The following is a 54833-nucleotide window of genomic DNA, read 5'->3' as shown; positions in this document are numbered from 1 at the left end:
TGGCTGCGCGACCAGCTGGGCATCATCTCCACCGCCGCCGAGATCGAGACCCTGGCCTCGACCGTCGACGACAACGGCGGTGCCTACTTCGTGCCGGCCTTCTCCGGCCTGTTCGCCCCGTACTGGCGTTCCGACGCCCGCGGTGTGATCGCCGGTCTGACCCGGTACGTGACCAAGGGCCACCTGGCCCGCGCCGTGCTGGAGGCCACCGCCTGGCAGACCCGCGAGGTCGTCGACGCCATGCAGAAGGACTCCGGCGTGGAGCTCACCGCCCTCAAGGTGGACGGTGGGATGACCTCCAACAACCTGCTCATGCAGAACATCGCGGACGTCCTGGACGCCCCGGTCGAGCGGCCCTACGTGGCCGAGACCACCGCACTGGGCGCGGCCTACGCGGCCGGCCTCGCGGTCGGCTTCTGGCCGGACCTGGACACCCTGCGGGCCAACTGGCACCGCGCCGCCGAGTGGACCCCCCGGATGGACGAGGCCACCCGCGAGCGGGAGTACAAGAAGTGGCTCAAGGCCGTGGAGCGCACCATGGGTTGGGTGGAGGAGGACGAGGAGAACTGACCGTCACGCCGGTCGGGGCCGCAGCGGCCCCGACCGGCCAGCGTCGTTTGACGGCCCCTCAGCAAGGGGCCGCACCGCAGCACAACGAGAGGAGACGCGGCGCCGCCCGCACCGGCACCGCAACACACACCATGGCTTCCATCCCGACCCTGGGCGCCGGCTACACCACCGGACGTACCGCCTCCCGCGCCGAGGCCCGCGAGCTGCTCGGCAAGGCCACCTACGACCTGCTGGTGATCGGCGGCGGCATCCTCGGCACCGCCACCGCCTGGACCGCCGCCCAGTCGGGCCTCAAGGTCGCCATGGTGGACGCGGGCGACTTCGCCGGCGCCACCTCCTCCGCCTCCTCCAAGCTCGTCCACGGCGGTCTGCGCTACCTGCAGACCGGCGCGGTCAAGCTGGTCGCGGAGAACCACAAGGAGCGCCGCGTGCTCTCCACCGACGTGGCCCCGCACCTGGTCAACCCGCTGACCTTCTTCGTGCCGGTCTACAAGGGCGGCCCGCACGGCGCCACCAAGCTCGGCGCCGGCGTCTTCCTCTACTCCGCGCTCTCCGCCTTCCGCGACGGCATGGGCCGGGTCTCCACCGCCGCGCACGCCGCCCAGCAGGTGCCCGCGCTGCGCACCGAGGGCCTGCGGTCCGTCGCCGTCTACGGCGACCACCAGATGAACGACTCCCGGGTCGCCGTGATGACGGTGCGCGCGGCGGTCGAGGCCGGGGCCGTGGTGCTCAACCACGCCGAGGTGACGGGTCTCCGGTTCACCGGCACCCGGGTCACCGGCGCCGAGCTGAAGGACCGTCTGGACGGCACCGAGTTCGGCGTCAACGCCCGCCTGGTGCTCAACGCCACCGGCCCGTGGGTCGACCACCTGCGGCAGATGGAGGACAAGGGCGCCGCCCCGTCCATCCGCCTGTCGAAGGGCGCCCACGTCGTGGTCAAGCGCCGCACCCCGTGGCGCGCCGCGCTCACCATCCCGATCGACAAGTACCGCGTGTCGTTCGCGATCCCGTGGGAGGACCACGTCCTGCTCGGCACCACCGACGAGGAGTACACCGGTGACCCGCGCGACGTGCGCGCCACCGAGGCCGACATCGACCAGATCATGGGCGAGGCCGGCCACGCGATCCGCGACGAGCACCTGGACCGCGACCTGATCACCTACGCCTTCGCCGGCCTGCGCGTCCTGCCCGGCGGCCCGGGCGACACCGCCGCCGCCAAGCGCGAGACGGTCGTCACCGAGGGCCGGGGCGGCATGCTCTCGGTGGCCGGCGGCAAGTGGACGACGTACCGTCACATCGGCCGCACCGTCCTGGAGAAGCTGGCCCACGTGCCCGGCACCGGCCTGCGCGAGGACATGTCGCCGATCCCGGCCACCGTCCCGCTGCCCGGCGTCGGCACCCCGAACGCGGTCGCCCACCGCCTGCTGGTGGACCGCGAGCCCGGCTCCCGGATGGAGCCGCTGGTGGCCAAGCACCTGGCCTCGCACTACGGCACCCTCTCCTTCGAGATCGCCCACCTGATCGCGGAGAACCCGGAGCTCGGCGAGCCGATCCACGCCGACGGCCCGGACGTCTGGGCCCAGGTCGCGTACGCCGCGGACAACGAGTGGGCGTACACCGCCGACGACGTGCTGCGCCGTCGCACCACCATGACGGTCCGCGGGCTCGACACTCCGGAGATCCGGGCCGAGGTGGAGGCCTTCCTCGCGAAGCGCGGAAAGAAGTAGGGACACAGCCTCGCGAAGCGCGGAGAGAAGTAAAGGCACAGCCTCGCGAAGCGCGGAGAGAAGTAAAGGCACAGCCTCGCGAAGCGCGGAGAGAAGTAAGCCTCCGTCAGCACGCCGGAACGGCCCGCCCCTTGCCACGGGGGGCGGGCCGTTCCGGCGTTCAGCCCTCCACCGGCCAGCCGACCAGCGCCGCGGCGAACCAGACGACCGGTTCGGTGTCGCCGCGCGCGATGGCCCAGGCCGCGACCTGCTCCGCGTCGGCCTGACTGGGGAGCAGCCCCTCGGGGCCGGTCCGCACGCCCAGTTCGGCGACCGCGTCCCGGTGCAGGTCGCGGCAGAGCCAGGTGTGCAGGTTGCCGAGGTCGTAGCCGACCACCTCCCAGCCGAGCACCGTGCCGCCGTCGGCGAGCGGCCGGGGCGACTCCAGCGTGGGCAGCAGCACCGGCTCGTACACCTGGGACTCGCGGATCTCCGCGGCCAGCCGGGCCGCGCGCCCGGACGTGACCAGCACGGTCAGCACCCGCGCCCCCGGCTCGGTGAGCGCCGTCCCGGCCTCCGCCGCCGTGGCGAACCAGTGGTCGTCCTCGGGCAGTTGGTCGATCAGGCACGCGGAGGCCGAGACCAGGGCGTCGGTCTGCGGGAGGAAACCGCCCGTCAGCTTCTCCGGCCTGACCACCAGGTATCCGGCCACCACCAGTTCGTCCGTCATCCGCCCATGATCGCACCCGCCATCAGCCGCGCAGCCGGTTCCACCAGGAGCCGCCGGGCGGTTCGGGGGCGTCCTTCACCGGGCCGGGCCAGCCGAGCACCTCGCCCGCGAACCAGATGGCCGGCCGGTCGGCGGCCCATCCGTTGAGGGCGGCCGCGACCCGCTCCGCGTCGGCCGGGTCGGCGAACAGGCCGTCCGGGCCGGGGTGGACGCCGAGTTCGGCGAGGGCGTCTCCGGAGGGGTCGTGGCAGCGCCAGGTGTGCAGGTGGCCGGCGTCGTAGCCGATCACCTCCCAGCCGAGGCGGGTGCCGCCCTCGTCGAGGGCGGGTGGGGAGGCGAGGTTGGCGAGCAGCACCGGGTCCTCGACGTCGGCCTTGCGGACCGCCCTGGCCAGCGCCTTCGCCTGCCGGGGGGTCACCAGCAGTGCGAGCACCCTGGCCGGTGGCCCGATCCGCAGCCGCGCGCAGGCCGCCAGTGCGGCCTCCCGGGAGGGGAACCAGTCGTCGTCCCGCGGCAGTCGGCCGACCCGGCAGGCGGCGACCGATACCTCGGCTCCCTCCGGCTCGACCACCAGGTAGCCGGCCACCACGGCGGTCTCGTCCCCGGTCCGTGGCGGGGGCAGGCGACGGGTCTGCTTCACCAGCAGGGGCAGCCGGTCGCAGCGTTCCGGGAGGCGGCGCTCCTCCAGCCAGAACAGGTAGCCGCGCAGGTCCTCCTGGAGCAGCTGGTCGATGTAGTCGACGTAGCCGTGCAGCTCCTGGACCAGCTGGTACTGCTCGCCGTCGCCGGTGCGGTGGGCGGGGTGGCCCTGCCAGTGCGCGGCGGCCTTGCGGGCCCACTCCTTGACCCGGCCGCGCTCGTACCACCAGGACCGGACGCCGGACGGGGTCCAGTGCTGGTCGCCGTCCATCGCGTAGTGGCGGTCGGGGTGCTTGCGGACCTCGGCGAGCAGGCTCTGGACCTGCCGGACGTCGGTGGGCTGACGGTAGACCAGGTCGGCCACCACCCGTTCCTCGTGGGCGAGCAGCTCGGCGGCGTCGCGCGGGCCGGAGTCGGCCTCCCGGAGGGTGCCGTAGAACGGGCCCGGGACACCGCGCCAGTTCCGTTCGGCCCAGCGGCCGTCGAACGGGTCGCCCTCCTTGGCGACCTCCCGGAGAGCCGTCGGGACCGGGTCCCAGTACCTCGCGGACATACTGCGCCCCCTCCCCGTGGAAACACCGGACGGCCGCCACCCTTCCAGCGGAGGGTGGCGGCCGTCCATGGCCCGGCCGGGCTAGATGATCAGGCTCAGCGGGAGGATCAGGCAGATCGCGGTGACCGAGATCAGGGTCTCCATCACCGACCAGGACTTCAGGGTCTGACCGACCGTCATGCCGAAGTACTCCTTCACCAGCCAGAAGCCCGCGTCGTTGACGTGCGAGAGGAAGAGCGAGCCGGCGCCGATGGCGAGGACCAGCAGGGCGGCGTGGGTGGTGGAGAGGTCGGCGGCCAGCGGGGCGACGATGCCGGCGGCGGTGATGGTGGCGACGGTGGCGGAGCCGGTGGCCAGGCGGATCAGGACGGCGATCAGCCAGCCGAGCAGCAGGGCCGAGATGTGCCACTTGGCGGACCAGGAGCTGACGGCGTCACCGACGCCGACGTCGATCAGGGTCTGCTTGAAGCCGCCGCCCGCGCCGACGATGAAGACGATGCCGGCGATCGGGGCGAGCGACTTCTCCATCGTGGTGGAGATCCGGGCCTTGGTGAAGCCGGCCGCCCGGCCGAGGGTGAGCATGCCGAGCAGGGTGGCGGCGAGCAGGGCGATCAGCGGGGAGCCGATGAAGTCGGCGATCCGCTGGGGCATCGCCTTGGGGTCGTCGATGACCACGTCGGCCAGGGCCTTGCCGAGCATCAGGACCACCGGCAGCAGGATGGTGGTGAGGACGGCGGCGAAGGAGGGGGTGCGTTCGGGCTTCTCGGTGGCGGGCGGGGCCGGGGGCAGCTCCAGCGGGCCGACCCAGCGCTCGGCGAAGCGGGCGAACAGCGGGCCGGCCACGATCAGGGTGGGCACCGCGATCAGCAGGCCGAGCGCGAGGGTGACGCCGAGGTCGGCCTTGAGGGCGTCGACGGCGACCAGCGGGCCGGGGTGCGGGGGCACCAGGCCGTGCAGGACGGAGAGCCCGGCCAGGGCGGGGATGCCGAGGCGGATCAGCGGGACGTTCCCGCGGCGGGCGACCAGGATCACGATCGGGATCAGCAGCACCACGCCGACCTCGAAGAACAGCGGCAGGCCGAGCACGGCCGCGATCAGCGCCATCGACCAGGGCAGCATCCGCTTCGAGGAGCGGCGCAGCACGGTGTCGGCGACGATGTCCGCCCCGCCGGAGTCGGCGAGCAGTTTGCCGAGCATGGCGCCGAGGCCGATCAGCAGGCCGACGCTGGCGACGGTGGAGCCGAAGCCGGCCGAGAAGCTGGAGAGCAGCTTGTCGAAGGGGGCGCCCGCGACGGCGGCGAGCACGCCGGAGCCGAGGATCAGGGCCAGGAAGGGGTGCAGCTTGAAGCGGGTGATCAGCAGCACGATGACGCCGATGCCGAGCAGCACCGCGAGCAGCAGGACGCCGTCGCTGGAGGTGTGCGGGAGCGGGGCGGCGAGGAGTGGGGAGGTGGTCACGCGTGGTCTCCGTTGACAGGCGCGGGGTGTGGGGGGTGGGGGTCAGGCGGGCTGAGCCGTGATCAGGGCGGCCGCCTGGCGGGCCAGTTCGGCCGGGGTGCGGTCGACGTCCAGGGCGAAGCCGGGCTCGTCCGGCCGGAGCGGTTCGAGGGCGGCGTACTGGGAGTCGAGCAGCGCGGGCGGCATGAAGTGGCCGGTGCGGGCGGCGAGCCGGGAGCGGACCAGGGCCCGGTCGCCGGTCAGGTGGACGAAGCGGGTGGCCGGGGCCTCGGTGCGCAGGGTGTCCCGGTAGCCGCGTTTGAGGGCGGAGCAGGCCACCACTCCCCCGGTGCCCGCGGCCACCCGGCCGCCGAGCCAGTCGGCCAGGGCGAGCAGCCAGGGCTGCCGGTCGGCGTCGTCGAGCGGGACGCCGGCGGCCATCTTGGCGATGTTCGCGGGCGGGTGGAAGTCGTCGGCCTCCGCGTACGGGAGGCCGAGCCGCTCGGCCAGCAGGCGGGCGACGGTGGTCTTGCCGACACCCGACACGCCCATCACCACGAGGGTGGGCGGCTGGTTCTCGACGCTGAGACCCATGGCTGGTGCTCCTTGCTCTGACTGGTCAGGACCGACACTGCCGCAAAGGTATGACTTATTCAAGGGGCGGCAACCCAATCGTCATACATATGTGGCGAAGATATCCTGACCCGATGGAGATCCAGGGCCTGCCCGGCCGACTGCTCGCCGACCTCGGTCCGGCCATCGCCTCCGGCGAGATCCCCGAGGGCGCGGTGCTGCGCAGCGAGGAGCTGGAGGCGAAGTACGGGGTGTCCCGGACGGTGGTCCGGGAGGCGGTGCGCGTCCTGGAGTCGATGCGGATGGTGGCGCCCCGGCGCCGGGTCGGCATCACCGTGCAGCCCAAGGCCGGCTGGGACGTCTTCGACCCGCTGGTGATCCGCTGGCGCCTGGCCGGGGCGGACCGCTCCGCGCAGCTGCGCTCGCTGGGCTCGCTGCGGGTCGCGGTGGAGCCGGCCGCCGCCGCGCTGGCCGCCGTCCACGCCACCGACGACCACCGGCGCGAACTCGGCGTCCTGGCGGTCGAACTGACGGTCAGTGCGCGCTCCGACCTCTCGGTCTTCCTGCAGCACGACATCGCCTTCCACGCGACGGTGCTGCGCGCCTCCGGGAACGAGATGTTCGCTCACCTCGGCGACACCGTCGGCGCGGTGCTGACCGGGCGCACCGAGCACCAGCTGATGCCGCACCGGCCCGAGCCGTACGCGGTCGCGCTGCACCGCGAGGTCGCCGACGCGATCTGCGAGGGCCGCTCCGGCGACGCCGAGACGGCCATGCGCACCATCGTCCAGGGCGCACTCGACGAGCTGAACGAGGTGCTCGGTTAGAACCCGGCGGTGAGCAGCAGGGAGTGGCGGCTCCAGTGGCGGGTGGGCTCGAAGGCGAGCCCGCCGAGGGTGCCCAGGAGGGCTTCGGTGCCGCCGAGGCTGACGGTGCGGTAGGGGGCCGGGGCGCGCCGGATGAGTTCGGCGGCGAGGTCGCGGGCGACGGCGGGGCGGGGGGCGTCCGGATCGGCGCAGAGGGTGTCGATCCAGAGGTCGTGCGGGGCGTCGGGCCATTCGAGGGTGAGGGCGAAGCCGACCGGCGGGCCGTCGTCCGGGAGGGTGGCGATCAGGCAGGAGTCACGGCGCAGGCAGGGGTGGCGGAGGGTGGAGACCAGGGCCTCGTCGCCGCCGCGGGTGCGGACCGCTCCGGCGGTGGCGCGGCGGTAGAGCTCGCCCATCCGGGCGGCGTCGCCGGGGCGGAGCGGGCGGAAGGCCAGGCCGGGGGCGGCCGCCGGGAGCGGGCGGACGGGGGCGCTGGCCTCCAGGTAGGGGGTGGCGCTGAAGCCGCGGTCCGTCAGCAGGGTGCGCAGGCCGGTGTCGTCGCCGAGGCAGTCGACCACCAGCTCGACCAGCGGGGAGGAGGCCGTGGCGGCGGCCCGCCGCACCGCCCAGTCGAGCAGGGCGCCGCCCACGCCGCGCCGCCGCCAGGGGCCGAGCACCTCCCCCGCGCACTCGACCAGGGCGAAACCGCCGCCCCAGTCCTGCCGGTTGGCGGCGTAGCCGGCGATCCGGCCGTCCACCCGGGCCACCACGACGTCGCCGCTCATCAGGCAGTTCGCCAGCACGGCCGCCCGCTGGCCGTCCACGCCGGCGGCGCCGCCCCGGCCGTGGGCCTCCAGCGCCTCGTCCAGTTCGGGGAGCTGATCCGCCGTCAGCTGCCGCAGCTCGGTCATGACGCGCTCCCCCGGTGCAGGGCGGTGTGGTGCAGGGCGTGCAGCAGCAGGGCGGCGGCGGTGACGCCGGGGGCCTCCTCGGGGCCGGGCAGGTACTCCACCAGGTCGAGGCCGGCCACCGGGAGGCGCTCGCACAGGGCGGTGAGCAGGCCGAGCGCCTCCCGGTAGGACCAGCCGCCGGGCAGCACGGTGCCGGTGCTGGGCATCACGGCCGGGTCGAGCACGTCCAGGTCGAAGCTCAGGTGCCAGTCCAGGCCGGCCGGCAGGCGGCGGACGATCTCGTCCGGGTCGGCCTCCAACGCGGTGCGGCCGGGCCAGCGGTGGAGCTTCTCGGAGGTTTCGGGGCGGCTGCGGGTGAGCTGGCGGACGCCGAACTGGGCGACGCAGGCGACCGCCTCGCTGCCGACCACCCAGTCCAGGAAGTTCCCGTGGTGGACGCCGGTGCGCGGGCCGGTGCGCGCCCGGCCGTAGTCGTGGTGGGCGTCGAAGTGCAGGACCCCCAGCGGGCGGTGACGGCTGGTCAGGCCGTCCACCACCCGCAGGGTGAGCGAGTGGTCGCCGCCGAGCACCACCGGGACCTTGCCGGCCCCGGCGGTGAGCGCGACCAGTTGCTCCAGGTCGTCCAGCACGTCCGCCCCGCCGGCCCCGGGCTCGGCGGTCAGGTCGCCGACGTCGGCCAGGCCGACCCCGGCGAGCAGCCAGCGGTCGTGCTCGGCGTCGTACATGCCGCGCAGGGCGGGGTCGGCCCGGAAGACGGTGGTGCTGACCCGGCGCAGCGCCTCGGGGCCGAAGCGGGCGCCGGGGCGGTAGGAGACGCCCTGGTCGTACGGGGCGCCGACGACCACGAAGGCGGCCGGGCCGTTGAGCGCCTCGGCGACGGTGGAGAGCGGGGTGCCGTAGAGGCCGGGGCGGCGCTCGGGGCCGGAGGTGCCCGCCTGGGCCTGGAGCGCGCCCGCCTCGACCAGCACGGCCACCGTGCGGCGGACGGCCTCGGCGCTGCCGGGGGCGGTGCGCTCCAGGCGGGCGGCGACCGCCTCCGCGGTGGCGGGGACGGCGAACTGGGAGAGCACGTGCAGGGCCCGGCGGCCGAGTCTGACGCTGCGTCCGGTCTCCGGCCAGACCAGCTCGCTCTCCTCCCCTCCGCCGTCCAGCCGGGCCGCGCCGGGGGTGACCATCAGCGTCTCGCTCATCCGCGCCGCCCCTGGCGGGCGGGCTCGACGGTGGTCAGCCAGGCGGCGTGCAGCCGCGCGTACGGGCCGCCGGCCCCGCGCAGCTCCTCGGGGGCGCCGGCCTCGACGATCCGGCCGTGCTCCAGGACCACCACCCGGTCGCTGCGCTCGGCCGTCCAGAGGTCGTGGGCGACCTGGATCACGGTGGTCCCGGCGAGGGAGCGGGAGAGCTCGGCGGTGAAGTGCTCGGCGGCCCGTTCGGAGAGCCCGGCGGTGGCCTCGTCCAGCAGGAGGACCCGGGGGCGGCGCAGGAAGAGCCGGGCGAGGGCGAGTTGGCGGGCCTGGGCCGGGGTCGGCGGGTGGCCGTCCTCGCCGAGCGCGGTGTCGAGGCCGTCCGGGAGCCCGCCGACCCAGCCGTCGGCGTCGGCGGCGGCCAGGGCGGCGAGCAGCTCCCCGTCCTCGGCCCCGGTCCGGGCCAGGGTGAGGTTGTCCCGGACGGTGCCGTGGAAGACGTGGTCCTCCTGGGCGACCAGCACCACCTCCTCGCGGCCGCCGGCCGCCGCCTCCTGACGGCCGATCAGCACCCGCCCGGAGCCGGGCCGCAGACCGCCGGCCAGCAGGGTGGCGAGGGTGGTCTTGCCCGCCCCGGAGGCGCCGACCAGGCAGACCCGCTCACCGGCCGCCACCTCCAGGTCGACGGCGTGCAGCACGGGGGCGCCCTCGGTGTAGCCGAAGGTCAGGGCCTCGCAGCGGACCGGGAGCCCGGCCGGGCCCGGCCCGGTGCGGGCGGCGGGGAGCTCCGCCGGGCCGGTGCCGACACCGGTGCCGGTGCCGACGCCGAGGATGCGGCCGAGCGCGGCCCCGGCGGCCTGGGCCTCGCCGAACCAGTAGATGAGGTCGTCCAGCGGGGTCAGCACCGCGCGCAGGTAGAGCGCGATCACCGCCACGTCGCCGACCCGGGCGTGGCCGCCGTGCACCAGCCAGGCGCCCCAGCCGACCACCACCACCAGCGGCAGGTGGTAGCCCGCCTGCACGGCGGGGAACCAGGCGCGCTCCAGCCGGACCGGCTCCCCGGCCGCCCCCAGCCAGGAGCCGACGCTCCGTCGGGCCGCGTCCCGGCGGACCCGCCCCAGGCGCAGCGTGGTGACGGCCTCGTGGCCGCGGACGGTCTCGGTGAGCACGCCGGTGGCGGCGGCCCGGGCGGCCAGCTCGTCCCCGTACGCCTTCGGGGCGCGCCGCACGTACCGGCGGGTGGAGAGCAGGATCGGCGGGACGCCGACCAGGCAGCCGAGCGCGACCAGCGGGTCGACCAGGAAGGCGGCGCCGAGGGTCATCGCCACCGTGACGGTGCCGACCACCGTCTCGGGCAGGCCGGTGCGGGTGATGTCCTGGACGGCGTCCATGTCGGAAGTCGAGCGGGAGAGCACCTCGCCCTGGTCGACCCGCTCCAGTTCGCGGACGGGCATGGCGAGCAGACCGTCCAGGAAGTCGTTGCGCAGGATCGCGAAGATCCGCTCGCCGAGGGCGAAGGACCAGGCGGCGGCGGTGAAGGCCAGGCCCGCGTGCACGGCGAGGGCGGCCAGGATCAGCAGCACCGGGCCGAGCAGGCCGACCTCGCGGCCGGCCGCGATCCGGTCCACCAGGGAGCCGAGCACCAGCGGCGGCACCAGCCCGCCGGCCACGGCGGCCGCGTGCACCAGGACGACCGCGGCCAGCCGGCCGCGGAAGCGGGCGGCGAGCTCGCGGACCCGGCGCCGGACGGCGGCCCGGTCGGCGACCGGCAGCACCGACGGGGCGCCGGGCGCGGGGGCGGTGCCGGGACCGGACGGGGCGTCAACCGTCGGCGGGGCCTCGGGAACGGACGGGGCGTCAGACATCGGAGCCCTCCTCGACGGCCAGGACGTGGTCGGCCACCGCGCGGAACGCCCCGGCGGAGCCCAGCACCAGGGTGGTGCGGCCTCGCCGGTGCTCGGCCACCCGGCGGGCGATCTCGATCTCGGTGACCGCGTCCAGCGCGGTGGTCGGTTCGACCAGCACCAGCACGGGCGGGTCGCCGACCAGCGACCGGGCCAGCGCCAGGCGCTGGCGCTGGCCGCCGGAGAGGTTGCGGCCCTCGGCGTCGATCCGGGCGTCCAGGCCGCCGGGCAGCCGCTCCACCACGTCGTCCGCGGCGGCGGCCCGCAGGGCGGCGGTCAGCTCGCGTTCGCCGTACCGGGCGTCCGGGTCCAGCACCTCGCGCACCCGGCCGGAGAACAGCACCGGGCGGGCCCCCTGGATCCGGACGGCCGCGCCCAGCGCGTCGGGGTGGTACTCGCGCACCGGGCGGCCGGCCAGGGTGGCGCCCTGTTCGACCGTCAGGCCGACCAGGCGGCGGGCCAGCCGGTCCGGGTCGTAGCCGCCGGGGGCGGCCAGCACGCTGAGGCCGCCGAGCGGGATCCGAAGGCCCGTCAGGCCGTCGGCGGGCTCGGCCCGTCCGGGCACCTCGGCGGTGCCGGTCCAGGGGCGCTCGGGTGCGGCCAGCAGGCCGGTGACGTTCCGGGCGGCCACCCGGGCGCCGGCCCGGGCCGCGCCGTACCCGGCGGCGGTGGTGACGGGGGCGACCAGGTAGGCGGAGGCGGTGTAGAAGGTGACCAGGTCGGTGGCCGGCACCGAGCCGGCCGCGGCCAGGGTGCCGCCGAGCCAGACCAGCCCGGCCAGGAAGAGGCCGGGCAGCAGGGTGCCGGAGACCAGCAGCAGGGCCTCCGTCCGGGCCACCGCCACGCCGGCCCGCTCGGTGGCCGCCGAGGCGGCGCGGTAGCGCTCCCGCACCACCCGCTCGGCGCCCAGGCCGCGCAGCACCCGCAGCCCGAGGCCGATGTCGGAGCTGAGCGCGGCCACCGTGCCGAGCGCCTCGCGCTGGTGCTCGCGGCGCTCCTCCAGCGGCTCGGCCACCTTGCCGGTGAGCCACATCAGGCCGGGCACCCCGGCCAGCACCAGCAGGGTGACCAGCGGGGAGATCAGCAGCAGGTAGCCGGCCACCACCAGCAGGCCGAGCACCGAGGCGGCCAGCCGGATCCGCACCACCGGGAAGCCGGCCACCCGACCGACGTCGTACGCGGCCACGGTGGCCACCTCGGCGGGCGGGGTGTGGGCGGCCACGTCCTGCGGGGCACGGGCGGTCTTCTCGCCGATCTCCTCCAGCAGCGCGGCGGTGGCCCGCAGCTTCAGCCGGGCGGCGACGACGTGCCGGGTGACGTTGGTGGCGATGCCGGTGGCGACGGCGGCGCCGAGCGCGGCCACGTACCAGGCCAGGCCGGTCCGCTCGCCGACCGCGGCGCCGAGGGCGGCCCCGACCAGCCAGGGCAGCGCCGCCTCGGCCGCCGCCCCGGCCAGGGCCAGCAGGGCGAAGGCGGTCAGCGGGCGCCGCTCGTCCCGGGTGGTCCGGGCGGTCAGCTCCCGCAGGGCGGCGGAGGTGTCGGGGTCACTCATCCGAGCCCCACCGGTGCCAGGTCGTAGGTCGCGCGCAGGTCCTTCATGGACTGGTGGTCTCCGATGTCGAGCAGCAGGTCGCAGAACAGGTCGAGCGAGGGGCCGCCCCGGGAGCCGGCCGCGAGCTTGAACAGCCCCTGGCCGGTGGCCGTGCGGGGCACGACCGTCTCGAAGCGGGTGGTGCGGAAGCCGAAGCTGTTGCCGTAGACGGCGGCCAGGCCGCGCCGGGCCACCTCGTGCCGGATCGCCGCCAGCAGCAGGCCGTGGTCGGCGAGCGCGTCCTCGCGCAGCTCGACCACCACGAAGGGGCTCTGGCCGCGCCAGGCGGCGGAGCCCAGCGCGGGGTGGGCGACGGTGCGGAACAGCGGGCGGGGCGAGGAGGCCAGCCGCTCGGCCAGGCGGGCGTTGTTCCGGTACACCTGCCCGGCGTGGCGTCTGGTCCAGGTCTCGTCCAGCAGGAAGGGCGCGTCCAGGGCGGCCACCGCCGGGGCGGCCAGGCCCTGGCCGGCGGTGGCCCGGGCCAGCCGCAGGGTCTCGGCCAGCCGACGGGCCGTCAGCCCGCCGGTGTGCGAGCGGTGCTGGTGGATCTCCAGCACGCCGAGGTTGGCCACCTCCAGGCCCTGCTGGTCGAGCTTGAGGCCGGAACGCACCTCGACCACCAGCGGGGCCCCGGCGGGCGAGGCCAGCGCCTTCAGCACGGCGGCCCGGGGCCAGGCCGGGGAGACCAGGGTGGTGTCCAGCACCACCACGGGCGGGCGGTGCGGGCCGCGCCGCCAGCCGTTCACCAGGGCGTTGACGTCCAGCACGTCCAACGCCCAGTTGTAGCGGACCGGTTCGAGCAGCAGCACCTCCGGCGCCCCGGGCCCGGCCCAGGCCTCGGCCAGGCGGCCGGGGGCCAGCCTGCGCGGGAGCAGGGTGGCGCCGGAGAGGTACTCCAGCAGCAGGTCGGTCTCGAAGTAGTCGCCCCAGAAGTCCACCCGCAGCGGGCGGCGCTCGGTGGGCGCCAGCAGGTAGGCCAGTGCCTGGACCAGCTGGGAGAGGGCGGCCATCCCGCTGCCGAAGGCCAGCACGGTGCGCTCCCAGCCCTCGGGCGGGGCGCTCGACCGGGCGGCCAGCGCGCGCTCGACCGCCTCGGCGGGCAGGCTGCGCTCGTAGCCGTGCCGCAGCGGGGCGCCGCCGGGCAGGGTGCGCTCCTGGGCGAGGTCGGGCGAGCGCTGGAAGCGTTCGTCCAGCCGGTGGCCCCGGCGCAGCAGCAGGGTGCGGACCTGACGGGACGCCAGCTCCAACCGCCACTCGGCCTCCGGGCCCGCGCCGCCGTCCGGGCGCCGCACCTCGCGCTCCAGCGCGGCCCAGGCGGCGGCGTCCTCGGCGCCCTGCCCGGCGGCGAGGGCGGCCATCCCGGCGAGCAGCTCCCGCTCCAGCTCCAGCGCACCGCTCACCCGAGCTCCTCGACCTTCCCGTCGGCGAGCGCGTACTCGGCGGGCAGCGGCAGCAGGTTGAACCGCCGGGAGTTGGTCCGGGTGTACGCGCCGGAGGCGGTCAGCACCACCCGGTCCCCCGCCCGCAGGGCGGGGAGCGGGGCCGCGGTGCGGCGGCCGAGCACGTCGGTGCCGAAGAAGTCGTTCTCGTAGAGGGTGTCCCCGGCCAGCAGGGTGGGGCGCAGCCGTTCGTCCTGGCGCGGGCCGGTCAGCGGGACCAGCTGGGGCTTGTGCCAGGGCGCGAAGTTCCAGGCGGAGCAGTCCACGGTGAGCACGTCGGCGCGGAAGTGCGGGTGGTCGCGCTCCACCGAGCGGACGGTGGTGACCAGGTAGCCGTGCGGGGCGAGCACGGCGCCGCCGGGCTCGAACTGCAGACGCACGGTGCGGCCGGTGCGCCGGGTGAAGTCGGCCAGGTCCTCGGCCACCTGCTGCCAGGTGCGCAGGGTGCGCAGGCGGTCGGTGTAGAGGCTGAAGAAGCCGCCGCCGAGGTCGATCTCCTCGACGTCGGGGTAGGAGGCGGCCACCGCGAGCAGGTAGCGGAGCTTGTAGCGCAGGTGACGGGGCGTCATCTGGCCGGTGTGGGTGTGCAGCCGGGTGAGCCGGCAGCCGGTGCGCTCCAGCACCGCGCCGATCCTCGGGTCGGTGGCGTACACGCCGAAGCGGCTGCCGGCGCCGAAGGTGGTGGAGCCGTCCTCGATCGCCTCCGGCAGCGGGACCCGCAGCCGCAGGCCGACCGGGCGGCCGGGGCGGGCGGTGCAGAACTCGTCGAGCTGCTCGGCCGAGCTCGCGTCCGGCACCACGCCGTGCTCCTCCAGCAGCGGCAGGTCGCCGGCCCGGAAGGAGGGGCCGGTGGCGGTGATCCGGCGGAAGCCGGCCAGCACGGCCAGGGTGAGCTCGCCGACCGAGGCGACGTCGGCGCCGAGGCCGAGGGAGGCCAGGAAGGAGAGCACGCGCGGGGTGTGACAGGCCTTCAGCGCCAGGTTGAGCTCGGCGGGGCCGACGGCCTCGACGTCCGCGCGGAGCAGCTCGACCGAGCGGCGCAGGTTGTCCAGGTCGTACAGCAGCGCGGGCGAGGGCAGCCCGGCCAGCCGGGCCAGCAGGCCCTCGCTGGGGGCACCGATCAGCGGCTCGGCGTTGGTGGCGGGCATCGTCGGCTCTCCTGGGGGTCGAGCGGGTGCGGTCGAGCGGGTGCGGTCCGGTCGGGGACCCGGCTGCGGCGCCACGGCCGGGCCCCCGGGTCGTCAGTTGCCGGACGGGCGGGAGCCCGCCAGGACCGACAGGTCCGTGCGGATCACACGGATGTCCGTCTGCATCACGTCGGCACCGGTGGTGCCTTCCTCGACCTCGACGTCGAACTCGGCGAAGACCTCCGACAGGGCCGACTCGAGCGCAGCGATGTCGCTCATGCCACTACCTCCTCTCCAAGGACGTACTGCTCCCCCGCGGCTCGGGGAGACGGGATGGGCGCCGCGGTCCGTGGGACGCCGCGGCTCAGGCGGCGTGGGGGGTGACGGCCCCGGAGTGGGCCGCGAGCGCGGAGCCGTCGGGGAGGCGGAGCTCCCCGAGGGCGTCCACGGCGGTGGTCAGCCAGCGCGTCAGGCGGTGGCCGTCCGGGCCGAGTTCGGCCGTCACCGGGCCACCGTCCAGCGCCCGGGCGAAGTGTGCGGCGCGGGCCCAGGCGAGCACCGTCTCGGCCAGCGCGCCCCCGGCCCGTTCCTCGTCCGGCTCGGTGACGGCCAGGCCGAGGTACAGCAGGGCCTGGTGGGTGTAGACGTGGAAGGCGGCGAAGGTCCGGTCGGCGCTGAAGTGCCGGGTGCGGCCGGAGCCGAAGGACCAGGGCACGGAGACCGTGGCGGACCGCTCGTCGTGGTAGTCGGGGCGGAACAGCGAGCGGGCCAGGCTGATGTCGTTGAGCTTCTGGTGCAGGCTCTCGTGCACCAGGAGCTCGGCGGCGAGCCGGTCCTGACGGAAGGTCTGCTCGGCGACGAAGACCAGCAGCGGCGCGGCGTTGGTGTACCCGCTGTACGGCTGCTCGCCCCGGTAGGGCACCACCCGGCGGGCGGCGGCCAGCACGTCCCCGGCCAGCCGGGGCAGGCCGCGGCGGGCCAGCGCCACGGCCCGGGCCCGGGCGGCCTCGGCCTGCGGGGTGACGGCGGCGGGCAGCGCCTCGACCGGGGCTCCGCCGACGGTGGTGGTGGAGCCGAAAAGCCCGAGGAAATGCCGGGAGACCCAGTGGTCGGGGCCGATCCTGGGGAATTCCGGGGCGTTTTCCTCCCCCATTTCCAAATCGGCTTCCAGCTCCGCATCGGACGACATCCGGGCATTCAGCGCGATGTACCGCGCGAGCGCCTCGCCGCCGTTCTCCGGCCGCCCCGCACTGCATTCCCGCAGGGCCTCGTCGACGGCCGCCCGGCGCAGGCTCTCGGCGTACGGACGGCCCGTCGGGGCGACCGCCGCCGGGTCGGTGCCGGTGGCCCCGGCGCAGACCCGGGCGGCTCCCCGGTAGTAGGCGGCGGCGGTGCCGGCGATGGCCGCGCCGTCACCGAAGACCCCGGTGGAGAGGTGCTCCTCCACCGCGGCGTGCAGCTTCCGCGCCTCGCCCCGGAAGGCCGGGGGCCTTGCGGCGTCGGGGCTCATGCCAGCAGCCCGCTCGCCCGCAGGGTGCCCAGCCGCTCGGCGACCACCCGCCCGGCCCGCTCGGGGCCGCCGGGCAGGCCGAGGGCCCGCACCCGCTCGGTGATCCCGGCGACCGGGCGACCGTCGCAGAGCTCCAGGACGTACCAGCTCAGGCGGTCGAGCACCGCCACCCGGACCGGGGACTCGAAGAACACGAAGGCCGCCGACAGATCGGCGAACGGTTCCAGAATCCATCCGGACGTCCGGGACGTGACCTCTGATTCCATGGTGGTTCCCCCGTTTTACTGGAATCACTCCGGCCTTTCGGAGTGCCCCGAAGCTACTGCGCTCGCCAGGACCACGTCAACGGTCGTGCGGGCCCTTTCCCCCACACCGGGGAAACAGGCATATGCCGGTCGCGAAGCGGAATGCGGGCACGACCGGACGGAACCGGTGGAATGGCACCGGCCCGGCTGGGCAGGCTGTGGGAGCGGACGGGGGTCCGCTGAGCTCTCGGAGGTACCCGGAATGCCAGCTGCACGTCGTCGCCGTCTGCCGGACGAGGTGCGGGCCGCCGCCGTGCGGGCGTGGATGTCCTTCTCGTTCACCCTGGTCGGCCTGATCGTCGCCACCCTCGCCTCGTACGCCCGCACCTGGCTGCTGACGCCCGCCCTGGTGGCCATGGCCGTCGGGGTGTTCGGCACCGCGTGGAGCCTGCTGGAGATCGTGATCTCCCGTCAGATCGCCGCCCAGCGGATGCGCGGCCCGCACGCCAACTCGCCGATGGCGGGCAGCAAGCAGCGGCGGCGCCCGGTCTGAGGACCGGGCGCCGCCTGCTGTTCGAGGCGTCGTCAGCGCCTGCGCATGGTGTACGCGTGCTGCACCGGGTAGCGGGTCTCGGCGCCCAGTTCGCGGGCGGCGCGCTGCGGCCAGTACGGGTCGGCGAGCAGGGCGCGGCCGAGCAGGACCACGTCGGCCGCCCCCTCGGTGAGGATCCGCTCGGCCTGGGCGGGCTCGGTGATCAGGCCGACCGCGCCGGTGGGCAGGCCGGTGCCGTTGCGGATCTCGGTGGCGAAGGGGACCTGGAAGCCGGGGGCGGCGGGGATGCGGGCGTCGGCCACGTTGCCGCCGGTGGAGACGTCGATCAGGTCGACGCCGCGGGCCTGGAGCTCCTTGGCCAGGCGGACGGTCTCCTCGGAGGTCCAGCCGGGGACCTCCGGCTCCAGCCAGTCGGTGGCGGAGACCCGGAACAGCACCGGGAGCTCGGCGGGCCAGACCGCGCGGACCGCGTCGGTGACCTCCAGGGCCAGCCGGGCGCGGCCGGCGAAGTCGCCGCCGTAGCCGTCGGTGCGGTGGTTGGAGTGCGGGGAGAGGAAGGAGTGGATCAGGTAGCCGTGGGCGCCGTGCACCTCCACGGTCTTGAACCCGGCGGCCAGGGCGCGGCGCGCGGAGGCGGCGAAGGCCTCCACCACCTCCCGGATCTCCTCCACCGTCAGCTCGTGCGGCTGCACGTGCTCGTCCGAGAAGCCCACCGCCGAGGGGCCGACCGGCCGGCCGCCGACGGAGCCCGCGGGCAGCGGCTTGCCGCCCAGCCACGGCCGGTCCGTGCCGGCCTTGCGCCCGGCGTGGGCCAGCTGGACGGCGGGGACGGCGCCGAGCGAGGTGATCAGCGCGGCCACCCGGGCGGCCTGCTCCTGCTGCCGGTCGGTCCACAGCCCGAGGTCCCAGGGCGAGATCCGGCCCTCGGGGCGAACGGCGGTGGCCTCGGTGATCACCAGACCGGCGCCGCCGGCCGCGCGGGCGGCGTAGTGGGCCAGGTGGAAGTCGGTGGCGGCGCCGACCTCGGGGCCGTCCGGGGCGGCCGAGTACATGCACATCGCGGCCATCCAGACCCGGTTGGGGATGGTCAGCTCACGCAGGACGAGGGGCTCGAACAGGGCGCTCACGGTGGCTCCTTCGACGGGATGGTGCTCGCTATTACGGTATCCCTCGTACTACGGCAGCTGTCAAACTACGACAGTTCTCGTACTATGAACGCGTGACCGAGACCCGACTCCCCGAACCCACCCTGGCGGAGATCAAGCTCGCCGCCGTCCTGCACGCCCTCGCCGACCCCGTCCGCCTGCGGATCGCGGTCGAACTCGCGGACGGCTCCCACGAGATGGCCTGCCAGGCCTTCGCCCTGCCGGTGACCAAGTCCACCAGCACCCACCACTTCAAGGTGCTCCGCGAGGCGGGCGTGATCCGCCAGCACCGCCGCGGCACCTCGCGGATGAGCTGTCTGCGCACCGAGGACCTGGAGGAGCTCTTCCCCGGCCTGCTGCCCAGCATCCTGGCCGCTCACCGCACCGAGCGGGCGGCGCCCTGACGCGGCCTCAGGCCCCGCCCGGCTGGGCGGTGGAGGGCACCCAGCCCGGCAGCGAGGGCAGCACCTCGGTGGCGATCCGCCGGACCGCGCCCTCGTCCACCGGCTTCGCGTCGTCGCGCCAGACCGTCAGCCGGTAGCTGCCGCCGCTCCGGAGCGGGCTCTTGGCCACCGCGAGGTGCTGGGCGACACCGCCCGGGGCGGCCTTCCCTCCGCCGCCGATCAGGTCGATGCTGATGCCCACGGTGCGCGAGGTGAAGGAGACCGCGCGGTGGCCGAGCAGGGTGCCCTCGGTCACCGAGGAGCCGAGGAACCCCGAGGTCTCGCGGTCGTCGGTCAGCCGGACCCGGTACTCCCCCACCCTGACCTCGGCCGAGGTGTTCTCGACCGTGACGCCGTCCACCTTCCCGGCGCCGGTCTCCACCACGGAGACCCGCTCGCCCGGGGCGCCCAGCAGCGCGGGCAGGCCCGGCCGGTTGAGCGCCGCGCAGAGCGCGGGGACCTCCGGGCCGTCGTGGGCCTTCGCACCGGGGCAGACCGACGGGTCGGCCCCGGGCTGCTCCTGACCCCGCATCAGCCAGACCCCGAGCAGCAGCGGCACCACCAGCAGCACCGCCGCCACGACCTGGCCGACCACACTCCTGGTGCCCTTCGCGGGCACCCCCGTACCGTCCGTCATCCGTCGCCCCCCGACGATCGCGCTTGCGAGTCGGGTGATCGTAACGCAGCGGGCGAACCCGTCAGTAGGTCTCTTCCTCCGGCTCGTGCGGGAGGTCGACGCCGTGGTGGGCGGCGATCCGGAGCAGGCCCCGGATGCGGCCGCGGTAGGCGTCCACGCCGTCGTCGTCGCCCGCCTCGCGGGCCCGGGCCAGGGCGAGACGGGCCAGGGTCAGCTGCTCACGCAGTTCGTCCTCGAACACGCCACCAGCATGACACCACCCGGCCCGGGCGGAGGTGTCCGCCGCTCGCTCCGCCCCGGCCGGGTGCGGGATCACTCCGTCGGGCGCTTGAACATCCGGGTGGCGGTGATCTCGCCGTGGATCACCGGGGCGTCCGGCGCCTGCGGGGCCGGCAGGCCCGGGCGCAGGTGCTCCTCCACCGAGATGTACTTCAGCCCGGCCCGCAGGTCGGCGTCGTTGCGCAGCCGGATGACCAGCGGGAACTCGGCCAGCGCGGTGGTGTCGAAGAGGCCGGTGGTGTAGATCAGCTGGACGCCGAGGGCGTCGGCCACCGCGCGCTGGAGCTCCAGCAGGTAGGTGGCGTTGGCCCGGCCGATCGGGTTGTCCAGGAAGAGCGTGCCGGCGTGCCGCAGCTGGGACTGGCCCCGGTCGTTGGCCCGCAGCGCCGCCATCGTGCAGTAGAGCGCGATGGCCGCGGTGAGCAGCTGGCCGCCGGAGAACACGTCCGACATCTGACCCACGCTCACCCGCTCGGCGCGCAGCACCGCGTCGGGCTTGAGGATCTCCACCGAGACGCCCTTGGGGCCGATCGCGGCGGCCACACCCCGGAGCAGGAGTGACATGCCGTCACGCCGCAGGTCGCTGTTCTTCCGCACGGCGGCCCGGGTGGCCTCGTCGATCACCTCGCCGAGCCGCTCCACCAGGGTGGCGTGGTCCGGGTCCTCGAAGCGGATCCGGAGGAACTCCTGGCCGGACCACTCCCCCAGGCCCTCGGGCAGCCGGGAGAGCCGCTGGGCGGCGCGCAGCGTGGTGAGCGAGGACTCCACCAGGCCGCGCAGGCGGTCCACGATCGAGCCGCGGTTGCGCTCCAGCTGGGCCAGCTCGTCGGTGAGCACCCGCAGGCGCGGGGCGAAGGCGGCGGCCCAGGCGGCGGCGTGCTCGGGCAGGGCCGCGGCGGGCAGCTCGCGGATCTGCTGGCGGGCGGGGGTGCGGACGGCCTCGTAGCGGGCCGCGTTGGCGTGCCGGACCAGGGCGTCGGAGGCGTCCCGGACGGCGAGCTCACCCGCCGTCAGCTCGGCCGAGGCGGAGCGCAGGGCGCGGCGGGACTCGGCGGCGGCGGTCCGGGCCTCGGCCAGCGGGCCGAGGTAGGGCTCGACGGCCGGGGCCTCCTCCTCGCCGTGGTGGTCACGCAGGCCGTCGCGCAGCTGTCCTGACGCCTCGTCGAAGTCGGCGGCGGCGGACTGGGCCGCGTCCAGGGTGCGCTGGAGGTCGGCCAGCGCGGTGCGGGCGGTGTCCACCGTCTCGCGCCGCTCGGCGAGGCGGGAGGTGGCGGTGCGCAGCAGCGTCTGGGCGTGCTCGGGGTCGGTGGGGACGAGGTCCTCGGGCAGCTCGGTGTGCGCCTCGCCGGTGGCGGGGGCGGAGCGCTCGGCCTCGCCGCGCAGCCGGCCGAGCTGCTCGGAGGCGGTGGCGGAGCGGGCCTCGATGGTGGCGACCAGGCCCTCGGCCCGGGCGGCGGCGGCCTGCCGGGCCGGGCCGTCGGCGCCGTCCGGGCTGGCCAGCAGCTCCTCGGCCCGGGTGCGGACCTTGTTGGTCAGGCGGTCCAGCTCGGCCGCGGCGGCGGCCTCGTCGCCCTCGGCCCGGGCCTGCTCGGCCCGCAGGTCGGCGCCGACGCCGACCTTCTCGTACAGCTGGGCGGCGGCCCGGTAGGCCTCGCGCAGCGCGGGCAGCGAGGCGGCCACCTCGGTGATCCGCTCGGTCTCCTCGACCACCGAGAGCTCGGCCCGCTCGGCCCGCAGGGTGCGGACGGTGCGGCGGGCGTCGTCGGCGGCCCGCTGGGCGGCCCGGCGGTCCTCGTCGCAGGTGCGGGCGCGCTCGGCGCAGACGGCCTGGCGGCGGTCGCACTCGGCGGCGTCCTCGGCCAGCTCGCGGCGGCGGCGGGCCCAGTTCGCCCGCTCGCGCAGCCGGAAGGCGAGACCGGCCAGCGCGTCGGCCCGGCGGCGGGTGCGCTGGGCGGCCTCCCGGCGCTCCTCGTACGCGGAGGCGGCGGCCAGCTGGTCGGTCTCGGCCTCGTCGTGCTCGGCGCGCAGGGTGGCCAGCTCGGCGGCGGCGGTCTCGGCCTGGGCGGCGGCGGCCAGGGTGGCCTCGGTCAGCTCGGCCAGGGTGCCGGGCGGGCACTGCTGGAGCCAGGAGGCCAGCCGGGCGCCGAGCGCGCGGTCCCCGCCGAGCCGGGCGGCCAGCTCGCGGATGTGCTCCTCGCGGGCGGTGGCCCGGGCGCGCAGCTCGCGGCGCTCCTCGTCGGCCGCGCCCTCGTTGTGCATGGCCGGGTTCGGCGGCACCAGGAAGAACGGCGGCTCGTCCGGCAGCGGGGCGATCAGCGCGGCGGCGGTGCCGACCGCCACGGTGGAGCGGGGCAGCAGGGCGGCGGTCCGCAGCGCCTCCCGGGCCCGGTCCAGGGACTGGGGGTCCGTCACCACCACGCCGTCCACCAGCTCGGGGCGGGCGGCCAGGATCGCCTCGTGGTCGGCCGGGTCCACCGACTGGGCCAGGTAGCGCCAGCCGGGCAGCGCGGGGATGCCCTGCTCGCCGAGGTACTCGACGGTGGCCAGCACGTCCGGGCCGGGCGGCAGCAGGCCGCCGTCGCCCAGCGCGGCCAGGATGCGCGAGTCGTCGGCGGCGGCGGTGCGCAGGTCGAACAAGGTCCGCTCGGCGGTGGACACCGCGGTGTCGAGCCGCTCCTGCAGCTCCTCCGCGTTGGCGTCCAGCAGGGCGGGCGTCAGGTGGCCCTCGGCCTCCTCGCCCTGGTACGGCCGGAGCGCCAGCAGCTCGGCGAGGCGGGGCTCGGCGGCCAGCAGGGCGGCGGTGCGCTGCTCGGCGGAGAGCGCGCGGTGGGCGTTCTGGTACGCGTCGCTGGCACGGGCGGCGGCCAGCTCGGCCTTGGCCTCCAGGGCGCCGGTCTCCCGGGCCCGGGCGGCGGACTGCTCGGCGGCGGCGCGGGCCTGGTCGAGCGCGGCGGTGGCCTCCTTCTCGGCGTCGGCGGCGTACAGCGCGGCCCGGGCCGGGTCGGGCTCCTCCGTCCCGGCGTCGATCCAGCCGGCCTCCACGGCGGCCTGGGTCTCCTGCTCCACCTCGGCCAGCCGCTGCTCCAGGTGGCCCGCCTCGGAGCGGGCCTTCTGCCCGGCGGTGGCGGCGGCGGTGGCCTCGGCCTGTGCCCGGCCGCCGTCGGCCTGCAGCTCCTCGGCCCGGGCCTCCTCCTGATCGGCCCTCAGCTCGGCGGCCCCGGCGGCGCTCTCCAGCGCCCGGGCCAGCGCCCCGGCGGCCTGGGCGCGGGCGGCCAGCGCGGGGGCCGCGTCCAGCTCGGCCTCCCGGATCGCGACCGCGACCCGGGCCACCCGGTCGGCGGCGGCGCGGTGGCGCAGCACCGCCTCGGCGGCCTGCCAGGCGGAGTACAGGGTGCGGGCCTCGGTCAGCTCGCGGCGCAGCGCGGCGGCCTCGGTGGTGGCGGCGGCCAGGCCCAGGGTGGCGTGACGGTACGTCAGCTCGGCGGTGATCAGCGAGTGCCGGGTGCGGTCGCTCTCGGCGGCGGTGACGGCGCTCGCGGCGGCGGCCACCTCGACGGCCAGGTCCTGGGCGCGGTCGCGCTCGGCGGCGGCCCGGACGGTCAGGGCCTGGGCCAGGCGGCGGGAGCGGCGCTCGGCGGTGCGGTGCAGCTCGCGGACCGACTCGCGGGCGGTGGTGGCGTCCACGATCCGCTGGAGCAGGTCGAGGGAGCCCGCGGTGAAGTCGCGCTCGGCGGTCAGCTCGGAGCGGCGGCCGAGCTTGGCGGCGAAGCCGTGCACCAGGTCGGCCAGGCCGTCGGTGTCCCGGGTGTCGGTGACGGCGCGCAGCAGGAGGTCGGTGAAGTCGGAGTCGTGCTTGACCGCGAAGAGGCCGGCCGCCTCGCCCTCGTCCGCGTTCATCTCGCGCTGGTAGCGGAAGAGCTCGGGGTCGAGGCCGAGCTCGCCGAGGTGCTCGTTCCACCGGTCGTGGATGTCCTCGAAGACCAGGTCCAGGTGCGGGGCGGCCTTGCCGGCCTCGGTCATCGCGTCCCGGAAGCCCTTCATGGTGCGGCGCCGGCCGCGGGCCTTCTGGTCACCGGCCAGGCTGGCCCGCTCGGAGACCGGGAGGGAGTCCAGGGTCAGGCCGAGGCCGGGGCGGAAGGAGTACCAGGTCTCGGCGAACTTGCGCGGGTCGGAGGAGACCTGACGGCCCCTCCACTCGCTGACCTTGCCGACCACGATCAGCTCGCCGGTGACGGTGTGCTGCCATTCGAGGGCGACGTGGCCGCAGTCGTCGGCGAGCAGGAACTTGCGCAGCACGCCGGAGCTGGCCCCGCCGAGGGTGTTCCGGTGGCCCGGGAGCATGACGGAGAAGATCAGCTTCAGCAGGACGGACTTGCCGCCGCCGTTCTCCAGGAACAGCACGCCCGCGGGTGCGGGGCGGCGCTGCGGGCCCTCCGGCTCCTCACCGAACAGGCCGATCTGCTGGGGGCGGGGCTCGGCCACCGGCTCGCCGACGCCGCGCAGGTCGAGCACCGTGTCGGCGTAGCGGGCGCCGGCCGGTCCGATCGAGTAGAGGCGGACCCGGTTGAGCTCGTACATGTGCGGCGGTTCTCCAGTTGACGGTGGATCAGTGGATCGGGTGGCGCGGTGGCTCAGAGGGAGTGGAACGGCAGGCCGGCGTCGGCCACCAGCTCCTCGCTGTGGTCGGCGGGGAGGAGGGTGGCGGTGCCGTCGCTGATCGCCACCACACCGAGGTCGTTCAGCTCGGCCATCGCGGCGCTGCCCGCCAGGTCGCGGACCTGGAGCTGGTAGCGGGCCGTGGTGCGGTAGGTGCCGCCGGCGTCGTCGGAGGTCTTCTGCAGGAAGCCGGAGTCGACCAGGAAGAGCACCGCCTTGGAGACGATGCCGATGGTGGAGCCGGAGAGGCGGCGGGCGTCCTTGGTGGCGCCGGTGGCGGAGCGGCGGGCCCAGACCCGCCAGGCCGCCTCCAGCCCGGGGGCGTCGGAGCTGGGGTCGGTGTTGTCCCCGGCCGCCTCGGCGCGCTCCTCCAGGCGGCGGCAGGCCTGCCGGACGAAGGCGTCCACGCCGTTGACGGTGATCCGGCCCAGGTAGGCGTCGTCGGCCAGGTCCTCCGGGCGGGGGAAGGCCATCGCGGCGGTGGCCAGGTGGGCCAGGCCGTGCAGGAAGCGGTCGGTGGCCTCGCCGGCCGCGCGGCGGGAGTAGTCGCCCATCCGGACCGCGAAGAGCGAGTCCTCGGCGGCGGCCACGGCCATCCCGGCCCGGGGCGACACCTCCAGGACGACCAGGCCGAGGCCGGCCGCGACGGCGTCCGCGAGCCGGGCGAAGCCCGGGTCCTCGCGGTGACGGCGGATCAGCTCGGCGTACTCCGCGTCGCGGGCGGGCAGCAGCTTGGCCTGGAGGCCGAAGGAGACCAGGCGGGCGGCGTCGGCGACGTCGGCCGGGGTGAGGCTCGCCGCGGGCGCCGGCGCGGCGGGCTCGTCCTCGGTCTCCCAGGACTGGTCGGTCATCACCTTTGGTACTCCTTGCGGGGGCGGATCGCGGCGGCGCCGGGGAAAGTGGTCACACCGGGGGCGCGGGGAACTGCGCGGGCCGGGAAGGCACGGGTCCGTACGCCGCCGACGGTGGGGTGTTGCCGCTCGGTGGGCGGGGACAGCTCAGTGCAGAGGCGGCAACTGACTGTGCGTCGTCGGCTGCGGCTCTGGTTCCTACCGCTGCGCGCAGTTCCTCGCGCCCCTGGCCTCACCATCACCGTTCTTCCTGGCGGTCCGCGGCCATGCCCGCGGCATCGAGGAGGGCGCTGCCGACGACGAGGTCGGCGCCGCCGAACTCGGGGTCGTCGAGGCGGGTGCCGTCGTCCACCGCGAAGAGCAGGCGCTCCTCGCCCTGGCGGTAGGCGGTGCCGACCGGCGGGCTGGCCGCGTGGACGGCGAGCAGGGCGACCAGGTAGGGCAGGTCGGGGTCCTTGAGGCGGGCCTCGGCGAGCAGGCCGGAGAGGCGCCGCGGCGCGTCGGCCGGCAGGTCGAGCAGCTCCAGGGCCGCCTCCAACTGCTCGTCGGAGAACCGGCTGTCGTCGGGGGTGGCCACCAAGTCCGGGTCGGGGAGCTCCGCGCCGAGGTGCTCGCGCTCGACCGGCGGGGTGAGCAGCAGGTCCACCAGGTCGGTCATCCGGACCGAGACGGGGGTGCGCAGGCCGGTGCCGCGGGCGAAGAACGCGTCGGTGGGCCGGGTGGCCTGACTGACCGGCAGCTCCAGCAGCGGCGCGAGCAGCTGCCCGTACAGGTCGATGCCGCTGCGCGCGGAGGGGGCGGCGAAGGCCTGCCGGTCCTGCTCGGCGCGGAACAGCGGGCCGGCCTCCAGGAGGCGGGTCTGGAGCTGGGTGTGGCGGCGGATGCAGTCCTTGACGATGTCGACCAGCTCGGCGGCGCGGCGCTTGTGCTCCGGGTCCTCGGCCTCGTCGCGGGCCTTGCGGATGTTGGTGAGGATCGCGTTCTCGTGCCGGTAGCGGTCGGCGATGTGGCCGAGCGCCTCGTCGATCAGGTCGGGGACGGCCTGCATCCAGTCGACCGCGCGGACGTTGCGCCGGGTGGCGTCGAGGGCGCGGCGCAGGGTCTCGGCGTACTGGACGGTGCGGTAGCGGGCCTGCTCGGCGGCGAGCTGGGCGTCGGCCAGGCGGCCGCGGTTGATCAGGACCTCGAGCTTGACCTCGGCGGCGATCTGGGCGGAGGTCACGTCGGTGTCGAGGGCACCGACCAGGACGTTGACCGCCTCGTCGGTGGTGCGCAGGTAGACCCCGCCGTCCGGGCCGGGGACCTCCTCGATCAGCTTGAAGTCGTAGTCGCGGCGGACGTAGCTGCCGTCGGAGCCGAAGGTGCCGTAGACGGCGCGGAAGCCGCGGTCGACGCTGCCCACGTTGATCAGCGACTCGAGCACCCAGCGGGCCACCCGCTCGTGCTCGGTGGTGGTGCGGGCCGGGTTCTGCACGGCGACCCGGGGCAGCATGCGGGCCAGCACTATGTCGCGGTCGGCCCCGGTGTCGAAGTCCATGTTGAGCGTGACGAGGTCGATCGCCGAGAGGCCGACCTCGGCCATCGCGTAGGAGCTGTACTCGCCGGCCAGGTTGACCTTGCGGCTGTCCAGGTCGTGGAGGGGGGCGGTGCAGGCCAGCGCCTTGAGCCGGCGGGCCAGCCCCTCGTCGGCGGCCGGGCCCGGGGCGGGGCGGGCGGCACCGGGGGCGGGCGGCCGGAGCACGGGCTCGGTGGGCTGAACTGCGGTGGTCACGGTGGACAAGGTTAGAGGCTCATGCCGACAAGGTCCGAAACGTCCCTGGTGGGAGCCGTACGGGGGAGCCCGGGAGGCGAGTTGAACATGTTCAGTTAGTAGGTCTAGAGTCACTGCTGCGCAGGTCGGGACGGATTCCCGATCCGCTCTACCCGCTTGGGGGTTGGCACCATGACCGAGGACCAGCGCGCCGCCGAGGCGAGCACCCGCCGGCACGTCCGCCGGTGGATCTGGATCTTCATCGTCTGTCTCGCGATCAGCGGCCTGACCGCCTTCCCGCTGGAGACCGAGACCCGCTGGCTGGTCTCGCTGGTCGAGCGCGCGCCACTGGCCGACCACTTCCCGGGCGTGCTCGAGTGGGCCGAGCGGGTCCGCGACGGGGTGGCCGACGCCAACGTCCGGTACCCCTTCCTGGCCTACGGCACCGACTGGCTGGCCTTCGCCCACCTGGTGATCGCCATCGCGTTCTGGGGGCCGCTCAAGGACCCGGTGCGCAACGTCTGGGTGATCCGCTGGGCCCTGATCGCCTGCGCGGCGATCATCCCGCTGGCCCTGATCTGCGGGCCGCTGCGGGGGATCCCGCTGGCATGGCGATTCGTCGACATGTCGTTCGGGGTGTTCGGCGCCGTGCCGCTGCTGGTGGTCCTGCGGGGGATCCGGCGGCTGGAGTGGGCCGAGGCACTGCGGCGGCAGCCCGCGGCGGTCGCGGCCCCGGCCCCGGCCTCGACCGCGGTCTGACGGAGTCTCACCCGTCCGGCCGACGGCCCGGGAGCACGGAGAGGAAACGTTCCTCCATCCGAGGGAGCGCGCACCCGGCGGGTGCGCGCTCCGGCATCGGGTCAGGTGCGTGCACGCCCCTGCGCAGGCCCTACGATCACCCCAGGAGCCGGGCGGGCGACGGGTGTTGGCATGCGGGTGTTGGCGTGAGGGTGTTGGCGTGACCGAAGCGGTGATTGATCTCAATGCGGACCTCGGCGAGGGGTTCGGGCGCTGGACCCTGACCGACGACGAGGCCCTGCTCTCCGTGGTCACCAGCGCCAACGTGGCCTGCGGCTTCCACGCCGGCGACCCGTCCACCATGCGCCGGGTCTGCGCGCTGGCCGCCGAACGCGGCGTCCGGATCGGCGCCCAGGTCTCCTACCGCGACCTGGCCGGCTTCGGCCGCCGGGCGATGGAGGTGCCCTCCGAGGAGCTCGCCGACGAGATCGCCTACCAGATCGGCGCCCTCCAGGTCTTCGCCCGCGCGGCCGGCTCGCGGGTCAGCTACGTCAAACCGCACGGCGCCCTCTACAACCGGGTGGTCGGCGACTCCGAACAGGCCGAGGCCGTGGTGGCGGGGGTGCTGCGGGCCGGCGCGGTCTGCGACGGCCCCCTCCCGGTGCTCGGCCTCCCCGGCTCCCGCCTGCTCGCCGTCGCCGAGGGCGTCGGCCTCCCCGTGGTGACCGAGGCCTTCGCCGACCGGGGCTACACCTGGGCCGGTACCCTCGTCCCGCGGCGCGACCCCGAGGCCGTGCTGCACGACCCGGAGGCGGTGATCGCCCGGGCCGTCGGCATCGCGAAGGACGGCCTGGTCACGGCGGTCGGGGGCGAACCGGTGGCGGTGGAGGCGCGTTCGCTGTGCGTGCACGGGGACACCCCGGGGGCGGCGCAGCTGGCCTGGCGGGTACGGGGTGCGCTGGCCTCGGCAGGGGTGCGGGTGGAGGCCTTCGTCTGATGGGGGCGGACGGGGGAGGTCTGACGTTCCGCCGGGTGGGGTCGGAGGCGTTGCTGGTCGAGGCCGCGGACGGAGCGGCGGCGGAGGCGCTGTACGCGGAACTGCTGGCCCGGCGGGGGTCGTTGCCGGAGGTGACGGAGATCGTGCCGGCGGCGCGGACGGTGCTGCTGGACGGGGTTCCGGACGTGACGGCGCTGCGGCGGGAACTGGCGGGGTGGCGGCTGACGGGGCGGCGGATGGCCGACGGGCCGTTGGTGTCGGTGCCGGTGGTCTACGACGGGGCGGACCTGGCGGAGGTGGCCGGACTGTGGGGGGTGTCGGCGGCGGAGGCGGTGCGGGTGCACTCGTCGGTGGAGTACCGGGTCGCCTTCTGCGGGTTCGCGCCGGGTTTCGCGTACCTGACGGGGCTTCCGGAGCGGTACCACGTGCCGCGGCGGGCCACCCCGCGGAGCGCCGTCCCGGCGGGGTCGGTCGCGCTGGCCGGGCCCTACACGGGGGTCTACCCGCGGTCCTCGCCCGGGGGGTGGCAGTTGATCGGGCGGACGGGGGCGGTGCTGTGGGACGCGTCGCGGGAGCCGGCGGCGTTGTTGGCGCCGGGGACGCGGGTGCGGTTCGTGCCGGAGGCGGGGGCATGACGCTTGGTCAGCCCGGGGGTGCGGGGCTCTGCCGATCTGCGGCTCCGCCGCGGGGCGCGAACCGGAAGACGGCCCACCGGCACCTGAGGGCACGTCAGCCGGTTGCAGGTGCTGCCGTTCCCCCGCCCGCCGTTCCCCGCGCCCCCGGGGTAGCCACCTACGTAGGCATCACCGAGGCGTCGACGTGACGGGGCTGGTGGTGGTGGTGCGGCCGGGGCCGTTGACGACGGTTCAGGATCTGGGGCGGCGTGGGGTGGCGCATCTCGGGGTGCCCCGGGGCGGGGCGTTGGACGAGCCGGCGCTGCGGGTGGCGAACCGGCTGGTGGGCAATCCCGAGGGGGCGGCCGGGCTGGAGACCACGCTGGGCGGGGTCGCGCTGCGGGCCGTCGGGCGGGTGGTGGTCGCGGTCACCGGCGCTCCGGCGGCGGTCCGGGTCGGCGGGCGGGCGGCGGCCTGGGGTGCGGCGGTGACGGTCCCGGACGGTGCGGTGATCGAGGTCGGGCCGGCCGCGTACGGCGTGCGGAGCTACCTCGCGGTGGCGGGCGGGCTGGCGGTGCCGCCCGTCCTGGGCAGCCGTTCGGCGGACCTGCTCTCCGGGCTGGGCCCGGCCCCGCTGACGGCCGGTCAGCTGCTGCCCGTGGGCCCGCCCGCCGCTCCGCCGCCGGCCGACGGGCTGGCCGTCCTGCCCGCTCCGCCGGCCGAGTTGGTGCTCCGCCTGCTGCCGGGGCCCCGGGACGACTGGTTCGCCCCGTCGGCCTTCACGCTGCTGGCCCGTGCCCGCTACGAGGTGGCGGCGGCCTCCAACCGGATCGCCCTGCGCACCGAGGGCCCTCCGCTCCCCCGCCTGCGGACCGACGAACTCCCCAGCGAGGGCATGGTCCTGGGCGCCGTCCAGGTCCCGCCCGACGGCCGCCCGGTGGTCTTCCTCGCCGACCACCCCACCACCGGCGGCTACCCGGTGATCGGCGTCGTCCCCGCCGCCGACCTCCCCGCCGCCGCCCAAGCCCGCCCGGGCACCCCGCTGCGCTTCGTCCCCTGAGGCCCCGGACGGACCCTGCCTCCCGACCAGTACAGGACAGTTGATGTCGATCTACGCCACCTGGCTGCTGTTCGCCGACGACGACGGCGACGCACCGGCACCGCTCGTCTACCAGGGCTCGCACGTCAGCCCCGCGGAGCACCACCCGCGCGCCGGCCGGCTGGAGCTGGCCGCCGTCCCGAACCACTGCCACCCACAGGTCCGCGGCCGGCACCTGGACGCCGAAGAGCTGGACGAACTCCCTTCCCTCCCGGTGGAGTTCCTGCGCCTGTCGCTCAGCCGTCCCGCTCCGGGGGACTCGCACGACGCCGGAGCGACCGTGGTCCTCGACCGGGCCCAGGTCGAGCAACTGCACCGCACCCTCGGAGCGTGGCTGGAGACCGGCGAGCGGTAGCCCCCCGCCCGGCGCCCGTTCAGCTCCACGCGGCCGCCGCAGCGCCGGTGGAGGTGGCCACCAGACCGTCGCCGAGGGCGCTCCGCCGGTACAGCACCTGGCGTCCGTCGCGGGCCCGGGTGAGGAGGCCGGTGGCGTGCAGGACCTGGAGGTGTTGGGAGACGGCGCTCGGGGTGACTCGGAGGCGGCGGGCCAACTCAATGGTGGGGAGCGGCTCTTCGAGGAGGGTGAGGAGGCGTGCACGGGGTGCACCGAGCAGGGAGACCAGGGCGGACGGGTTCGCGGCTGGTGGCTCGGACTCCCACAGGGTGGCGACGCCACGGCTGGGATAGACCAGGCTCGGCGCCTCGTCCGGGCTCAGCGGCGGCGCGGGCTTGTGTGCAAAGACCGACGGCAGGAGCAGCAGCCCCCGGCCGGAGGCCGCGACCTGGTGGCTGCTGATCATCTGGTGGACGTGCAGTTCGCCGTCCCGCCAGCGCAGGTTCGGGTGCATGTCGGCGAAGAGCGACCGGGCTCCCCCGAGGGCGAGTTGGCGGGCGCGGTAGGTCATGTCGGCCTCCAGCACCAGCCGCATCCGTGGCCACTCCGGTTCGATGGCCAGCTCCCAGTACTGCTGGAGCAGGTCGCAGATGGTGTCGCGGAGCGCGGCGACGGGCGCGTCCCCGGCGGTGGTGGCAGCGCGGAGGGGCTCGGGGACGGGGACGGGTGCGTGGGTGAGCAGCAGGTCGCGGCGGACCCGGGCGCAGGGGGCCCGGCGGACGACGGCGAGTTCCTCCCCGAAGGCCGGTGCGAAGACCGTCGGGTTGGGGGTCAGGAAGTCGGGGAGGGTGCGGCGTTGGGCGACCAGGGACATCAGCAGGTCGGTGTCGAGCGCGCCGAGCCGGGCCAGGACGGACCTGCGCCAGGGCAGGTGCAGCGCGGACAGGCCCGGGTCCTGCAACACCCGCAGGCTGAACAGGGTTTCGTGGAGCGGGGAGAGCGCGAAGCGGGTGTCCGCGAGGTCCTCGACCCCGAGCACGAAGCTGATCATGTAGCCGTACGCTACATCCATTGGCAGTGGGAGGCCGATGCCGTGGACTACGTCCCATGACAGACCCAACCCGGGTGCGGCCGCGCACCACGCTGAGCCGGCGGACGGTCCTGCTGCTGGCCGTGACCTGCGCCGTGGCGGTCGGCAACCTCTACTTCCCGCAGGCGATCGGCCCGTTGATCGCCGACGGGCTGCAGGTGTCGGCGGACGCGGCCGCAGCGGTGGTGACGGCCACTCAACTCGGGTACACGGCCGGGATGGTGCTGCTGGTCCCGCTCGGCGACCGGCTGCCGAACCGACCGCTCCTCGTCGGCCTCCTCGCCCTCACCGCCCTGGCACTCCTCGCGGCGGGCTGCGCCCCTGCCCTGCCGGCCCTGGTCGGCGCCTCCGCCCTGGTCGGCCTCACCACGGTGGGCGCACAGGTCGTCGGTCCGATGGCGGCCGGCCTGGTGGCCGAGGACCGGCAAGGGGCGGTGCTCGGCACCCTGTTGAGCGGATCGACCGGCGGCATGCTGCTGGCCCGGACCTTCAGCGGCACCCTCGGCGAGTGGCTGGGCTGGCGGGCGCCGTACTTGGTCGCCGGGGTCGTGGCGTTGCTGCTCGCCGCCGTCCTGGGCTTCGCGGCGCCGACCACCGTGCCGTCCTCCCGGCAGCGGTACACGGCCCTGCTGGCCGAGCCGTTCCGCCTGCTGCGCAGCGAGCCGGAGCTGCGCCGCTCGTGCTTCTACCAGGCGACGGTCTTCGCCGGGTTCTCCGCCGTGTGGACCTGTCTGGCGCTGCTGCTCGCCGGGCCCGGGTACGGGCTGGGCGGCCGGGCGGTCGGCCTGGTCGCCCTGGTCGGGGCCGCCTCCATGGTCTGCACCCCGTGGGCCGGACGCCTGGTGGACCGTCACGGCCCCGGCCCGGTCAACCTGGTGTGCACGCTCGGCGTCCTCGCCTCGGCGGCGGTCCTCGGCCTCGGCGCCCGGGGCGGCGGCCCCGGCCTCGCCGCGCTGGTCCTGGGCACGCTGCTGCTCGACACGGCGATGCAGTCCGGCATGGTCGCCAACAAGGTCCGCGTCTACGCCGTGCGCCCCGACGCCCGCAGCCGGCTCGCCACCGCCTACATGACCTGCGCCTACCTGGGCGGCACCGCGGGCTCCTGGCTCGGCGTCCGCATCTGGGGCCGGGCCGGCTGGTGGGGCGTCTGCGCGCTCGTCGCGGCGCTCGCCGCCCTGGCCCTGGCCCGCCAACTCCCGTCCCTGATCAGGCCGTCGGAGGGCCCGGCCTCGGCGGGCCGACATGCCGGCGACCTTCGGCCGGTTCGGCAGGGTGCTCAAGGCTCTGCGAGTCGCGCCGGCGGTCCTGCCGCCGACCCGGGATCGGACTGAGGCACCCCTGACGGCGGCAGCGTTGCGCGCGAGGAAGCCGGAGCCGTTCCGGGCAGCCGTCAGGAGGCGAAGCCGTCCCAGTAGGTGTCGGCGGGTTCCTCGAAGCGGGTGGGGTGGCGGTGGCGCAGGCGGGTGTGGCGTTCGGCGAGGAGGTCGAGGGCCAGGGGAAGGCTGGTGTCGAACTCGGTGCGGATGGCCTGGACGGCGTGGATCTTGCGGTTGGCCACGATCAGGTCGTCGATGGTGGACCAGCGGTGGTCGTCGGACTGCTCGGTGGCCTCGAAGGACGCCAACTCGGCGCGGAGGCGGCGGACTTCCCGGAGGGTGTCCGCGTCGGTGGTGGTGCCGAGCTCGATGGACAGCCGGGCCCTGAGGTCGCCGAGCTCGTGGCGCAGCACGTCGCGCTCCGCGCGGAGGGAGGCGAGTTCGCGGTGGAGGCCGTGGGGGCTGTTCTCTGACACGGGGCCAGTCTGCCAGTCGCTACGGGCAGGCCCAGCAGTAGAGGCCCTGGCCGCGGGTGACGGCCCGGCGGGCGAGTGCGGCGAGGTCGGTGAGGAAGTCCAGGAGTCCCTCCTGGTCGGACGGGAAGGGGAAGACGTCGGCGGTGGACCAGACCCGGGCGGTCTCCTCCAACAGGTCGGGGGCGGCGGTGGCGAGGGCGTCGCGGAAGGGGTCGGTCAGCGACACGGTCAGTACCCAGCCGTCGTCGGCCGTGCCCACCAGGCGGCTGTGGCGGGGATCCTGCCGGAGGGCCTCGGCGGAGCGGCCGGAGAGGTGGACCTCGACGGGGAGCAGGCAGACGACCGGGTCGATGCCCTTCACGTCGAACCCGTCGTAGCCCGTGCCCAGAAGTTGGTCGTCGTCGCGGTCGATCGCACCGATCGCGTGCGCGTCGTCGTCGGCGGCGTAGTAGCCGTACAGAACACCCATGCCGCCGATCGTGGCGCACACCGCTGACAGTGCCTCAGGCCTCGCGGGCGTCGCGTTGGCGTTGGCGGTGCTTGCGCATGGAGACCTGGGAGCCGCAGCCGGTGCTGCAGTACAGGCCGCCGCCGTTGCGGGTGCGGTCGAAGAAGCCGAAGTGGCACGGGGGGTTCCGGCAGGCCTTGAGGCGTGCCCAGTCGCCGGTCTGGGCGAAGGTGGTCACCGCGGCCAGGACGGTCCCGAAGACGTGCGGCACTCCGGTCTGCGGCGAGGCGAGTTCCACGCCGCGTGCCGTGACGACGGTGGCCAGGGGGTAGAGCGCGCCCACGCTGCGCAGGTGCTGCTCGGCGCGGAGCAGCGGCTCGCCCCGGCTCTCCTCGTCGCCGGAGTGTGCGAGCAGCAGGGTGACCAGGGCGTCGCGCAGTTCGCGCGCGACCGCGGCGTCGGCGTCGGTCGCCGGGCTCGCTGCGGTCGCGTCGCCGAACTCGTCGTGGTCGGCGACCCAGGCCGCGAACGAGTCCCCGTCGTCGAAGAGTTCTCGGCGGCCCGCGCCGTCCGCGCGCGTGTTCACGAAGGCGAGGACCGTCTCCACCGTCGGTGCGGCGGCGCGTGGGCTGCTGGGTTCGGGGGCTCCGGCTGTCACGGCGGCCATCCTCCCACAGGACGCCGGCATTGCGCGAGCTACATCAGATAGCACGCAACTCTCTCGCGGATCAAGGTTGACTCGTTGCGAGCTAAACCCATACGGTCGCAACATGACTCAAGCAACCAACCCCCGTACCTGGCTGATCACCGGCGCGACCTCCGGCATCGGCCGTGAACTGACCCTCCAGGCCCTGGAGAACGGCGACACCGTCGCGGCCCTCGCCCGCGACACCTCCGCCCTGGAGGAACTGGCGCAGGCCTACGACGAGAGCCTGCTGCTCCTCCCGACGGACGTGCGGGACGAGCGCGCCGTCCGGGAGGCGGTGGAGAGTGCGCTCGCCCGGTTCGGGCGGATCGACGTCGTGGCGAACAACGCGGGCTACGGGCTGTTCGGGGCCGTGGAGGAGGCCTCCGACGCGCAGGCCCGTGCCGTCTTCGACACCAATGTCTTCGGGGTGCTCAACGTGCTCCGCGCGACGCTGCCGGTGCTCCGCGCCCAGCGCTCCGGGCACGTGCTCCAGGGGTCGTCGGTGTACGGGCAGTCCGCCCACCCCGGCGTGGGCCTGCTGGCGGCCACCAAGTACGCGGTCGAGGGGCTGTCGGACGCGCTCGCCGCCGAGGTCGGGCCGCTCGGCATCAAGGTCACGCTCATCCAGCCCGGGATGACCGCGACCCCCTTCCTCGCCAACCTCGACGTCGCGGCCGGCCTGGACGACTACGACCAGACCGTCCGTCAGGTCCACAAGGCCATCGGGGAGATGCCGGCGTCGGCCTTCTCCGATGCGGCGCGGATCGCCGGGGGCATCCGGAACGTGGTCGACAGTCCCAACCCGCCGCTGCGCCTGGCGCTCGGCGCCTCCAGCGCGGCGGGCCTGCGGCCGGCCCTGGAGGCGCGGCTCGCGGACCTGGACGGCTGGCTGTACGTGACCGAGGCCGTCGACCGGCCGTGAGGCGGTGACAGGTGACAGGAGACAGGGGTCCGGGGCGAAGCCACTGCAGATGGCTTCGCCCCGGACCCCTGTCGTACCACAGTCCTCAGGCCTGCCAGAGGACCCGGAAGCGCTGGGCGACCACCTCGGTGTCGTCGTCGACGGTGAAGTCGGGGCCGAGTTCGGCGCGGACCTCGGGACCGTGCCAGAAGGACTCGTGGTTGGTGCGCCACTGGGCCACCGTCTCGTCGCCCTCGCCCTCGTCGACCGCGTGGCGGAGGTCGACGTCGGCGAGGCGCAGGACGCGGACCTCGGTGAGTTCGATGACGGCGACGCGGCGGCCGGCGGAGTCGATGACGGCGGCGCGGTGGCCGGGGCGGGGCAGCGGGTCGCCGGTGGTGGCGTAGTCGGCGGCCAGGCCGGTGGTGGTGGTCTTGGCTCCGGAGCGGACGGCGCCGACCAGCTGGTCGCGGAGCGGGCCGGGGAAGGCGAACTCGAAGACGGGGAGGGCGTCGATGTCCGCGCTGGGGGCGGGGGCTGACGGGTCGTCGAGGACGTCGAGGACGGCGAGGAGCCGGGCGGCGAACTCGGCCGGGTGGGTGGTGCAGCCGAGGTGGCCGCCGGGGAACTCGGCGACGGGGGCGGGGAGGAGTTCCGCGAGGCGGCGGGCCGGGCCGGTGAGGGCGGGCTGGTCGGCGGAGTCGCGGCCGACGGCGAGGACCAGGCGGTCGGCGGCCGCGCGGAGGCCGGGGAGGTCCGGGGCGCTGGAGGTGAACGGGACCAGGACGTGTTCCAGGAAGTACGGGAGGTTGGCGTGCATCCGGGTGGCCATCTCCCGGATGGCGGGGGCGAGTTCGGTCGGTGCGGAGGCCTCCGCACGGCCGCCGCCGAGGCCCTCGGCGAAGCGGGCCATGGCGGGGCCGACCCCGGCGGTGCGGTGGAGGTCGCGGACCTCGGCGTAGAGGGCGGTGGCCGGGGCCGGGTCGGCGAGCAGGGCGGTGAGGGGCGGCTCGTGGGCCACCACCCGCCGGACCCGGTCGGGGTGACGGGCCGCCAGCATCAGGGCGGTGATGGCGCCCGAGCTGGTGCCGAGCACGTACGCGGGCGCGTCCGGGGAGTGCAGGTCGAGCAGGCGGCGGGCGTCGTCGGCCCAGACCTCCGCCGACTGGTCGGCGGGCGGGCCGTCGAGCGGGCTGCGGGAGAGGCCGCGCTGGTCGTAGGAGACCACGGTGCAGTGGGCGGCGAGCAGGTCGGCGATGCCCTCGAAGAGGCCGGCGTCGCCCGCGCCGCCCGGGATCAGCAGCAGGACGGGGCCGGAGCCCCGGCGCTCGTGGTGGAGGGTGGCGCCGGGGACGGGGAGGGTGGCGGCGGTGGTCACGGGGTGCTCCGGTCGGTGGGGGCCGGCCAGTGGGCCAGCGCGTGGTGGAGGGCGTCGAGCGAGCGGGCCCAGGAGGCGTCCACCGGGCGGCTGTGGCCGAAGCCGCCGGCCAGTTCGAGGTGGACGTAGCCGTGGAAGGTGGCGCGCAGCAGGCGGCCGGCGTCGGTGAGGTCGGGCTCGGCGAGGCCGTAGCCGCGGAGCAGGCCGTGGGTGAGTTCGATGCTGCGGCGCATGCCGACCGAGTCGGCCACCTCCGCCGGGTCGAACTGCTGCTGGGTGGCGGCGTAGCGGCCCGGGTGGGCCAGGGCGTAACCCCGGTAGGCGTCGGCGAAGGCGACGAGCGCCTCCCGGCCCGAGCGCCCGGCCACCGCGAGGGCGATCCGGCCGGTCATCTCCTCGGCGGCGAACAGGGCCACCCGCAGGCGGAGTTCGCGCAGGCTGCGCACGTGGGAGTAGAGGCTGGCGTCCTTCACGTCGAAGCGCTTGGCGAGCGCGGCGACGGTGAGCTTCTCCAGGCCGACCTCGTCGGCGAGTTCGGCGGCGGCCTCGGTGAGGCGGGTGACGGTGATGCCGGCGCGGGGCACGGGGTCCTGCTCCCTTCCTAGGGGCCCTAGGTTTGACGCCAGGGTAGCCAGGAACGCCTCGGCCCGCCCGGATTTTCTCTCCGGGCGGGCCGAGGGCTGGTGGTGAGGGGGCGTCAGATGGTGAGAGGGTGTCAGGTGGTGCGGGGGCCGCCGAAGCGCGCCAGGTAGTGCCAGACGCGCTTGAGGGCCTGCGGGTCGTGCTCGCCGGAGCGGGCCGCCTCGCCGAGGATCAGCGGGTCGAGGTGGCCGTCCCGGGCCAGGGCGAGGCCGAGCTCGACGAACACCGGCCCCCGGTAGCCGGGGTGACGGCGCAGCAGCTCGGTGCCCAGCCGCAGGCCCGGGTGGTACTCGACGGGGCAGGGCAGGGCGGCGGCCGCCTCCTCGACCTCGGTGCCCCGGTAGCAGGGGTCGAGGACCAGGGCCTCCACGTCCCGGGCGAGCCGGACCCCGCCGTGGACGTGGGCCTCCACGTAGTCGTCCAGGGCATCCTGCTCGTCCGCCTCGGCCAGCTCGATCAGGGCCATCCGCTCGGCGGTGCCGAAGTGTTCGGGCTCCAGGAAGCTGTCCGGGTAGCAGAAGGTGGTGCGGGGCAGGGCCGCCGCGCCGAGGCGGAAGAAGGCGGAGCCGAAGCGCGGGGCCGCGCCGTACGGGCGGTGGCGGAAGTCCAGGGCGCCGTACACCGGACGGTCCGCGGGCGGGGCCTGGTCGTACGCGCCGCCGAAGATCCGGCTCTCCCACGTCCAGCGGTCGCCGCCGGGGTGGGCGGTCAGGCCGCCGTTGCTGGTGCCGGTGACGAACTGGGAGTGGTAGACGCCGTCCTCGGCGAGGGCGGCCAGGATCGGGCGGCCTCCGGCGGTGCGGTCGGGGTGGAAGTTGAGGGTGACCCGGAGGCCGGCGGGGAGGGGCGCCCCGTGGGACCGGGCGCTGACGTGACGGATCGCCAGGTCGGCGGCACCGGTCACGCCTCGGCCTCCAGCGCGGCGAGTTCGGCCCCGGTCAGACGGATCGCCCCGGCGGCCACGTTCTGCTCCAGGTGGGCCGGGTTGCCGGTGCCGGGTATGGCCAGCACGTGCGGGCCCTGGGCCAGCGTCCAGGCCAGCCGGACCTGGGCGGGGGTGGCGCCGTGGGCCTCGGCGACGGCGAGCAGGGCGGGGCCGTCGGCGTGCTCGGCGCCGGCCTCGGCGCCCTTGCCGGCGATCGCGAAGAACGGGACGAAGGCCACGCCCTGCTCGCCGCAGGCGTCCAGGACGGCGCGCTGGGCGGGGGTGGCGCCGAGGCCGAAGCGGTTCTGGACGCAGACCACGGGGGCGATTCCGCGGGCCTCGGCGAGCTGGGTGACGTCGGCGTTGGAGAGGCCGAGGTGGCGGATCAGACCGGCCTCGCGGAGCTCGGCGAGGGCACCGAAGTGCTCGGAGACCGGCTTGCGGCCGTTGGTGCGGTAGTTGACCAGGTCGAGGTGGTCGCGGCCGAGCTGGCGGAGGTTCTCCTCGACGTGGCCGCGCAGTTCGTCCGGGCGGGACCACTCCAGCCACTCGCCGCTCGGGGCGCGGACGGGGCCGACCTTGGTGGAGATCAGGAGGTCGTCCGGGTACGGGGCGAGGGCGGTGTTGATCAGCTCGTTCGCGGAACGGAGGGAGGAGAAGTAGATCGCGGCGGTGTCGATGTGGTTGACACCCAGTTCGACGGCGCGGCGGAGCACCGCGAGGGAGCGGGAGCGGTCGCTGGGGGTGCCGAGGTCGAAGGCGGCGCTGCCGGTGAGGCGCATCGCGCCGAAGCCGAGGCGGTGCACGGGGATGTCGCCGAGGGTCCAGGTGCCGGAGGTGGCTGCAGTGATCACCGACGGATGATGCCACGGGCTCCGCCGGAGGTACACGGAGTTTCCGGACAAGGCAACGCTCGGGTTTTCAGGGGCGCGGGGAACTGCGCGAATCGGAAGAAGACGGCCCGTGTGCCGGGTACGGAGATCCACTTGCAAGTGAGTGTCCGCACCCGGCACACGGGTCAGTGTCTTCCGCCTCGCGCAGTTCCCCGCGCCCCTGACGCCTCACGGCGTCAGTCCGGTGAGGATGCGGTCGAGGAGGCGGGTGAAGGTGGTGTCGGGGTCGCCGGGGGCGGGGGGTTCGGTGAGGGTGGCGGCGAGGTGGGGGTAGGCGCCGGTGGCGGCCATGGTGGTGAGGTAGCGGTACTGGGCCGCGGCGAAGTCCGGGGTGGCGGTCTCCAGGGCGCGGCGTTGGGCCAGTTCGTGGCCGACGTGGCTGGCGACGAACCCGCTGATCAGGGCGAAGACCTCGGTGCGGGCTCCGCCGGTGAGGCCGGTGGGGGCGAGGACGGCCAGGGCGTGTTCGAGGGCGGCCAGGGTGCCGGGGCCGATGGTGCGGCGCTGCGGGAGGGCGGCGACCAGCCAGGGGTGACGGTGCATCAGGGCGCGCTGGGCTCCGGCGAGGGCCCGGACGTCGGCGCGCCAGTCGTCGGTGGGGGGTGCGAACTCCATCCCGGCGGAGACGGTGTCGACCATCAGTTCCAGCAGGGTGTCCTTGTCGGGCACGTAGCTGTACAGCGACATGACGGCCACGCCGAGCCGGGCCGCCACCGCCCGCATGGTGACGGCGGCCAGGCCCTCCTCGTCGGCCAGTTCGACCGCCGCCGCCGTGATCCGCTCCCGGCTGTACTTGGGCCGCCGGCCCAGCCGGGGCCGGTCCGGCGGCAGCCAGAGCCGTTCGGGGTCGATGGCCTCGGGCACGTCCGCTCCTCTCCCAGGGATGACCACCATCCAAGCACCCGCTATTCTCGTACAACGTACGGAAAAGAGGAGGGGATCGCCGTGCCCGAGACCGTGACCGAGACCGCCCAGCGCCCGCCCCGGGCCGCCCGCCTGCTCCGCCGCACCCTGCGCGGCCTGCCCCCGAAGCGCTTCGAGACCCGGTACCGGCCCGCGCTGGAGGTGACCGCCGAGGACGGCACCGTGCTGCTGACGGACCACCACCTCCCGGTCGGCGCCGGGCCGTTCCCGACCGTGCTGCTCCGCTCCCCCTACGGCCGGGGGTTCCCGTGGGCCCCGCTGTACGGGCTGGCGCTGGCCGAGCAGGGGTTCCACGTGGTGATCCAGAGCTGCCGGGGCACCGGCGGGTCCGGCGGGGTCTTCACCCCCTGGCGGGACGAGCGGGCCGACGGCCTGGCCACCGTGGCCTGGCTGCGCGGGCAGCCGTGGTTCGACGGCCGGCTCGGCACCATCGGCCCCAGCTACCTCGGCTACGTCCAGTGGGCGCTGGCCGCGGACCCGCCGCCGGAGCTGCGCGCCATGGTGGTGCACAACGGCATCCACGACCCCTACGGCTTCTTCCGCTCCGGCGGCGCGCCCGGTACGCCGGGCGTGTTCAACCTGGAGAACGCGCTGGTCGCCTCCGTCGGGCTGCTCCACTTCCAGCACGGCTTCGGTGCGCTGATGCGCGCCGCCGCGCGCCTGCAGCGCCGGCTGCCCGCCGCCACCCGCGGTCTGCCGCTCCGTCAGGCGTACACCGCCGGGACGGGCGGGCCCGTCCCCTTCCTGGCGGGGGCCATGGACCACCCCGAGCCGGGGGACCCGTACTGGCACGGCGCCGACCTCGCGGCGGTGGCCGGGCGGACCTCGGTGCCGACGGCCCTGGTCACCGGGTGGTGGGACGTCCAGCTGGGGCAGACCCTCGGGCAGTGGGAGCGGCTGGGCGGGGCCGGGGTGCCGCGCTCGCTGCTGGTCGGCCCGTGGACGCACACCTCGACGCTGGGCCCCGGCTGGCCCGAGACCTTCCGGGAGAGCCTGGCCTGGCTCCGCGCCCACCTGGCCGACGACCCGTCAGGCCTGCGGGCCGAGCCGGTGCGGGTGCACACCGGGGAGGGCTGGCGGGAGCTGGCCGGATGGCCGCCGCCGGGCGAGGAGCTGCTCCTCCACCTGGACGGGGAGCGGCTGTCGGCCGAGCCCCGGCCCGGGGCGGAGCCGCTGCGGCTGCGGGCCGATCCGGCCGTTCCGGTGCCCTCGGTCGGCGGCGCCCTGCTCTCCCGGCAGGCCGGGCCCCGCCGGGTGGAGGCGCTCGGCGGGCGGGCCGGGGTGCTGAGCCTGGACGGCGAGCCCTTCGCCGGGCCGGTCCAGCTGCTCGGCCCGGTCTCGGTCGATCTCCTGGTCGACTCCGGGCACCTGGACCTGTACGCGAGGCTGTGCGCCGTGGACCCGCGCGGGCGGGCGGTCCACCTCACCGACGGGGTGGCGCGGCTCACCCCGGGCGGCGACCGGCCGGTCCGGGTGACCGTCACCCTGGACCCCAGCGGGCGGCGGATCGCCGCCGGGCACCGGCTGCGGCTCCAGCTGAGCCCCGCCCCGCACCCGCGCCACGCCCGCAACCCCGGCACCGGCGAGTCCGACACCGCCGCCGCCCGGCTCGTCCCGGCCCGCGCCGCGGTGCATCCGGGCTCGGTGCTGCGGGTCACGGTGGAGCGCCGGACGGAGCCCTGAGACGCCGTCAGTCCGAGGGGCGCCCCGGGGCTCCGCCGTACACCTCGAACCGCTAGCATCGCGCCCGGAACACCCGTCAGCAGAACAGGATCACCAGCAGATGCGCTCCCCCCTCCAGACGACTCGGGCGGGTGCCCGGTGATCAGCTGGTTCGAAGCCACCGTCCTCGGACTGATCCAGGGGCTCACCGAGTTCCTGCCGGTCTCCTCCAGTGCCCACCTCCGGGTGTTCTCCGCCCTGTTCGGCTGGGAGGACCCGGGTGCCGCCTTCACCGCGGTGACCCAGCTGGGCACCGAGTCCGCGGTGCTGATCTACTTCCGCAAGGACATCTGGGCCATCATCACCGCCTGGGTCACGGCGCTCTTCAAGAAGGAGCGGCGCAGCGACCCGAACGCCCGGCTCGGCTGGTTCGTGATCCTCGGCACCCTGCCGATCGGGATCTTCGGCGTGCTCTTCCAGGACACCATCGAGAGCAGCCTGCGCGACCTCCGGGTGATCGGCACCACGCTGATCCTGTTCGGCGTGATCCTGGCCGTGGCCGACCGGACCCGGGCGGTCCGCAACGCCAAGCCGATCTCCGAGCTCACCCTGCCGCACGCCCTCGGCTACGGCTTCGCCCAGTCGCTCGCGCTGATCCCCGGTGTCTCCCGCTCCGGCGGCACCATCAGCGCCGGCCTCTTCCTCGGCTACAGCCGGGAGGCGGCCGCCCGGTACTCCTTCCTGCTCGCCATCCCGGCGGTGCTGGCCTCGGGCGTGCTGGAGCTGTTCAAGATCGGCGAGGGGCCGGCCCCGGCCTGGGGTCCGACGCTGCTGGCCACCGGCATCGCCTTCGTGGTGGGCTACGCGGCGGTGGCGTGGTTCCTGAAGTACATCTCGCACCACAGCTTCATGCCGTTCGTGGTGTACCGGATCGCGCTCGGCATCCTGATCATCGTGCTGGTCAGCGCCGGGGTGCTCACCCCGGACGCGGGGACGCCCGCGCACTGACGCACCGTCCGGTGGCGCCGCCGCTCAGCCCTCGGAGGAGCGGCGGCGCCACCAGACCGCTCCGGCCACCGTCACCAGGAGCAGGGCCACGGCGCCGATGATCACCGGGCCGTTGGAGCCGGCGCCGCCGCTCTCGTCGGTGGTCCTCACGGCGGTGAGGGTGACGGAGGGGGTCGGGGTGGCAGCCGGGGTGACCGGAGTGGGTGCGGGGGTCGGCGTCGGCGACGGGGTGGCGGCGGCGAGCGGGGTGGCGCCGGGGGCGGCCTTGGCCAGCTTGAGGACGGGGGCCGGGTTCTTGGGCTCGGAGCCGTTCTGGGGGATCTCGATCCAGCGGTCGACCTGGGTGTCGGTGTACATCACCAGGGTCTTGAAGGCGAGCTGCGGCGCGTCCGGCAACTGACGGACCTTCACCTGGTACTCGGCGGCCTTCCCCGGCGCGAGCGCGGGCCCGCTCACCGTGAAACCGTCCTGGCCGGGCTTGAACGCCCACCCCTGCGGCGCCTTCACCAGACTCACGTCGGCCGGCCCGATGCCCTGCGGGAGCACCACCTGCACCTCGTCGATCCCGGCGGTGTCCGACTCCCCCGCCGCCTTGAACGCCAGCACCGCGTCCACCGCGAGGGCCTGGGCCTGCTGCGAGCTCACCCCGGTGTGGGCGGAGGCCGGGGCGGCGGCGAGGACCACGACGGCCAGGGCGGCTATCGGGGCGGCGGCGCGGGCGAGGTGACGGTTCATCAGGCCATGATGTCAGCGTCGCTCCGGGGGAGCAGCGAAATCGGTCACCCCGGGGGCGCGAGGAACTGCGCGAGACGGAAGAAAGTGACCCGTGTGCCGGGTACGGACACTCACGTGCAAGTGGCTGTCCGTACCCGGCACACGGGTCTGTGTCTTCCGTCTCGCGCAGTTCCTCGCGCCCCCGGGGTGACCACTTCCGCGTGGCCGCCCCTGCGGTCAGTGGCCGGTGAGGCGGCTGCGGATGACGGTGTGGACCTCGGCCTCCTCGGCCGGGTCGGCGGCGAGGCGGCGCAGGCGTTCCAGGACGCGCACGTCGCCGGTGGTGGTGACGTGGCGGGCGGCGAGTTCGCGGGTGGCCTCCTCGCAGTCCCAGAGGCACTCGACGGCGATGCCGCGGGCGAAGTACTGGTCGGTGAGGGAGAGGGCTTTCGCGGCCCGGCCGCGCAGCTCCGAGGAGGCGGCCTCGCCGTAGACGTGGCGGAGGGCGGGGACTGCTCCGGCGGCGGCCAGCCGCCCCACGCCGTCGACCAGGGTGCCCAGGCCGGTGCCCTCGACCCCCCGTGAGGAGATCCAGCGGCGGAGCCCGGCCACCACCAGGGGGCCGTCGGCGGGTTCGCCGGCGTCGGCGAGCAGCTGGACGGCGGCCTCGCCGAGGGCGCTGTCGGCCCCGCCGGTGTCCGGGTCGGCCCAGCGGCGGGCGTGCTCCAGGGCGGCCGCGCCGCGCATCCGGCGCAGCTCGGACAGGGCGGAGCTGACGACCCGTCGGTCGATGTCGGCGGCGGCCAGCTCGATCAGGCCGGCCGCCTCGGGATCCTGTTGGTCCACCAGGTAGCGCAGGGCCGCGGTGCGGGCGCCGGGGGCGCCGTCCCGGGCGGCGGCCAGGACGGCCGGCCGGTCCTCGGGGCGGACCACGGCGGCCAGACAGCGGGCGGCGGCGGCCGCGCGGCGCTCGGGCGAGCCGCCGGGCTCGGGCTGGTCGGCCCAGGCCAGGACGTCACCGGTGCTCCAGCCGGGGGTAACGCCGGTGCGGTTCATCTGGCGTTGCCAGAGGTCGAAGGGGGACTGCTCGCTCGCGGCGGCGATCCGGGGATGGTGGGCGGCCCAGAGGCGCCAGGGGCGGGGCTCGTAGGCGGCGCGGACGGCGGCTCTGAGGGCGGCGTCGCCCTCCGGGCCGGCCGGGAAGCGGCCGAGCACCGAGGGGGCCAGGGCGAGCAGGGAGCGCTCGTCGTCGTCGCGCAGGGCCAGCTCGTCCAGGGCCCAGGCCCAGTTGCTGCCGGTGGCGACGTAGCTGCGCAGCAGGGTGAGGGCGTCCCGGCGGCCGTATCCGGCCAGGTGGCCGAGGACGGCCAGGGTGAGGCCGGTGCGGCCCTCGTCCGGGTCGAGGGTGTCCTCGACGGAGTGCAGGTGCAGCTCCAGCCCGGTGAGCGGCGCCTCTAGCTCCATGTAGAGCCGGGCGTAGTAGAGGGAGCGGTTCTCGACCTGCCAGTCGGCGCGGGGGTCGGATGTGACGCAGGTTTCCAAGGCGGCGACCGCCTCGTGACGGTCGGCCGCGAGCGCATGCAGTTGCCCGTCACCACGGCCCCGCTGGAGGAGGCCGAGGAGGCTGGCACTGGGCGCTATCACTGGCTCGAACATGACGTCAGCATCCGTTGCGGCGGTCTAGGTGGCAACGGGATTTCCGCCGCCGGGGGTCAGGAGGGTCGAACAATGGGCGCCCGGGCGCCGGAACCACCGAAGGTTACCGCCTGACCGCCCCTTACGCACACAGGACCGATCAGGCCATCCCGCGGACCGGTCGTCCGGACGAATGCCGACGGAAACCTCCAAGGGATTGCCACAATTCCCCTCGCCCCCACCGCACTCCGTGGCAGAGTCTGCCCACCGGGCCGGACGGACCGCCTGCTGACGGTCCGTCCGCTGTCACTCCGTCAGTTCCCCGGGCTCCGGGCGGCCGCTCAGGCCAGGCCCGGCTCGCGGCGCGGGGCGGGCATCGCGGCCTCGATCTGGGACCGCAGCTCGGCCACCGCCGGCATCGCGCGGTAACGCCCGGTGAGCCGGTACATGGCCCGGAGCCGGTCCCAGGTCCGGGTCGAGGAGGTCTGGCCGATCGAGTTGAGCGCCAGCTTGGCGTGGGTGAGGGCGCCCTCGGGTTCGTCCGAGAGCCAGTGCACCGAGGCCAGGGTGATCTCGTCCAGCAGGCTGGAGCGCTCCCGGCCGGTCTTGTGCCGCTGCTCCATCGCCTGCCGGACGTGGTGCTCGGCCCGCCGGGCCCAGCCCGGGTCGTGCTCGGCCAGGGTCCGGTAGACCAGGGCCTGCATGCCGTGCAGCTCGGCCACGTCGAAGGTGGCCATCCAGCTGGGGACGGGCAGGTCGCTGCTGCGGGTGAAGAGCTCCTCGGCCTCGCCGAGCAGGCGCCGGGTGGCCTCGGCGCGGCCGAGCGCGGCCTGCGCCCAGGCCTCCACGGTGTGCAGCATCGCCTCCGTCTGCGGGAGCATCCGGCCGTCGCCGTTGGCCCGGGCCATCCGCATCAGTTCGAGGGCGTCGTCGGCCCGGCCGAGGTGGAGCATCTGCCGGGCGGCCCGGGAGATCGCCTCGCCGGCCCGGGGCCGGTCGTCGGCCTCCCGGGCGGCCTGGGCGGCGATCACGAAGTACCGCTGGGCGGTGGGCTCCAAGCCGACGTCGTGCGACATCCAGCCGGCCAGCACCGCGAGGTTGGCGGCCACCAGCCAGAGCCGGCGCTTGGCCTGCGGCCGGATGTCGTGGGTCAACAGGCCGCCCACCTCGTTGAGTTGGCCGACCACCGCCTTGCGCTGGAGGCCGCCGCCCCGGGACGCGTCCCAGGCCCGGAAGACCTCCACCGAGCGCTCCAGCGCCGCCACCTCGTCGTCGCCGACCGGGCCGGGCTCGTAGACGTCGAGCACCGGTCTGCCGTGGGAGCTGGTCACCATCGTCCGGGGGCCCGGACGTTCGGCCGCGTACGCCACGTCGGCGCCGCGCAGCCAGTCGTAGAGGTTGTCGCCGATGACGGCGCCCGCCGTGAGCGCGGTGCCCGCGCCCACCAGTCCGCGTCGGTTGAGCATGAGGTCCATTCCCGTGAACTCGGTGAGGACCTCGGCCGTGCGATCCGGCTCCCAGGCTGGTTCCTTGCTGCTGCTCCCGGTCCTGGAGGGCCGGTGTCGTTCGAGGCCGAGGTCCTCAGTGGTGACGACACGGCCGAGCCGCTCGGTGAACACGGCAGCCAGTACTCTGGGCACCGGGTCGCGGGGGACCTCCCCCTGCTCGATCCAGCGCCGCACCCGCGAGGTGTCGGTGGACAGCTGCTGCTGGCCCATCGCCGCGCCCCGCCGGTTCACCAGCCTCGCCAACTCGCCCTTGGACCAGCCGGTCAGGGCGAAGAGGTCGGCGAATCTGGCGTTCGGCCCCTTGCTCACGTGAAGCCCCCAGGATCCTCGGCTGCCACGACAGTAGTGGCGCTGGCATGTGCCGCGCGACCATTCGCCACGCTTCGCCAGGGTCCGCCAGATGGTGCACCAGTGGCCGCCGGGTGTCAGGTAGAGATGCGCCACCCCGACTACGGGTCGGAGCGCCGAAAACGGCCCGGGGACTGCCCTGATGCACCGTCAACGGCCGTTCCGGGGCCTCATCCGAGGGGGTGGCGCGGCCGGGTGGCGCACAGGCGCCGGGCATGGCCAGGGCTGGCGAACGGCACGCACTCCCCAGGGTGCGGGCCGGGCACCGACCCACCGTTCCGTACCCGGCGCCTGCGCTCCACCCCCAGCCCCGGCGGCACCCAGCCGCACCGGGGAGTCCGCAGCAGACACCGGCAGAGGCCAGCCGCCGGCCAGGAAGGGACCCTCACCAGCCCATGTACTCCTCAGCGACCACCGGCACCCCCACCCAGCCCCGCACCGCGCTGCGTCCTCCCACCGCGGCCGGCGGTCGTCCCGGGCCCGGCCCGGTCCCCCTCCGCGACCCCCGGGCCCTCGCCACCGCCCGCGCCCTGCTGCCGCGCCAGGCCGACCAGTACGGCAACCGCCCCGGCTCCGAGCGGCTGCTCCGCGGCCGCCCGCTGGAGACCGGCGCGGACCGCCTCGACCCGGCCGCCCTGCAGACCCCGGCCGTCCGGGCCGTCCTCGCCAACGTCGCGCGGATATGCCCTGGCTTCCTCCCGCGCCAGGTCCTGCGGGAAGGCAGCCGACACATCATCATCGCCGGCACCATCGGCCGCGCCCCCGTGGTCGCCAAGTGCCTGGCGCCGCAGGCCCTCCGCAGCGAGCACGCGGAGCAGCTGATCGAGCGCTTCCACCACGAGATCGCGGTCTACCGGGCCTTCGTCCGGCACCGTCCGCCGGTCCGCCTCCCCCGGCTGGTGGCCGCCGACCACGACCGCTGCGTCCTGGTCATGGAGCGGGTGCCGGGCCGTCAGGCCGCCCGCGAGCGGCACCCGGTGAACGCGCCCACCCCGGGCGAGCTGCGCGCGGTGCTCGGCTCGATCCGCTCGCTCAACCTCTGGCGGCCGCCGACGGACGTCTTCGGCAAGCCGCTCGACTACCAGCTGGAGATCTCCCGCTACCACTCGGTCGGGCAGCTCACCGACCGCGACGCGGGCGACCTGCGGGCGCTGATGCACGGGCTCTCCTCCGTGCCGCTCCAGCTCTGCCACGGGGACGCGCTGCTCGGGAACCTGCTGCTCGCGCCCTCCGGGCCGGTCCTGGTCGACTGGGAGCAGGCCGGCTGGTACCTGCCGGGGTACGACCTCGCGGTCCTGTGGAGCGTCCTCTCCGGGGACACCGCGGCCCGCCGCCAGATCAGCCAGCTCGCGCAGTCCGGCGGGACGGTGGCGCGGGACGCGTTCCTGGTGAACCTGGTGCTGGTGCTGATGCGGGAGATCCGCCTGCACGACGTCCCGGGGGCCGGCGAGGAGCAGCGGATCATGATCCGGCGCCTCTACGACGACGCCGCCCTCGCCCGCCGGGCGGTCCGCACGGCGGTCGGGACCCGCTGAGGGAAACCCGCGGGGGTTCAGGGGCGCGGGGAACTGCGCGAGGCGGCAGGAACAGACCCGTGTGCCGGGTACGGATGCTCACTTGCAAGTGGATCTCCGTACCCGGCACACGGGTCTTCTGCTTCCGCTTCGCGCAGTTCCTCGCGCCCCCGGCATGACCACTTTCGCTCGCGCCCCGCAGGACCAGCTAGAACAGGCCGTCGGCCAGGCCGTCCAGGGTGGTGTCCTCGGCGGGGAGGTGGGTGCGGCCGGTGAGGAGGTCGCGGAGGTAGCGCTCCAGGGGGTGGCGGCGGCTGAGGCCGGGGTTGCCGGTGAGGGTGACGGCCTGTTGGACGGCGGCGGTGGCGGTGCGGTTGATCAGGAGCTGGGCCGCCCCGGTGCGCTGGGCGGCGGAGCGGTCGCCCCGGTCGATGCGGGCGGCCAGCCCGTGCAGGAGCTCCTCGGCGCCGATCAGCGAGGCCTCGATCTCGGCCACCGCGGCGCGGTACCGCGGCAGGGTGGAGAGCGGCTCCGTCAGGTTGGCCGGGGTGCGGCGCCCGAGGAAGGAGACCAGCCACTGCTGGGCGGCCCGGGCCACGCCCAGGTGGACGGCGGAGAGGGCGAGTTCGCGCCAGGCGCGGGCGACCTGCTCGGCGGCCTCCGCGGCCGGGTCGGCCCTGCGGGCGGGCGCCAGGCCGACCACCGCGTCGGCGGCCACCGCGACCTCGCTGAGCAGGACTTCCTGGCCGGCCGCGGCCCGCAGGCCCAACTGGTCCCAGACCGGGTCGAGTTCGATCCCCGGGCTGTCGCCGCGGACCAGGAACCAGCCGGTCCGCGGCACCTCCTCCTCGGTCCGGGCCCGGACCGCCATCCAGGCCAGCGCCTCGGCGCCGGCGCACCAGCCCTTGCGGCCGCTCAGCCGCCAGCCCGAGCCGTCCCGGCGGGCGACCGTGTCGGGGCGCTGTCCGGGTTCGGCGGGCAGGGCGTCGAGCAGGGCCGGGCCGCGGCGGGATTCGGTCAGCAGCCGGCGGTAGAGGGCGGCGGGCCAGCCACCGGTGCGGGCCTGCTCGGCGTGGACCAGCAGGGTGGCGGCGGTGAGCACCGCCACCGAGGCGTCGCCCCGGCCGAGTTGGGCCAGCAGCTGGACGGTCTCGGCCAGCCCGGCGCCGGGTCCGCCGTAGCGGCGGCCGACGGTGAGGGTGAGCAGACCGGCCTCGTGCACGGCCTCGATGCCCTGGTACGGGAAGGTGGCGTCCCGGTCGTGCTCCTCGGCGCGGGCGGACAGCAGGTCCACCACGCGGGGCAGGCGGGCGAGGGCGTCCTGGACGGACGGGGTGCCGTCGGTGACGGTCATGGCGGGGTGCCTCCGGGGCGGCTGCGTGGTGCGCGGCGGACTGCGGACGACGCGCCGTCACCCGCTCGGGAGGGCGCGCTCGGTACCGGGACGCGGCGGATCCGGAGAATGGCTGTTTTTCGGCCCCCGGGGCACGCCGCCGGAGGAGTGACTCCCCCTCAGCGGGCCGGACAGACCGCGCTCGCGGTGCGCCGCAGGTCGAGGTAGCTGCGCCTGGTCAGCAGCGGGCGGGGCGGCATGCCGGTGACTGTACGAAGCATTGATCACGAGCGTCAAGCAAGGGCCGGAGGGTGGACCTCCGGACCGTCGTCCCCGGCCGTCAGCCCTGCTGGAACATCTCGGCCGGGAGCGGCTTGAGCAGTTGGTACAGGTCGTCGGCGATCGGGCGGTCCCAGGACGCGATGGTCACCTGGACGCCGTCGCTGCGGCCGAACTGGGCGCAGAACACCCGCTCCTCACTGACCTTCACCTTCCGGACGATCAGCAGGTCGTCCCCGAGCATGACCGGGAAGTCCTCGGCCGAGACGAAGTCGACCGGCTCCTCGTTCTCCAGCGCGGTCAGCAGCTGACGGATCTCGAACGGGACTCCGTCGGCCGCGTCGCGGGCCGGCGAGCCCTCGGGGAGGTTGCCGATGAACATCGCGGGGCCACGGCCGCCGAACAGGTCGTACCGGAGGAAGATCCCCTGGCAGGAGCCGTCCGGGCCGCTCATGATCATGGCGCCGAAGTCACCGGGCCAGTCACCCGGGTCCATCGCGAGCACGTCGAAGTCCGGGCCCGCGGGGGTGCCGGAGCGGCGGCGGAGAAATGACATGACGCCATCGTACGGTGCGGTCACGCCCTGCTCACGGGGCGGGTGGGTGCTCGGCCCGAGATCTACGCTCAGGGACCAATGTTGACTCTGAGCAACCGTCCGGGCTACGTTCGGTTCAGCACGACAGCCGCTGTGGGCATCGGTCCACCGGGGGGCGGCTTGTCGCAGCGCGCCCGCGTGCGCGTTCCCTCACTGCACATAGTCGTGCGACACACCGAACCATCTGCCCAAGCGTTTTCCGCTGTCCGTCGACCGTCGAGTAGCGTCAAGCAGAGCAGGAACGACCACAGACCGCACTTCGTTTTTCACAACACACAAGCCAGGTTCGCGGGGCCCCGCCCGTCGCAGCTCGCGAACCTGCCCGGTAGACCGCCGCGTGGGGGCGTGCGGATACCGGGCACCGGCACCGGACGTCGAGTCGCTCTCGACCCCGGGGCCATCCCTCCCGGCGACGCGTACCGAGGTACGTCAGGGGTTCACACGGGAGGGGGCCCGGCACTCGTGCCGGACCGCACAGCAGGCGCCGTGCCTGGACGCGTGGGGGCGTTGGGCACGGCGTCTGTCTGGTCATACTGTGAGCCGTTACTTGTCGAACAGTCAACGACTATCCGACCATCAGATTTCTTTCCGGTGCTCCGGGGCCTACGGCCGCACTCCCGATCTGACGGAGAACCACTCCGTGCCGGGACCTGACGGAGTGTCCGCTCAGACCGGGTCGAACTCGCCGTCCCGGGCGCCCAGGACGAAGGCCCGCCACTCGGCCGGGGTGAAGACCAGCACCGGCCCCTCCGGCTCCCGCCCGTCCCGCATCGCGATGTAGCCGTCCACGAAGGCGATCTGCACGTCCCCCGGTCCCTGGCTGCTGGAGAGCCACTCGGCCCCGGCCAGGTCCAGGTCCGGCTTCTTCCCCTCGGTCACTGGCATGTCCCCTCTCCCTCTGTCGGACGAAGGCCCAGCGTAGCCAGCGCTCCCCGCCCGGGCGCCGCTTGCCGCCAACCGCCGCCTCCCCAGGGGCAGATGAGCCGTTCGGGTGCGGCACCCGGGCGCACTGTGCTAGGAGCGGCCGCCGGAATCGGGCTGCGCGCGGCGGGCTGCTGCGAGAGGGTTGGTCCCACGACCCGTCAGACCGCGCACCGCGCAGGCCCCGAGGAGCAGCCATGGACCGCCGGGAGGACCCCCGGGCCGATGTGATCCCCATCTCACAGGCCCCCTCCGCCCCGCAGCCGGCCCCCGGAGCGGCGCCCCCTCCCCCGCCCCGGCCGGGCGGGCCCGGACAGGTCGGCCGGGTGGGCGTGGTGCTGGTCTCCCACAGCCAGCGGCTGGCCGAGGCGGTGGCGTCCCTGGCCACCGGGCTGACCAGGGACGCGGACCCGGCCCCGGTGGCCGCCACCGGGGGGAGCCTGGCCGACGGCCTGGGGACCAGCGCGGTGCTGGTCGCCTCGGCGGCCCGGCGGGTGGACCAGGGGCACGGGGTGGCGGTGCTCGCGGACCTGGGCAGTGCGGTCGGCACCGTACGGGCGCTGCTGGCCGCGGCGGACGAGCACGGCCTGCCCTTCCCCGTCCGGCTGGCCGACGCCCCCTTCGTGGAGGGCGCCGTGGCGGCGGTGGCCACCGCCTCGGCCGGCGGGGACCTGACCGCGGTGCTGGACGCGGCCGAGGAGATGTACCGCCAGCGCAAGCTCTGAGGCCCGAAGGGCCACCTACGCACGGCGGAGCGGAAGGCCCCCGGGGGTGGTGGTCACGCCGGGGGCGCGAGGAACTGCGCGAACCGGAAGGCGGCCCACCGGCGCACGGCAGGTGAGTGGTCACCCCGGGGGCGCGGGGAACTGCGCGCATCGGGAGGCGGCTCACCTGCAACTGAACCGCCGTCAGCCAGTTGCAGGTGCTGCCTTTCCACGGCGCGCAGTTCCCCGCGCCCCCGGTGTCACCACTTTCCCCGGTGTGGCCGCTTTCCCCGGCATCACCACTTTCCCTGGTGTGGCCGCTTTCGTCAGCCGGAGTGCTCTGCCCCGTTTGCGGCGCGTCGGGCCTGGGGCGTCGCTACGATGCGGCGCAGTGCGCCCGGGGCGGGAGACCCCGGGCCGACAGGTGGGGGGAGTACGACAGATGCGGGTGGTCGTGACCGGCGGAGCCGGTTTCATCGGGGCCAACCTGGTCCGCGCGCTGCTGGACCGGCCCGAGGTGGACGGGGTCGCGGTGGTGGACAACCTGAGCACCGGCAGCAAGGCCAACCTGGACGGTGTCGACGTGACACTGTACGAGGGAACCATCCTGGACCCGGCGCTGCTGGACGAGGCCTTCGCGGGCGCCGACGCCGTGGTGCACCTGGCCGCGCTGCCCTCGGTGCCGCGCTCGGTGGCCGATCCGCTGGCGAGTCACCACGCGAACGCGACCGGCACCCTGGAGGTGCTGGAGGCGGCCCGCCGGGCCGGGGTCGGCCACGTGACCGCCGCCTCCTCGTCCTCGGTCTACGGGGCCAACCGGGAGCTGCCCAAGCGGGAGACCATGCGGACGGCGCCGATGAGCCCGTACGCGGTCAGCAAGCTGGCCACCGAGGCGTACCTGGCGGCCTATCACCACTGCTACGGGCTGGGCGTGCTGCCGCTGCGCTTCTTCAACGTCTTCGGCCCGCTCCAGCCGGCCGGGCACGCCTACGCCGCCGTGGTCCCGGCCTTCCTGGACGCCGCGCTGGCCGGTCGTCCGCTGAGCGTGCACGGGGACGGCGGCCAGAGCCGGGACTTCACCTACGTCGGCACCGTCACCCAGGTGATCAGCGAGGCCGTGGTCCGCAAGGTGGTGCACGCCGACCCGGTCAACCTGGCCTTCGGCACCCGCACCTCGCTGCTCGAACTGATCGGCCTGCTGGGCGAGGTGCTCGGCGAGGCCCCCGCGGTCGAGCACACCGACCCCCGGGCCGGGGACGTCCGCGACTCCCAGGCGGACAACGCCAGGTTGCGCGAGCTCTTCCCCGAGGTCGTGCCGGTGCCGCTGCGGGAGGGCCTGGAGCGCACGGCGGCCTGGTTCCGCACGCTCTGAGGGAGGGTCAGGCCGGGTCGCCGGTGCCGGGGGTGAAGCTGAACGCCGCCTCGGCCTTCCCGGCCAGGGCCAGTTCGAGCCGGTAGCGGACGTACTCGTCCAGCTCCAGCTCCGCCAGCTCGGCCAGGGTGAACCAGCGGACCTCCAGGGACTCGTCGTCGTTCACCCTGGCCTCGCCGGAGACGGCGCGGCAGCGGAAGGTCAGGTCCAGGTACTGGGCCTGGTCACCGTTGGGGTAGCGCATCATCGGGGAGACCGTGACGGCGCTGAGCGTCTCGGGCTCCGCCACCACGCCGGTCTCCTCGAACACCTCGCGGACCAGCCCCTCGGCGGGCTGCTCCCCCGGGTCGAGGATGCCGCCGACGATCCCCCAACGGCCGGAGTCGCTGCGGCGGTTGAGCAGCACCCGGCCCTCCTCGTCGCGGACCACGGCACCGACGCCGGTGAGCCAGAGCGGACGGGTGCCGACGAGGGAGCGCAGCTCCGCCAGGAAGGAAGGAATAGCCATGGCCCGAGACTATGCCGTCCGGGGGTGTGCATG

At 75.1% G+C, this 54833-nt stretch carries 53 protein-coding genes (2 of these 53 running past the window's edge); 18 read left to right on the top strand and 35 right to left on the bottom strand.

All coding sequences use genetic code 11. The features are described from left to right. Both glpK and ACIA8O_RS35960 read left to right on the top strand, forming a co-directional pair. Positions 1-570 carry the final stretch of a glycerol kinase GlpK gene (gene glpK / locus ACIA8O_RS35965; RefSeq protein WP_396298250.1) on the top strand. 951 nt of this gene lie to the left of the window's left edge, so only the last 570 of its 1521 coding nucleotides appear in the window; the start codon falls outside the window, past its left edge; its stop codon occupies positions 568-570. A 131-nt stretch (positions 571-701) separates the two neighbouring features. Further along, a complete protein-coding gene (locus ACIA8O_RS35960) occupies positions 702-2297 on the top strand; it encodes an FAD-dependent oxidoreductase (RefSeq protein ID WP_396298249.1) in 1596 nt (531 codons plus the stop codon). Positions 2298-2457: 160 nt separating this feature from the next. Here ACIA8O_RS35960 and ACIA8O_RS35955 read toward each other — a convergent pair whose 3' ends face one another. The 4 genes from ACIA8O_RS35955 to ACIA8O_RS35940 all read right to left on the bottom strand — a co-directional run bounded on the left by ACIA8O_RS35955 (position 2458) and on the right by ACIA8O_RS35940 (position 6229). Beyond that, a complete protein-coding gene (locus ACIA8O_RS35955; protein ID WP_396298248.1) occupies positions 2458-3006 on the bottom strand; it encodes a hypothetical protein in 549 nt (182 codons plus the stop codon). 22 nt (positions 3007-3028) lie between these two features. Then, positions 3029-4198 (bottom strand): hypothetical protein, encoded by a 1170-nt coding sequence (locus ACIA8O_RS35950; protein WP_396298247.1) that lies wholly within the window; start codon positions 4196-4198, stop codon positions 3029-3031. Positions 4199-4279: 81 nt separating this feature from the next. After that, positions 4280-5656 (bottom strand): gluconate:H+ symporter, encoded by a 1377-nt coding sequence (locus ACIA8O_RS35945; RefSeq protein WP_396298246.1) that lies wholly within the window; start codon positions 5654-5656, stop codon positions 4280-4282. 42 nt (positions 5657-5698) lie between these two features. Further along, a complete protein-coding gene (locus ACIA8O_RS35940) occupies positions 5699-6229 on the bottom strand; it encodes a gluconokinase (protein WP_396298245.1) in 531 nt (176 codons plus the stop codon). Positions 6230-6342: 113 nt separating this feature from the next. Between ACIA8O_RS35940 and ACIA8O_RS35935 the strand changes: the two genes are divergently transcribed. Beyond that, positions 6343-7035 (top strand): FadR/GntR family transcriptional regulator, encoded by a 693-nt coding sequence (locus ACIA8O_RS35935; protein ID WP_396298244.1) that lies wholly within the window; start codon positions 6343-6345, stop codon positions 7033-7035. On the opposite strand, the gene ACIA8O_RS35930 is transcribed toward ACIA8O_RS35935, so the two are convergent. The 9 genes from ACIA8O_RS35930 to ACIA8O_RS35890 all read right to left on the bottom strand — a co-directional run bounded on the left by ACIA8O_RS35930 (position 7032) and on the right by ACIA8O_RS35890 (position 16943). Continuing rightward, complete coding sequence (locus ACIA8O_RS35930; RefSeq protein WP_396298243.1) at positions 7032-7925, bottom strand: GNAT family N-acetyltransferase; 894 nt, start codon at positions 7923-7925, stop codon at positions 7032-7034. The two genes, ACIA8O_RS35935 and ACIA8O_RS35930, sit on opposite strands and share 4 nt — an antisense overlap. Further along, positions 7922-9115, bottom strand: a complete 1194-nt coding sequence (locus ACIA8O_RS35925) for an arginase family protein (RefSeq protein ID WP_396298242.1) — start codon at positions 9113-9115, stop codon at positions 7922-7924. Before ACIA8O_RS35925 ends, ACIA8O_RS35930 begins: the two co-directional genes overlap by 4 nt. After that, a complete protein-coding gene (locus ACIA8O_RS35920) occupies positions 9112-10971 on the bottom strand; it encodes an ABC transporter ATP-binding protein (protein ID WP_396298241.1) in 1860 nt (619 codons plus the stop codon). The genes ACIA8O_RS35925 and ACIA8O_RS35920 overlap by 4 nt, the downstream gene beginning before the upstream one ends. Next, positions 10964-12562: an ABC transporter transmembrane domain-containing protein gene (locus ACIA8O_RS35915; RefSeq protein WP_396298240.1), complete on the bottom strand. Its 1599-nt coding sequence runs from the start codon at positions 12560-12562 to the stop codon at positions 10964-10966. The genes ACIA8O_RS35920 and ACIA8O_RS35915 overlap by 8 nt, the downstream gene beginning before the upstream one ends. Next, positions 12559-14001 carry a hypothetical protein gene (locus ACIA8O_RS35910; protein WP_396298239.1) on the bottom strand — a complete coding sequence of 481 codons (1443 nt, stop codon included), beginning with the start codon at positions 13999-14001 and terminating at the stop codon, positions 12559-12561. Before ACIA8O_RS35910 ends, ACIA8O_RS35915 begins: the two co-directional genes overlap by 4 nt. Next, on the bottom strand, positions 13998-15188 hold the full coding sequence (locus tag ACIA8O_RS35905) for a diaminopimelate decarboxylase family protein (protein ID WP_396298238.1): 1191 nt from the start codon (positions 15186-15188) through the stop codon (positions 13998-14000). Before ACIA8O_RS35905 ends, ACIA8O_RS35910 begins: the two co-directional genes overlap by 4 nt. A gap of 93 nt (positions 15189-15281) precedes the next feature. After that, entirely contained in the window at positions 15282-15446 is a 165-nt protein-coding gene (locus ACIA8O_RS35900; protein WP_345284082.1) for a hypothetical protein, read from the bottom strand. Between the two features lie 85 nt (positions 15447-15531). Then, positions 15532-16677 carry a hypothetical protein gene (locus ACIA8O_RS35895; RefSeq protein WP_396298237.1) on the bottom strand — a complete coding sequence of 382 codons (1146 nt, stop codon included), beginning with the start codon at positions 16675-16677 and terminating at the stop codon, positions 15532-15534. Continuing rightward, complete coding sequence (locus ACIA8O_RS35890; protein WP_396298236.1) at positions 16674-16943, bottom strand: hypothetical protein; 270 nt, start codon at positions 16941-16943, stop codon at positions 16674-16676. The genes ACIA8O_RS35895 and ACIA8O_RS35890 overlap by 4 nt, the downstream gene beginning before the upstream one ends. 241 nt (positions 16944-17184) lie before the next feature. Between ACIA8O_RS35890 and ACIA8O_RS35885 the strand changes: the two genes are divergently transcribed. After that, the gene (locus ACIA8O_RS35885; protein ID WP_396298235.1) at positions 17185-17475 is read left to right on the top strand and encodes a hypothetical protein; all 291 of its coding nucleotides are present in this window, start codon (positions 17185-17187) and stop codon (positions 17473-17475) included. Positions 17476-17507: 32 nt separating this feature from the next. On the opposite strand, the gene ACIA8O_RS35880 is transcribed toward ACIA8O_RS35885, so the two are convergent. After that, complete coding sequence (locus tag ACIA8O_RS35880) at positions 17508-18602, bottom strand: NADH:flavin oxidoreductase/NADH oxidase (protein WP_396298234.1); 1095 nt, start codon at positions 18600-18602, stop codon at positions 17508-17510. Between the two features lie 92 nt (positions 18603-18694). Here ACIA8O_RS35880 and ACIA8O_RS35875 point away from each other — a divergent pair, with 92 nt between their 5' ends. Beyond that, complete coding sequence (locus tag ACIA8O_RS35875; protein ID WP_396298233.1) at positions 18695-19024, top strand: ArsR/SmtB family transcription factor; 330 nt, start codon at positions 18695-18697, stop codon at positions 19022-19024. 7 nt (positions 19025-19031) lie between these two features. Here the strand turns inward: ACIA8O_RS35875 and ACIA8O_RS35870 are convergent, their stop codons facing one another. From ACIA8O_RS35870 to ACIA8O_RS35850, 5 genes are all read right to left on the bottom strand, one after another. Further along, positions 19032-19700, bottom strand: coding sequence for a DUF6215 domain-containing protein (locus ACIA8O_RS35870; RefSeq protein WP_396298232.1), 669 nt, complete (start codon positions 19698-19700; stop codon positions 19032-19034). A gap of 61 nt (positions 19701-19761) precedes the next feature. Then, positions 19762-19941 (bottom strand): hypothetical protein, encoded by a 180-nt coding sequence (locus ACIA8O_RS35865; RefSeq protein WP_396298231.1) that lies wholly within the window; start codon positions 19939-19941, stop codon positions 19762-19764. Between the two features lie 71 nt (positions 19942-20012). Beyond that, a complete protein-coding gene (locus tag ACIA8O_RS35860) occupies positions 20013-24557 on the bottom strand; it encodes a hypothetical protein (protein WP_396298230.1) in 4545 nt (1514 codons plus the stop codon). Between the two features lie 53 nt (positions 24558-24610). Further along, positions 24611-25486, bottom strand: coding sequence for a hypothetical protein (locus tag ACIA8O_RS35855; RefSeq protein ID WP_396298229.1), 876 nt, complete (start codon positions 25484-25486; stop codon positions 24611-24613). Between the two features lie 238 nt (positions 25487-25724). Continuing rightward, positions 25725-27257, bottom strand: coding sequence for a hypothetical protein (locus ACIA8O_RS35850; protein ID WP_396298228.1), 1533 nt, complete (start codon positions 27255-27257; stop codon positions 25725-25727). A gap of 171 nt (positions 27258-27428) precedes the next feature. Between ACIA8O_RS35850 and ACIA8O_RS35845 the strand changes: the two genes are divergently transcribed. The 5 genes from ACIA8O_RS35845 (at position 27429) to ACIA8O_RS35825 (ending at position 31039) form a co-directional block, all read left to right on the top strand. After that, complete coding sequence (locus ACIA8O_RS35845; RefSeq protein ID WP_396298227.1) at positions 27429-27995, top strand: hypothetical protein; 567 nt, start codon at positions 27429-27431, stop codon at positions 27993-27995. 199 nt (positions 27996-28194) lie between these two features. After that, positions 28195-28971 carry a LamB/YcsF family protein gene (locus ACIA8O_RS35840; protein WP_396298226.1) on the top strand — a complete coding sequence of 259 codons (777 nt, stop codon included), beginning with the start codon at positions 28195-28197 and terminating at the stop codon, positions 28969-28971. Then, on the top strand, positions 28971-29606 hold the full coding sequence (pxpB, locus tag ACIA8O_RS35835) for a 5-oxoprolinase subunit PxpB (RefSeq protein ID WP_396298225.1): 636 nt from the start codon (positions 28971-28973) through the stop codon (positions 29604-29606). Before ACIA8O_RS35840 ends, pxpB begins: the two co-directional genes overlap by 1 nt. Before the next feature lie 184 nt (positions 29607-29790). After that, positions 29791-30645 carry a biotin-dependent carboxyltransferase family protein gene (locus ACIA8O_RS35830; RefSeq protein WP_396298224.1) on the top strand — a complete coding sequence of 285 codons (855 nt, stop codon included), beginning with the start codon at positions 29791-29793 and terminating at the stop codon, positions 30643-30645. A 43-nt stretch (positions 30646-30688) separates the two neighbouring features. Beyond that, a complete protein-coding gene (locus ACIA8O_RS35825; RefSeq protein ID WP_396298223.1) occupies positions 30689-31039 on the top strand; it encodes a hypothetical protein in 351 nt (116 codons plus the stop codon). Between the two features lie 19 nt (positions 31040-31058). Here ACIA8O_RS35825 and ACIA8O_RS35820 read toward each other — a convergent pair whose 3' ends face one another. Beyond that, positions 31059-32069, bottom strand: coding sequence for a MarR family transcriptional regulator (locus ACIA8O_RS35820; protein WP_396298222.1), 1011 nt, complete (start codon positions 32067-32069; stop codon positions 31059-31061). Between the two features lie 56 nt (positions 32070-32125). Between ACIA8O_RS35820 and ACIA8O_RS35815 the strand changes: the two genes are divergently transcribed. Continuing rightward, positions 32126-33439, top strand: a complete 1314-nt coding sequence (locus ACIA8O_RS35815; protein WP_396298221.1) for an MFS transporter — start codon at positions 32126-32128, stop codon at positions 33437-33439. A 59-nt stretch (positions 33440-33498) separates the two neighbouring features. On the opposite strand, the gene ACIA8O_RS35810 is transcribed toward ACIA8O_RS35815, so the two are convergent. From ACIA8O_RS35810 to ACIA8O_RS35800, 3 genes are read right to left on the bottom strand one after another with little or no spacing between them, the layout of a single operon-like run. Further along, positions 33499-33900 carry a hypothetical protein gene (locus tag ACIA8O_RS35810; protein WP_396298220.1) on the bottom strand — a complete coding sequence of 134 codons (402 nt, stop codon included), beginning with the start codon at positions 33898-33900 and terminating at the stop codon, positions 33499-33501. Positions 33901-33919: 19 nt separating this feature from the next. Beyond that, entirely contained in the window at positions 33920-34369 is a 450-nt protein-coding gene (locus ACIA8O_RS35805) for a hypothetical protein (RefSeq protein ID WP_396298219.1), read from the bottom strand. Between the two features lie 34 nt (positions 34370-34403). Beyond that, positions 34404-35015 carry a CGNR zinc finger domain-containing protein gene (locus tag ACIA8O_RS35800; protein WP_396298218.1) on the bottom strand — a complete coding sequence of 204 codons (612 nt, stop codon included), beginning with the start codon at positions 35013-35015 and terminating at the stop codon, positions 34404-34406. 103 nt (positions 35016-35118) lie between these two features. On the opposite strand from ACIA8O_RS35800, the gene ACIA8O_RS35795 reads away from it, so the two are divergent. Then, positions 35119-35958 (top strand): SDR family NAD(P)-dependent oxidoreductase, encoded by an 840-nt coding sequence (locus ACIA8O_RS35795; RefSeq protein WP_396298217.1) that lies wholly within the window; start codon positions 35119-35121, stop codon positions 35956-35958. Between the two features lie 85 nt (positions 35959-36043). Here the strand turns inward: ACIA8O_RS35795 and ACIA8O_RS35790 are convergent, their stop codons facing one another. From ACIA8O_RS35790 to ACIA8O_RS35770, 5 genes are all read right to left on the bottom strand, one after another. After that, positions 36044-37315 (bottom strand): alpha/beta fold hydrolase, encoded by a 1272-nt coding sequence (locus ACIA8O_RS35790; RefSeq protein WP_396298216.1) that lies wholly within the window; start codon positions 37313-37315, stop codon positions 36044-36046. Beyond that, complete coding sequence (locus ACIA8O_RS35785) at positions 37312-37899, bottom strand: TetR/AcrR family transcriptional regulator (protein ID WP_396298215.1); 588 nt, start codon at positions 37897-37899, stop codon at positions 37312-37314. The genes ACIA8O_RS35790 and ACIA8O_RS35785 overlap by 4 nt, the downstream gene beginning before the upstream one ends. A gap of 131 nt (positions 37900-38030) precedes the next feature. Further along, positions 38031-38861, bottom strand: a complete 831-nt coding sequence (locus ACIA8O_RS35780; protein WP_396298214.1) for a DUF3626 domain-containing protein — start codon at positions 38859-38861, stop codon at positions 38031-38033. After that, complete coding sequence (locus ACIA8O_RS35775) at positions 38858-39736, bottom strand: aldo/keto reductase (protein ID WP_396298213.1); 879 nt, start codon at positions 39734-39736, stop codon at positions 38858-38860. The genes ACIA8O_RS35780 and ACIA8O_RS35775 overlap by 4 nt, the downstream gene beginning before the upstream one ends. Positions 39737-39943: 207 nt before the next feature. Then, the gene (locus tag ACIA8O_RS35770) at positions 39944-40669 is read right to left on the bottom strand and encodes a TetR/AcrR family transcriptional regulator (RefSeq protein WP_396298212.1); all 726 of its coding nucleotides are present in this window, start codon (positions 40667-40669) and stop codon (positions 39944-39946) included. 51 nt (positions 40670-40720) lie between these two features. On the opposite strand from ACIA8O_RS35770, the gene ACIA8O_RS35765 reads away from it, so the two are divergent. Then, positions 40721-42382, top strand: a complete 1662-nt coding sequence (locus tag ACIA8O_RS35765) for a CocE/NonD family hydrolase (protein ID WP_396298211.1) — start codon at positions 40721-40723, stop codon at positions 42380-42382. A gap of 141 nt (positions 42383-42523) precedes the next feature. Continuing rightward, a complete protein-coding gene (locus ACIA8O_RS35760; protein ID WP_396298268.1) occupies positions 42524-43369 on the top strand; it encodes an undecaprenyl-diphosphate phosphatase in 846 nt (281 codons plus the stop codon). Between the two features lie 24 nt (positions 43370-43393). Here ACIA8O_RS35760 and ACIA8O_RS35755 read toward each other — a convergent pair whose 3' ends face one another. The 3 genes from ACIA8O_RS35755 to ACIA8O_RS35745 form a co-directional block, all read right to left on the bottom strand. Further along, entirely contained in the window at positions 43394-44104 is a 711-nt protein-coding gene (locus ACIA8O_RS35755) for a DUF1775 domain-containing protein (protein ID WP_396298210.1), read from the bottom strand. Positions 44105-44320: 216 nt separating this feature from the next. Further along, positions 44321-45739, bottom strand: a complete 1419-nt coding sequence (locus tag ACIA8O_RS35750; RefSeq protein ID WP_396298209.1) for a HEAT repeat domain-containing protein — start codon at positions 45737-45739, stop codon at positions 44321-44323. Between the two features lie 320 nt (positions 45740-46059). Continuing rightward, entirely contained in the window at positions 46060-47535 is a 1476-nt protein-coding gene (locus tag ACIA8O_RS35745) for a hypothetical protein (protein WP_396298208.1), read from the bottom strand. A gap of 434 nt (positions 47536-47969) precedes the next feature. Between ACIA8O_RS35745 and ACIA8O_RS35740 the strand changes: the two genes are divergently transcribed. Next, complete coding sequence (locus ACIA8O_RS35740; protein WP_396298207.1) at positions 47970-49109, top strand: aminoglycoside phosphotransferase family protein; 1140 nt, start codon at positions 47970-47972, stop codon at positions 49107-49109. A gap of 187 nt (positions 49110-49296) precedes the next feature. Here ACIA8O_RS35740 and ACIA8O_RS35735 read toward each other — a convergent pair whose 3' ends face one another. The 3 genes from ACIA8O_RS35735 to ACIA8O_RS35725 form a co-directional block, all read right to left on the bottom strand. After that, positions 49297-50442 carry an acyl-CoA dehydrogenase family protein gene (locus ACIA8O_RS35735; RefSeq protein ID WP_396298206.1) on the bottom strand — a complete coding sequence of 382 codons (1146 nt, stop codon included), beginning with the start codon at positions 50440-50442 and terminating at the stop codon, positions 49297-49299. 319 nt (positions 50443-50761) lie between these two features. After that, positions 50762-51256, bottom strand: coding sequence for a hypothetical protein (locus tag ACIA8O_RS35730; RefSeq protein ID WP_345279407.1), 495 nt, complete (start codon positions 51254-51256; stop codon positions 50762-50764). Between the two features lie 705 nt (positions 51257-51961). Further along, positions 51962-52180, bottom strand: coding sequence for a DUF397 domain-containing protein (locus ACIA8O_RS35725; RefSeq protein ID WP_396298205.1), 219 nt, complete (start codon positions 52178-52180; stop codon positions 51962-51964). A gap of 362 nt (positions 52181-52542) precedes the next feature. On the opposite strand from ACIA8O_RS35725, the gene ACIA8O_RS35720 reads away from it, so the two are divergent. Then, entirely contained in the window at positions 52543-52941 is a 399-nt protein-coding gene (locus ACIA8O_RS35720) for a PTS-dependent dihydroxyacetone kinase phosphotransferase subunit DhaM (protein ID WP_396298267.1), read from the top strand. Between the two features lie 421 nt (positions 52942-53362). Next, complete coding sequence (locus tag ACIA8O_RS35715) at positions 53363-54292, top strand: NAD-dependent epimerase/dehydratase family protein (RefSeq protein ID WP_396298204.1); 930 nt, start codon at positions 53363-53365, stop codon at positions 54290-54292. Between the two features lie 7 nt (positions 54293-54299). On the opposite strand, the gene ACIA8O_RS35710 is transcribed toward ACIA8O_RS35715, so the two are convergent. Then, positions 54300-54800 (bottom strand): NUDIX hydrolase, encoded by a 501-nt coding sequence (locus tag ACIA8O_RS35710; protein ID WP_396298203.1) that lies wholly within the window; start codon positions 54798-54800, stop codon positions 54300-54302. Between the two features lie 30 nt (positions 54801-54830). On the opposite strand from ACIA8O_RS35710, the gene ACIA8O_RS35705 reads away from it, so the two are divergent. Further along, on the top strand, positions 54831-54833 hold the 5' portion of the coding sequence (locus tag ACIA8O_RS35705; RefSeq protein WP_396298202.1) for an ATP-binding protein. The gene runs 2835 nt beyond the window's last position; 3 of the gene's 2838 nt are visible here — the first part of the coding sequence; its start codon is at positions 54831-54833; its stop codon lies off the right edge, out of view.

Origin of the sequence: Kitasatospora sp. NPDC051853, assembly GCF_044452665.1 — a bacterium.
GTDB lineage: Bacteria > Actinomycetota > Actinomycetes > Streptomycetales > Streptomycetaceae > Kitasatospora.
This window is presented reverse-complemented; position numbering and strand designations above follow the sequence as displayed.

Coding starts and splice junctions, on each gene's coding strand:
- ACIA8O_RS35960 (WP_396298249.1), top strand. CDS start 702: ATGGCTTCCATCCCGACCCTGGGCGCCGGCTACACCACCGGACGTACC.
- ACIA8O_RS35955 (WP_396298248.1), bottom strand. CDS start 3,006: ATGACGGACGAACTGGTGGTGGCCGGATACCTGGTGGTCAGGCCGGAG.
- ACIA8O_RS35950 (WP_396298247.1), bottom strand. CDS start 4,198: ATGTCCGCGAGGTACTGGGACCCGGTCCCGACGGCTCTCCGGGAGGTC.
- ACIA8O_RS35940 (WP_396298245.1), bottom strand. CDS start 6,229: ATGGGTCTCAGCGTCGAGAACCAGCCGCCCACCCTCGTGGTGATGGGC.
- ACIA8O_RS35935 (WP_396298244.1), top strand. CDS start 6,343: ATGGAGATCCAGGGCCTGCCCGGCCGACTGCTCGCCGACCTCGGTCCG.
- ACIA8O_RS35930 (WP_396298243.1), bottom strand. CDS start 7,925: ATGACCGAGCTGCGGCAGCTGACGGCGGATCAGCTCCCCGAACTGGAC.
- ACIA8O_RS35925 (WP_396298242.1), bottom strand. CDS start 9,115: ATGAGCGAGACGCTGATGGTCACCCCCGGCGCGGCCCGGCTGGACGGC.
- ACIA8O_RS35920 (WP_396298241.1), bottom strand. CDS start 10,971: ATGTCTGACGCCCCGTCCGTTCCCGAGGCCCCGCCGACGGTTGACGCC.
- ACIA8O_RS35915 (WP_396298240.1), bottom strand. CDS start 12,562: ATGAGTGACCCCGACACCTCCGCCGCCCTGCGGGAGCTGACCGCCCGG.
- ACIA8O_RS35905 (WP_396298238.1), bottom strand. CDS start 15,188: ATGCCCGCCACCAACGCCGAGCCGCTGATCGGTGCCCCCAGCGAGGGC.
- ACIA8O_RS35900 (WP_345284082.1), bottom strand. CDS start 15,446: ATGAGCGACATCGCTGCGCTCGAGTCGGCCCTGTCGGAGGTCTTCGCC.
- ACIA8O_RS35895 (WP_396298237.1), bottom strand. CDS start 16,677: ATGAGCCCCGACGCCGCAAGGCCCCCGGCCTTCCGGGGCGAGGCGCGG.
- ACIA8O_RS35890 (WP_396298236.1), bottom strand. CDS start 16,943: ATGGAATCAGAGGTCACGTCCCGGACGTCCGGATGGATTCTGGAACCG.
- ACIA8O_RS35885 (WP_396298235.1), top strand. CDS start 17,185: ATGCCAGCTGCACGTCGTCGCCGTCTGCCGGACGAGGTGCGGGCCGCC.
- ACIA8O_RS35870 (WP_396298232.1), bottom strand. CDS start 19,700: ATGACGGACGGTACGGGGGTGCCCGCGAAGGGCACCAGGAGTGTGGTC.
- ACIA8O_RS35860 (WP_396298230.1), bottom strand. CDS start 24,557: ATGTACGAGCTCAACCGGGTCCGCCTCTACTCGATCGGACCGGCCGGC.
- ACIA8O_RS35855 (WP_396298229.1), bottom strand. CDS start 25,486: ATGACCGACCAGTCCTGGGAGACCGAGGACGAGCCCGCCGCGCCGGCG.
- ACIA8O_RS35845 (WP_396298227.1), top strand. CDS start 27,429: ATGACCGAGGACCAGCGCGCCGCCGAGGCGAGCACCCGCCGGCACGTC.
- pxpB (WP_396298225.1), top strand. CDS start 28,971: ATGGGGGCGGACGGGGGAGGTCTGACGTTCCGCCGGGTGGGGTCGGAG.
- ACIA8O_RS35825 (WP_396298223.1), top strand. CDS start 30,689: ATGTCGATCTACGCCACCTGGCTGCTGTTCGCCGACGACGACGGCGAC.
- ACIA8O_RS35820 (WP_396298222.1), bottom strand. CDS start 32,069: ATGATCAGCTTCGTGCTCGGGGTCGAGGACCTCGCGGACACCCGCTTC.
- ACIA8O_RS35815 (WP_396298221.1), top strand. CDS start 32,126: ATGACAGACCCAACCCGGGTGCGGCCGCGCACCACGCTGAGCCGGCGG.
- ACIA8O_RS35805 (WP_396298219.1), bottom strand. CDS start 34,369: ATGGGTGTTCTGTACGGCTACTACGCCGCCGACGACGACGCGCACGCG.
- ACIA8O_RS35800 (WP_396298218.1), bottom strand. CDS start 35,015: ATGGCCGCCGTGACAGCCGGAGCCCCCGAACCCAGCAGCCCACGCGCC.
- ACIA8O_RS35795 (WP_396298217.1), top strand. CDS start 35,119: ATGACTCAAGCAACCAACCCCCGTACCTGGCTGATCACCGGCGCGACC.
- ACIA8O_RS35770 (WP_396298212.1), bottom strand. CDS start 40,669: ATGGTGGTCATCCCTGGGAGAGGAGCGGACGTGCCCGAGGCCATCGAC.
- ACIA8O_RS35755 (WP_396298210.1), bottom strand. CDS start 44,104: ATGAACCGTCACCTCGCCCGCGCCGCCGCCCCGATAGCCGCCCTGGCC.
- ACIA8O_RS35750 (WP_396298209.1), bottom strand. CDS start 45,739: ATGTTCGAGCCAGTGATAGCGCCCAGTGCCAGCCTCCTCGGCCTCCTC.
- ACIA8O_RS35740 (WP_396298207.1), top strand. CDS start 47,970: ATGTACTCCTCAGCGACCACCGGCACCCCCACCCAGCCCCGCACCGCG.
- ACIA8O_RS35735 (WP_396298206.1), bottom strand. CDS start 50,442: ATGACCGTCACCGACGGCACCCCGTCCGTCCAGGACGCCCTCGCCCGC.
- ACIA8O_RS35730 (WP_345279407.1), bottom strand. CDS start 51,256: ATGTCATTTCTCCGCCGCCGCTCCGGCACCCCCGCGGGCCCGGACTTC.
- ACIA8O_RS35725 (WP_396298205.1), bottom strand. CDS start 52,180: ATGCCAGTGACCGAGGGGAAGAAGCCGGACCTGGACCTGGCCGGGGCC.
- ACIA8O_RS35715 (WP_396298204.1), top strand. CDS start 53,363: ATGCGGGTGGTCGTGACCGGCGGAGCCGGTTTCATCGGGGCCAACCTG.
- ACIA8O_RS35710 (WP_396298203.1), bottom strand. CDS start 54,800: ATGGCTATTCCTTCCTTCCTGGCGGAGCTGCGCTCCCTCGTCGGCACC.